General features: G+C 62.6%; 54 protein-coding genes and 3 pseudogenes. 30 read left to right on the plus strand and 27 right to left on the minus strand.

Going from position 1 to position 54,824, the window contains the following annotated elements:
- Positions 1–133, minus strand: a pseudogene (locus tag M2427_RS24590) (IS630 family transposase); the annotation flags it as partial.
- A 33-nt stretch (positions 134–166) separates the two neighbouring features.
- Between M2427_RS24590 and M2427_RS24595 the strand changes: the two are divergent.
- The 3 genes from M2427_RS24595 to M2427_RS24605 all read left to right on the plus strand — a co-directional run bounded on the left by M2427_RS24595 (position 167) and on the right by M2427_RS24605 (position 1,735).
- A complete protein-coding gene (locus M2427_RS24595; RefSeq protein WP_041750430.1) occupies positions 167–475 on the plus strand; it encodes a hypothetical protein in 309 nt (102 codons plus the stop codon).
- Between the two features lie 49 nt (positions 476–524).
- The gene (locus M2427_RS24600) at positions 525–932 is read left to right on the plus strand and encodes an NmrA family NAD(P)-binding protein (protein ID WP_049795329.1); all 408 of its coding nucleotides are present in this window, start codon (positions 525–527) and stop codon (positions 930–932) included.
- Between the two features lie 275 nt (positions 933–1,207).
- Entirely contained in the window at positions 1,208–1,735 is a 528-nt protein-coding gene (locus M2427_RS24605; protein WP_148221414.1) for an HMA2 domain-containing protein, read from the plus strand.
- Between the two features lie 128 nt (positions 1,736–1,863).
- Here M2427_RS24605 and M2427_RS24610 read toward each other — a convergent pair whose 3' ends face one another.
- The 6 genes from M2427_RS24610 to M2427_RS24635 form a co-directional block, all read right to left on the minus strand.
- Positions 1,864–2,130, minus strand: coding sequence for a DNA-directed RNA polymerase subunit alpha C-terminal domain-containing protein (locus M2427_RS24610; protein WP_012041817.1), 267 nt, complete (start codon positions 2,128–2,130; stop codon positions 1,864–1,866).
- 498 nt (positions 2,131–2,628) lie between these two features.
- Complete coding sequence (locus M2427_RS24615) at positions 2,629–3,921, minus strand: DUF445 domain-containing protein (protein WP_049795330.1); 1,293 nt, start codon at positions 3,919–3,921, stop codon at positions 2,629–2,631.
- Positions 3,905–4,732 (minus strand): EcsC family protein, encoded by an 828-nt coding sequence (locus M2427_RS24620; protein WP_012041820.1) that lies wholly within the window; start codon positions 4,730–4,732, stop codon positions 3,905–3,907. The genes M2427_RS24615 and M2427_RS24620 overlap by 17 nt, the downstream gene beginning before the upstream one ends.
- A complete protein-coding gene (locus M2427_RS24625) occupies positions 4,729–6,840 on the minus strand; it encodes a heavy metal translocating P-type ATPase (protein WP_250173497.1) in 2,112 nt (703 codons plus the stop codon). The genes M2427_RS24620 and M2427_RS24625 overlap by 4 nt, the downstream gene beginning before the upstream one ends.
- A 36-nt stretch (positions 6,841–6,876) precedes the next feature.
- The gene (locus M2427_RS24630; protein WP_148221415.1) at positions 6,877–7,440 is read right to left on the minus strand and encodes an HMA2 domain-containing protein; all 564 of its coding nucleotides are present in this window, start codon (positions 7,438–7,440) and stop codon (positions 6,877–6,879) included.
- A 117-nt stretch (positions 7,441–7,557) separates the two neighbouring features.
- On the minus strand, positions 7,558–7,977 hold the full coding sequence (locus M2427_RS24635; RefSeq protein ID WP_012041823.1) for a DUF5132 domain-containing protein: 420 nt from the start codon (positions 7,975–7,977) through the stop codon (positions 7,558–7,560).
- Positions 7,978–8,658: 681 nt separating this feature from the next.
- Here M2427_RS24635 and M2427_RS24640 point away from each other — a divergent pair.
- Positions 8,659–8,883, plus strand: coding sequence for a hypothetical protein (locus M2427_RS24640; protein WP_041750434.1), 225 nt, complete (start codon positions 8,659–8,661; stop codon positions 8,881–8,883).
- A 193-nt stretch (positions 8,884–9,076) separates the two neighbouring features.
- Here M2427_RS24640 and M2427_RS24645 read toward each other — a convergent pair whose 3' ends face one another.
- Positions 9,077–10,312, minus strand: a complete 1,236-nt coding sequence (locus M2427_RS24645; RefSeq protein WP_148221416.1) for an IS4 family transposase — start codon at positions 10,310–10,312, stop codon at positions 9,077–9,079.
- A 211-nt stretch (positions 10,313–10,523) separates the two neighbouring features.
- A complete protein-coding gene (locus tag M2427_RS24650; RefSeq protein ID WP_083780622.1) occupies positions 10,524–11,891 on the minus strand; it encodes a DUF2927 domain-containing protein in 1,368 nt (455 codons plus the stop codon).
- A gap of 282 nt (positions 11,892–12,173) precedes the next feature.
- Here M2427_RS24650 and M2427_RS24655 point away from each other — a divergent pair, with 282 nt between their 5' ends.
- On the plus strand, positions 12,174–12,653 hold the full coding sequence (locus tag M2427_RS24655) for a hypothetical protein (RefSeq protein ID WP_012041828.1): 480 nt from the start codon (positions 12,174–12,176) through the stop codon (positions 12,651–12,653).
- A gap of 1,343 nt (positions 12,654–13,996) precedes the next feature.
- Here M2427_RS24655 and M2427_RS24660 read toward each other — a convergent pair.
- A complete protein-coding gene (locus tag M2427_RS24660) occupies positions 13,997–14,308 on the minus strand; it encodes a hypothetical protein (RefSeq protein WP_041750437.1) in 312 nt (103 codons plus the stop codon).
- A 711-nt stretch (positions 14,309–15,019) separates the two neighbouring features.
- Between M2427_RS24660 and M2427_RS24665 the strand changes: the two genes are divergently transcribed.
- Positions 15,020–16,288, plus strand: coding sequence for a pyridoxal phosphate-dependent aminotransferase family protein (locus M2427_RS24665; protein WP_083780623.1), 1,269 nt, complete (start codon positions 15,020–15,022; stop codon positions 16,286–16,288).
- Positions 16,289–16,413: 125 nt separating this feature from the next.
- Here the strand turns inward: M2427_RS24665 and M2427_RS24670 are convergent.
- Positions 16,414–16,678, minus strand: a pseudogene (locus M2427_RS24670) (transposase); the annotation flags it as partial.
- A gap of 354 nt (positions 16,679–17,032) precedes the next feature.
- Between M2427_RS24670 and M2427_RS24675 the strand changes: the two are divergent.
- The 3 genes and pseudogenes from M2427_RS24675 to M2427_RS24685 all read left to right on the plus strand — a co-directional run bounded on the left by M2427_RS24675 (position 17,033) and on the right by M2427_RS24685 (position 19,477).
- Complete coding sequence (locus M2427_RS24675) at positions 17,033–17,428, plus strand: transposase (protein ID WP_012041833.1); 396 nt, start codon at positions 17,033–17,035, stop codon at positions 17,426–17,428.
- Positions 17,425–17,772, plus strand: a complete 348-nt coding sequence (gene tnpB / locus M2427_RS24680) for an IS66 family insertion sequence element accessory protein TnpB (RefSeq protein WP_012041834.1) — start codon at positions 17,425–17,427, stop codon at positions 17,770–17,772. Before M2427_RS24675 ends, tnpB begins: the two co-directional genes overlap by 4 nt.
- Positions 17,773–17,817: 45 nt before the next feature.
- Positions 17,818–19,477: pseudogene (locus M2427_RS24685) on the plus strand (IS66 family transposase).
- 16 nt (positions 19,478–19,493) lie between these two features.
- Here the strand turns inward: M2427_RS24685 and M2427_RS24690 are convergent.
- On the minus strand, positions 19,494–20,171 hold the full coding sequence (locus tag M2427_RS24690; RefSeq protein ID WP_012041837.1) for a phosphoglycerate mutase: 678 nt from the start codon (positions 20,169–20,171) through the stop codon (positions 19,494–19,496).
- 208 nt (positions 20,172–20,379) lie between these two features.
- Between M2427_RS24690 and M2427_RS24695 the strand changes: the two genes are divergently transcribed.
- Together M2427_RS24695 and M2427_RS24700 are read left to right on the plus strand one after the other, a co-directional pair.
- Positions 20,380–20,865 carry an adenosine-specific kinase gene (locus tag M2427_RS24695; protein WP_041750438.1) on the plus strand — a complete coding sequence of 162 codons (486 nt, stop codon included), beginning with the start codon at positions 20,380–20,382 and terminating at the stop codon, positions 20,863–20,865.
- A 493-nt stretch (positions 20,866–21,358) separates the two neighbouring features.
- Entirely contained in the window at positions 21,359–21,586 is a 228-nt protein-coding gene (locus tag M2427_RS24700) for a DUF2945 domain-containing protein (protein ID WP_280709350.1), read from the plus strand.
- 22 nt (positions 21,587–21,608) lie between these two features.
- Here the strand turns inward: M2427_RS24700 and M2427_RS24705 are convergent, their stop codons facing one another.
- The gene (locus M2427_RS24705; RefSeq protein WP_280709351.1) at positions 21,609–22,895 is read right to left on the minus strand and encodes a heme-binding protein; all 1,287 of its coding nucleotides are present in this window, start codon (positions 22,893–22,895) and stop codon (positions 21,609–21,611) included.
- A 392-nt stretch (positions 22,896–23,287) separates the two neighbouring features.
- Here M2427_RS24705 and M2427_RS24710 point away from each other — a divergent pair, with 392 nt between their 5' ends.
- A complete protein-coding gene (locus tag M2427_RS24710; protein ID WP_280709353.1) occupies positions 23,288–23,542 on the plus strand; it encodes a hypothetical protein in 255 nt (84 codons plus the stop codon).
- Positions 23,543–23,549: 7 nt separating this feature from the next.
- Here the strand turns inward: M2427_RS24710 and M2427_RS24715 are convergent, their stop codons facing one another.
- Both M2427_RS24715 and M2427_RS24720 read right to left on the minus strand, forming a co-directional pair.
- A complete protein-coding gene (locus M2427_RS24715; RefSeq protein ID WP_280709354.1) occupies positions 23,550–24,017 on the minus strand; it encodes an NUDIX hydrolase in 468 nt (155 codons plus the stop codon).
- Positions 24,018–24,027: 10 nt separating this feature from the next.
- The gene (locus M2427_RS24720; protein WP_280709355.1) at positions 24,028–25,119 is read right to left on the minus strand and encodes an enolase C-terminal domain-like protein; all 1,092 of its coding nucleotides are present in this window, start codon (positions 25,117–25,119) and stop codon (positions 24,028–24,030) included.
- 191 nt (positions 25,120–25,310) lie between these two features.
- On the opposite strand from M2427_RS24720, the gene M2427_RS24725 reads away from it, so the two are divergent.
- Entirely contained in the window at positions 25,311–26,873 is a 1,563-nt protein-coding gene (locus tag M2427_RS24725) for an adenylate/guanylate cyclase domain-containing protein (RefSeq protein WP_280709356.1), read from the plus strand.
- Positions 26,874–27,000: 127 nt separating this feature from the next.
- Here M2427_RS24725 and M2427_RS24730 read toward each other — a convergent pair whose 3' ends face one another.
- The 4 genes from M2427_RS24730 to M2427_RS24745 all read right to left on the minus strand — a co-directional run bounded on the left by M2427_RS24730 (position 27,001) and on the right by M2427_RS24745 (position 29,450).
- Positions 27,001–27,933, minus strand: coding sequence for a carboxylesterase family protein (locus tag M2427_RS24730; RefSeq protein WP_348521946.1), 933 nt, complete (start codon positions 27,931–27,933; stop codon positions 27,001–27,003).
- A gap of 126 nt (positions 27,934–28,059) precedes the next feature.
- Complete coding sequence (locus M2427_RS24735; protein ID WP_280709359.1) at positions 28,060–28,557, minus strand: hypothetical protein; 498 nt, start codon at positions 28,555–28,557, stop codon at positions 28,060–28,062.
- 216 nt (positions 28,558–28,773) lie between these two features.
- A complete protein-coding gene (locus tag M2427_RS24740; protein WP_280709360.1) occupies positions 28,774–28,908 on the minus strand; it encodes a hypothetical protein in 135 nt (44 codons plus the stop codon).
- Between the two features lie 152 nt (positions 28,909–29,060).
- Complete coding sequence (locus M2427_RS24745; protein ID WP_280709361.1) at positions 29,061–29,450, minus strand: DUF1622 domain-containing protein; 390 nt, start codon at positions 29,448–29,450, stop codon at positions 29,061–29,063.
- A gap of 143 nt (positions 29,451–29,593) precedes the next feature.
- On the opposite strand from M2427_RS24745, the gene M2427_RS24750 reads away from it, so the two are divergent.
- The 3 genes from M2427_RS24750 (at position 29,594) to M2427_RS24760 (ending at position 31,773) form a co-directional block, all read left to right on the plus strand.
- A complete protein-coding gene (locus M2427_RS24750) occupies positions 29,594–30,892 on the plus strand; it encodes a DUF2254 domain-containing protein (protein WP_280709362.1) in 1,299 nt (432 codons plus the stop codon).
- Complete coding sequence (locus M2427_RS24755; protein ID WP_280709363.1) at positions 30,889–31,542, plus strand: hypothetical protein; 654 nt, start codon at positions 30,889–30,891, stop codon at positions 31,540–31,542. Before M2427_RS24750 ends, M2427_RS24755 begins: the two co-directional genes overlap by 4 nt.
- A 69-nt stretch (positions 31,543–31,611) precedes the next feature.
- Positions 31,612–31,773: a hypothetical protein gene (locus M2427_RS24760; protein WP_280709364.1), complete on the plus strand. Its 162-nt coding sequence runs from the start codon at positions 31,612–31,614 to the stop codon at positions 31,771–31,773.
- Between the two features lie 73 nt (positions 31,774–31,846).
- Here the strand turns inward: M2427_RS24760 and M2427_RS24765 are convergent, their stop codons facing one another.
- Positions 31,847–32,251 (minus strand): DUF3606 domain-containing protein, encoded by a 405-nt coding sequence (locus M2427_RS24765; RefSeq protein ID WP_280709366.1) that lies wholly within the window; start codon positions 32,249–32,251, stop codon positions 31,847–31,849.
- A 275-nt stretch (positions 32,252–32,526) separates the two neighbouring features.
- Between M2427_RS24765 and M2427_RS24770 the strand changes: the two genes are divergently transcribed.
- Positions 32,527–32,667: a hypothetical protein gene (locus M2427_RS24770; protein ID WP_007597071.1), complete on the plus strand. Its 141-nt coding sequence runs from the start codon at positions 32,527–32,529 to the stop codon at positions 32,665–32,667.
- Here M2427_RS24770 and M2427_RS24775 read toward each other — a convergent pair.
- From M2427_RS24775 to M2427_RS24785, 3 genes are read right to left on the minus strand one after another with little or no spacing between them, the layout of a single operon-like run.
- Complete coding sequence (locus M2427_RS24775; protein ID WP_280709368.1) at positions 32,664–34,250, minus strand: ATP-binding protein; 1,587 nt, start codon at positions 34,248–34,250, stop codon at positions 32,664–32,666. The two genes, M2427_RS24770 and M2427_RS24775, sit on opposite strands and share 4 nt — an antisense overlap.
- On the minus strand, positions 34,247–34,951 hold the full coding sequence (locus M2427_RS24780; protein ID WP_280709369.1) for a response regulator transcription factor: 705 nt from the start codon (positions 34,949–34,951) through the stop codon (positions 34,247–34,249). The genes M2427_RS24775 and M2427_RS24780 overlap by 4 nt, the downstream gene beginning before the upstream one ends.
- Positions 34,952–34,964: 13 nt before the next feature.
- Positions 34,965–36,494 carry a DUF4173 domain-containing protein gene (locus M2427_RS24785; RefSeq protein WP_280709371.1) on the minus strand — a complete coding sequence of 510 codons (1,530 nt, stop codon included), beginning with the start codon at positions 36,492–36,494 and terminating at the stop codon, positions 34,965–34,967.
- A 188-nt stretch (positions 36,495–36,682) separates the two neighbouring features.
- Between M2427_RS24785 and M2427_RS24790 the strand changes: the two genes are divergently transcribed.
- A complete protein-coding gene (locus M2427_RS24790) occupies positions 36,683–38,023 on the plus strand; it encodes a glycoside hydrolase family 3 N-terminal domain-containing protein (RefSeq protein WP_280709372.1) in 1,341 nt (446 codons plus the stop codon).
- On the opposite strand, the gene M2427_RS24795 is transcribed toward M2427_RS24790, so the two are convergent.
- The 3 genes from M2427_RS24795 to M2427_RS24805 all read right to left on the minus strand — a co-directional run bounded on the left by M2427_RS24795 (position 38,020) and on the right by M2427_RS24805 (position 41,900).
- Complete coding sequence (locus M2427_RS24795; protein WP_280709373.1) at positions 38,020–39,639, minus strand: ABC transporter substrate-binding protein; 1,620 nt, start codon at positions 39,637–39,639, stop codon at positions 38,020–38,022. The two genes, M2427_RS24790 and M2427_RS24795, sit on opposite strands and share 4 nt — an antisense overlap.
- A gap of 94 nt (positions 39,640–39,733) precedes the next feature.
- Positions 39,734–41,188: a dihydropyrimidinase gene (gene hydA, locus M2427_RS24800; protein ID WP_280709374.1), complete on the minus strand. Its 1,455-nt coding sequence runs from the start codon at positions 41,186–41,188 to the stop codon at positions 39,734–39,736.
- A gap of 82 nt (positions 41,189–41,270) precedes the next feature.
- Complete coding sequence (locus M2427_RS24805; protein WP_280709376.1) at positions 41,271–41,900, minus strand: TetR-like C-terminal domain-containing protein; 630 nt, start codon at positions 41,898–41,900, stop codon at positions 41,271–41,273.
- A gap of 101 nt (positions 41,901–42,001) precedes the next feature.
- Here M2427_RS24805 and M2427_RS24810 point away from each other — a divergent pair, with 101 nt between their 5' ends.
- From M2427_RS24810 to M2427_RS24845, 8 genes are all read left to right on the plus strand, one after another.
- Positions 42,002–42,697, plus strand: a complete 696-nt coding sequence (locus M2427_RS24810; RefSeq protein ID WP_280709378.1) for a PspA/IM30 family protein — start codon at positions 42,002–42,004, stop codon at positions 42,695–42,697.
- Between the two features lie 40 nt (positions 42,698–42,737).
- A complete protein-coding gene (locus M2427_RS24815) occupies positions 42,738–43,013 on the plus strand; it encodes a YiaA/YiaB family inner membrane protein (RefSeq protein WP_194464520.1) in 276 nt (91 codons plus the stop codon).
- Between the two features lie 225 nt (positions 43,014–43,238).
- Complete coding sequence (locus tag M2427_RS24820; protein ID WP_280709380.1) at positions 43,239–44,264, plus strand: hypothetical protein; 1,026 nt, start codon at positions 43,239–43,241, stop codon at positions 44,262–44,264.
- On the plus strand, positions 44,261–45,466 hold the full coding sequence (locus M2427_RS24825; protein ID WP_280709381.1) for a hypothetical protein: 1,206 nt from the start codon (positions 44,261–44,263) through the stop codon (positions 45,464–45,466). The genes M2427_RS24820 and M2427_RS24825 overlap by 4 nt, the downstream gene beginning before the upstream one ends.
- Before the next feature lie 142 nt (positions 45,467–45,608).
- Entirely contained in the window at positions 45,609–46,673 is a 1,065-nt protein-coding gene (locus M2427_RS24830) for an amidohydrolase family protein (protein WP_280709382.1), read from the plus strand.
- Between the two features lie 14 nt (positions 46,674–46,687).
- On the plus strand, positions 46,688–47,800 hold the full coding sequence (locus M2427_RS24835) for an amidohydrolase family protein (RefSeq protein WP_280709383.1): 1,113 nt from the start codon (positions 46,688–46,690) through the stop codon (positions 47,798–47,800).
- Between the two features lie 7 nt (positions 47,801–47,807).
- Positions 47,808–48,221 (plus strand): Rieske (2Fe-2S) protein, encoded by a 414-nt coding sequence (locus M2427_RS24840; RefSeq protein WP_280709385.1) that lies wholly within the window; start codon positions 47,808–47,810, stop codon positions 48,219–48,221.
- 72 nt (positions 48,222–48,293) lie between these two features.
- Positions 48,294–48,500 carry a hypothetical protein gene (locus M2427_RS24845; RefSeq protein ID WP_018648496.1) on the plus strand — a complete coding sequence of 69 codons (207 nt, stop codon included), beginning with the start codon at positions 48,294–48,296 and terminating at the stop codon, positions 48,498–48,500.
- A gap of 57 nt (positions 48,501–48,557) precedes the next feature.
- Here M2427_RS24845 and M2427_RS24850 read toward each other — a convergent pair whose 3' ends face one another.
- Complete coding sequence (locus tag M2427_RS24850; RefSeq protein WP_280709386.1) at positions 48,558–49,403, minus strand: SDR family NAD(P)-dependent oxidoreductase; 846 nt, start codon at positions 49,401–49,403, stop codon at positions 48,558–48,560.
- Positions 49,404–49,588: 185 nt separating this feature from the next.
- On the opposite strand from M2427_RS24850, the gene M2427_RS24855 reads away from it, so the two are divergent.
- The 4 genes from M2427_RS24855 to M2427_RS24870 all read left to right on the plus strand — a co-directional run bounded on the left by M2427_RS24855 (position 49,589) and on the right by M2427_RS24870 (position 54,760).
- Positions 49,589–51,085 (plus strand): aldehyde dehydrogenase family protein, encoded by a 1,497-nt coding sequence (locus M2427_RS24855; protein ID WP_280709388.1) that lies wholly within the window; start codon positions 49,589–49,591, stop codon positions 51,083–51,085.
- Between the two features lie 120 nt (positions 51,086–51,205).
- Complete coding sequence (locus tag M2427_RS24860; protein ID WP_280709390.1) at positions 51,206–52,333, plus strand: alkene reductase; 1,128 nt, start codon at positions 51,206–51,208, stop codon at positions 52,331–52,333.
- 155 nt (positions 52,334–52,488) lie between these two features.
- Positions 52,489–52,992 carry a GFA family protein gene (locus M2427_RS24865; RefSeq protein ID WP_280709391.1) on the plus strand — a complete coding sequence of 168 codons (504 nt, stop codon included), beginning with the start codon at positions 52,489–52,491 and terminating at the stop codon, positions 52,990–52,992.
- A gap of 106 nt (positions 52,993–53,098) precedes the next feature.
- Entirely contained in the window at positions 53,099–54,760 is a 1,662-nt protein-coding gene (locus tag M2427_RS24870) for a thiamine pyrophosphate-binding protein (protein WP_280709392.1), read from the plus strand.
- Positions 54,761–54,824 lie beyond the last annotated feature (64 nt).

The raw sequence follows: 54,824 nt of genomic DNA on the forward strand, positions 1-54,824 counted from the left end.
TGGCCGTGCCGTTGCGTCGGTACTCGTAATCGTAACGCTCGATCCGGCCCGGCTTGGCGGGAATCGGTTGACGGGTCTCGCCGATGAGTTGGACCTGGCTCTCGTCGAAGCAGACCACAGGCCGCTGCGGATCGGCCGCTTAGGCCTGCAACTTCGGGAGACAAACATGAAAACCGTCGTCGTCCGGTACAAGGTCAAGCCGGAAAAAGCCGAAGAAAACCAGAGGCTAATCCAAGAGGTTTTCGCGGAGCTCGGTGCCAAGGCCCCTGTCGGGCTGCAATATCTGGTGCTCCGCCTGGAAGATGACAGCTTTGTCCATTTGGCATCAGTGGCTGACAACGCACCGCAACTTGCGACTTTCTCCACATTTCAAAGGTTTCGCCGAGATGCGGAAGCGAGGCGCTTAACCGCGCCCGAGTCCCACAGCGCAACGATCATAGGCAATTACCCGTCAGGCGACCGGTCGAGTCCCTAAGATCAGAACTGACGTAATCGCGTCTATCAAGGCGAGAGGAGATTTCGAGATGATACTGCTTACGGGGGCCACAGGACTTGCAGGTTCCTTTGTCGCGCAGGAGTTCGTTCGTACTCAGCAACGCGTCAGGATTTTGGTGAGGAATCGGGCCAAGGTTGTGCACCTTGCATCGACTCCGACAGTCGACATCGTCGAGGGCGACATGTCGGAAAAAGGAAGCTTGCGCGCTGCGCTTGAAGGGGTCGCACGAGTGCTCATGATTTCGGGACCCGATCCGCAGATGGTCGAGAAGCAGTGCACTTTCGTCGACGGGTGCAAGGAAGCCGGCGTTCGCCACGTGATCAAGTTCTCTGGTCTGGACAGGGCTGAGCCGGGCTCCATTGTGGCTCTTGTGGGTGTTCTGGTATCATCCCCCTATCCTCTAGGCAGGATCTTATTGATCCTCCTGGGAGGATGATCGATTACGCTTGACTCGGATCTCGGCTAGGCCTATGTGGGCGCCTACGGTTCCGACGAGCGTTCGCGCGCGGGGATCGTCTCTCAACCTGAACAAAGCGCCATGGGCAGTACACCCTATGGCAGTGCCACTCCGATCAACCGATCAGGGTTGGCGTTGCCACAACATATCGAGATCGACCGCGACGACCGACGTTGCGTGAGGGTTGGTGGTCGCGCGTAGGCGACCGCGTTTCGCTCACCACCGCCGGCCGCCGGCGGCCCTGGAGGTGAGCGATGTCAAAGAATCTCGCAAAAATCCCGATGCCTCAGCCACGGCGCAACGTGCCGTGCGTGATCGCGGCCTCCAATGACAACCGGCTAAACGTTGGTCGACCCGCGCGGCCGCGGCTCGCTTGTCAATGCTCCTGCTCCCCTTCTCCCGACCGAGAGCGCTCGTTCGCTGTAACGGCTGTCCTGGTGCATGAAGTACACGGGCGGATGCGATTTGTCGTGTCGGCTCTCAAGGGTGATCATGCACAAGCTGCGGCACTGTGCGAGCACTTGCTCGCCACCCGGTCGGTGCAGACGACGCACTTCAATTCGGTCACTGGGAGCCTCGTCGTGACCTATGACCCACTTGTCGGCACACGGGACGTTGTGTTGCGGGCACTTGGCGAACTCGGCTGCTCGGTCATCCTGCCAACGCGGTCTTCTGGCGTCGGCCGTGAGCGTGAGTTTCGCGCCGCGACCTACTTCGGCAAAGCAGCGCTGCACTTTATCCTCGACCATGCTCTCGAAAGCGCGGTCGTCGCCATCCTGTGATGGTCCTCAACGAGCGCCGCAAGAGGCGCTCGTCATCAGGCGTATACCGCGGATGTTCTGATGTTCTTGACGGAAACGGCCGCGGCTCTCGAGAGAAAGCCCCTTTCGGCCACGAATTAAAAATCAGTTCAGTGGTTGCGATCCTCGGCCTTGGTGGGCATCGGTACGGCATCGCCGCGCACGCCCACGGAGGATGGCAATCCAAGGGTCTTGCGGAGAAGGGCGAGCGAGCTCGTTCCCAGATGTTGGATCCGAAGAATCTCCTTGTCCGGCGTTTCCCGTATTTCTCCGATCGTCGTCAAGCCTGCCGCAACGAGCGCCTCTCGCACCCTGAGCGGAAGTTCGACGTTCAGGATCGGCGTGTCATCCGGAAGTTCGGGAGATGGATCGATCATGACCGTTTCCGTTCCACCTGTTGACGATCGGCATTCCTGCGGTCTGCAAACGCAGTTCGGCCGCGTGCGCGAAAAAGGAGGATCGAGTCGATCGGTTCAGCCTCGTATTTGGCGGCAACATGCAGAGCGTAGGCCAGTTCAAGCGCCAAGCCTCATCCTCAAGGTCGCCTTGGGCATGCGAGACATATCATGCACCGTGGCGAGTTGAAAGACTCGCACCAGCACCAGCAGACGCCGTCGGCTCACCGGCAATCGTTTGGCTTTTGATCAAAGAAGGGCGCGAAGCATGGTCCGGCAACGACTGCTGCTGTTGCTGACTGCCGCGCTGCCGCTTCTCAGCAAGAGCGCCTGGCAGGGGAAAGGGAGTCAACTGCGATTGTCGAACTCGGTGGTGCTGGCGAATGGGGGCTGCCGGGTGCTTCGAGTATTTCGCATCAAGAGCTCCGTATTGCGGAGTTCGACCTTTTGCGGGCACGATTCAAGGTTGGCGCGCACTCTCTAATGAAACTCGCGTGCGACGGCAAAGATCAATAGGCCAACGAGGCCGCCGACCAACGTGCCGTTGATGCGGATATATTGCAGGTCGCGACCGACCTGCAGCTCGATCCGCTCGACCAGCGTTTCGGTGTCCCAATTCTCGACCACCTTGCGGATGAACGCCGCAATCTCGGCGCGCCGTGGCGCGACGGTGCGTAGCACCGCGACGCGAAGCCACCGGTTGACGCCATCGTGGATACGCGCATCGTTGAGGAGCCGCTCGCCGATCGCGATCAACAGCTGTTCGATCATATCGGTGAGCCGCGCCTGTGTTGCCGCATCGTCGAGCCGGTCCTCGATGGCGAGAAGGAGCGCATCAATCTGTCCGGTGACCTGGTGGGTGCTCAGGAGATTCGCTTTGATCTCCTCGCCCCTGGCCGCCAGTCCCGGGTCGGTGGCGAGATCGTCGATCAGCCGGGTTACGGTCGCGGCGAGCTCGACACGCCAGGGATGGCCGGGCTCGCGCATCTCGTCCAGAATCCGCCTCACGCCTGCGATGATCTTGTCGGCGAGAAGGCCGTCGATCCATTTCGGGATCAGGCGCGAGGTTTGCTTCGCGACCTTGGATTTGATGAGCTCGCGGTTGTTCCCGAGTGCCGCGCTTGTGTGGTCGAGCAGGTGCTCGATGACCGTCTGCATCTCGCCATGGGCCCAGAGCAGCGAGAGCAGGCGGGAGGCGAGCGGGGCGGCGGGGACGGCTTCGATGCCGCGCCGCACGGCTTCGCCCATGAAGGCGTTGAAATCCTCGCGCGGCAGCGCGCGCAACCCCCGCTGCAGCAACAGCGTGGCGCGTTGGGCGACATTGCGCGCATTGCCGCCGCGCAGGATCCAGCGCGCGACCCAGCCGGAGAAGTCGACATCTCTGATGCGCTCGGCGAGCACCCGCGGCGAGAGGAAGTTGTTGGCTATGAAGCGGCCGATGGCGATGCCGATGCGCTCCTTGCTGTGTGGCACGATGGCGGTGTGCGGGATCGGCAGCCCAAGCGGGTGACGGAACAGGGCGACCACCGCGAACCAGTCGGCGCAGGCGCCGATCATCCCGGCCTCTGCAAAGGCGCGAAGATAAGCGAGCCAGGGCAACTCGCGCTCGCCGATTGACGTCAGGATGAAAAGCACCAGCATCAGCACGAGCAGCGCGGTGGCGAAGAAGCGCATACGGCGCAAGCCGGCGCGCCGCTCGCCCGCCATGGCACTCGGCGCGGGCGCAAGGACGCGCCGCAGCCGCGATGCGGCAAGATCAATGGCGGAGGGCATCGGACTTGCGCGCCGCAAGCTCGTCATAGCGGGCCCGGATATTGGCGCTGCCATAGCGGCGCTCGAGCCGACGCAAGGCGAAGTGGCCCTGTGCGATCCTCTGGAAATGATCCATGAAGATCATGTTTACCGTGGCGCCGCCAAGCGCGCCGAGCACCGGCAGCGCGCCGGCCGCGACCTTGTCGGAGACGACCAGGCCAAAGCGCGAGACGATTTCGCTGACGAAACCTGCGACGACGGGCGCGGAGGCGTCGATTGCGCCGCGCTCCAGCGCCAGCGCCGCGACGTCATGAGTGTATTTTGAGATCAAGGCGCGGGCGGCATAGTAGCCGACGTCGATATTGTCGGCGTCGGGCTTGGCGCCATAAGCGAAGACCTCGAGACAGGCGAGCCGCGCCTCGAGGGTGGCGAGGTCCTCGCCCTGGTGCTGGGCGATCTCCGCGATCGCCCGCAGCATCAGCGTCGTCGTCATCGGCAGTTCGACCGCGAGCGCCCCAAAGCCGAACAGGCCGCTGACGCCGCCGGTGACGCCGGCGAGAAAGGAGGAGAAGCCGATCGCGGGCGTCCGCGGTGGCTTTTCGTCCAGCGTATCGACGGCGACTTCCAGTCCCTTCATGACGGCCTTGCGCACCAAGCCGCTGAGCTGCCGGTTCACGGGCTTGGGCAGGAAGCCGAGCACGCGATGCACCGGCACGCCGGCATAGTCGGCGAGCCTGGCCGCGAAATTCCGGCCTTCCAGCTGCCTGACCGCATTCTTTAGGGCGGCGTCGTCGGCCGGGGCGATGGCAAACAGGGTGACATCATCGGTCATTGGTAGCGCAGGATTGGGCGGATGCCGTTGCCGCTAGCGAGGATCGCCGAGCCGTTACTGATCAGCGCCGTGACCTCCGGCGTGATCAGCCCGCCCGGCAATGCCAACGCCAGTGCGAGCGTGTTGAGCGCGGCGACGATCGCATAGTTCTGCTTGATGAGGCTGACCGCGCCTTGCGAAATTTCGATCGCCTTGACCAGCTTCCACAACGAATCCTCCATGAGGATCACGTCGGCGGATTCATGCGTGACTTCCGCGCCGTGTTTCATGGCGATGCCGACATCGGCAAAAGACAGTGCGGGCGAGTCGTTGATGCCGTCGCCAACCATGGCGACGCAGCGGCCCTCGCGTTGCAGCTCCTGGATTACGCTGGCCTTGTCGGCCGGCAACATGTCGGCAAAATGGCGCGTCAGGCCGAGATCGCCGCAGACGGCGCGTGCGACCACCGCATTGTCGCCCGTCAGCATGATGGTGTTCCTGATGCCGCGCTCATGGAGCGTGCGGATCACTTGCGGGCTCTCGTCCCGGATCTTGTCCGAATAGGGCACGAGGCCGGCGAGCTTGCCATCGACGGCGATGTAGAGGCTGGAAAAACCGCGCTGGTCGAGGCCGGCGCGATCGCGCGCCGACCTCTCGGTCCGGATGCCGCTCTGGCGCATGAAGCGCTCGTTGCCGACGTGCAGGTAGTAGCCATTGACCTGGCCTTCGACGCCGAGCCCGATCCGGTACTTGGTCTCGTTGCAGGGCGGCACGTTGACGGCAAGTTGCCTTGCCTTGCTGCGCAGCGCCTCGGCGACGGGATGCTGCAGCTTGGTCTCGGCGGCAGCCGCCAGCCCAAGCAGATGGTTCGGCGTGATGTGACCCTGGTAGGGGATGATATCGAGCACCGCAGGGTGGCCGTGGGTGAGGGTGCCGGTCTTGTCGAACACGATGGTGTCGATCTCGGCGAGCTTTTCCATATGGCCGCCGCTTTTGATGATAATGCCGGCGCGGGCGGCATGCGTCATCGACGACAACACTGCCGTCGGGGCGGCGACGCGAATCCCGGTGCCATAGTCGACAATGACAAGCGACAGGAAGCGGTTGAAGTCACCGGTCACGGCTGCGGTCGAGGCGGCGAGCGCGAGCGTCGGCGTCACCAGGCGGTCCGCGAAACGCTCCGCATGATTTTGCATCCGCGTGTCGCCTGTCGGCGCCGACTCCACCAGCCGCACGATCTGGCCCGCGGTGGTCGCGGCTCCGACGCGCAGCGCGCGCACGGTGATCTGGCCTTCGCGGATCACGGTCGCCGCGAATGCCGCCTCGCCTTTGCCGCGGCTGACCGGCAGGCCTTCACCGGTGATGGTCTTCTGGTCGATGGTCGCGTGGCCATCGACGATTTCGCCGTCGACCGGAATCATCTCGCCGGGATAGACCACAACGAGATCGCCGGCCTGCAGCTCGGCGGCGGAGACCGATACCACAGCATCGCCGAGTAGCACCCAGGCGGTCCTGGACTGGAATTCAAGCAGCTCGCTGATCGCGCGCTTCGATCCGGCGGCGGTGAGATCGCGTATCCAGTCGCCGAGCTTGATCAGCCAGGTGATGATGCATCCGGCCAGCGGATTGCCCTGCATGACCGAAGAGGTGATGGCAAGCGTGTCGAGCACGTCGATATTGAGCCGGCGTTCGGTGTCCCAGACCTTCCAGGCGCGCCTTGCGATCGGCAGCGCGTTGTAGAGCATCAAGGGCAGGTTGACCGCGGTGACCACGGGATTGGCGCTGAAGGCCATGAAGAGCGAGAGCGTGGGAAGCGCCATCGGCGAGTCTTTTGCGACCTCCGGCGGCTTTGCGGGCGGAGCGTCTTTCAGCGCCTGTGTGCAGAATGCTTTCACCTCGGACAGGCTTAAAGCCTTGAACCGCTCCAGCACTGCAAGCAGCATGCTCTCGTGGGCCGGGTCATATTCCAGCACCAGGCTCGCGCAGTCGTAATTGATCCGCGCGCTGCGCACGCCGGACTGCGCGCGCAGCCAATCCAGCAGCCTCTCGGCAAGTCTGCGATTGCGGCCGAGGTCGGGGACGTTGAGCCTGACGCGTCCGCGCATCGCATGTCGAAGGGAATATTCCATGAAGCTCTCGATTTCGGCGGCCGGCCTTGAGCTTAATCAGCCCGGCGCGAAAGCCTCCTCTTTCTCCGGAGCATCGGCCTCGCCCATATTGGCCTGGATCATGTTATTGAGCGCGAAGATCGACAGCGTGACCCAGACCGGGGTTGCGGCATTGGCGCCGACTTCGAAGATTGTGAAACCGGCAACGCCCACGGCGAGCACGATCTTCAGGTCGACGACGTTGCCAGTCGCTATCTTGATCTGGCGGTCGAAGTCCTTGAAGTAATCGACGACGACCTTTGCCGTATGCGAATGCTCGGCGAGATATTCCGCTTCCTGCTCGATCCTGTTGGCGAGCACGTCGATCTCGTTGGTCGGCGGCTTGAACTGACCGCCGGTCTGGCGCTGCAACTGGCCATGAAATTGGTCGTGACGTTCGGTGTCGTAGTGCAGAACCACGCTGCCGGTGGTCGGATTGACGGTGACTTCCTCGATGCCTGGGATTGCGTTGAACATCTGCTGAATCTGCTCGATCAGCTCAGGGTTCTCCTTCACCTTCGGCACTTTCAGGCGAATGCGCCCAGGCACCTGATGGGCGATCTGCACCTTCATTTTCGTCATCGGCGGTCTCTGGTTTTGTCGGGCCGCACCATTGCCACGCGTCCTGAACCCGCGCGCGGGTCCCGGACGCCGAATGGTCGTCAATCGGCCGCTTGCCTCGCTGACAAGCTGTCGGCCTCAGGCCGCGTGCTTCGTCGGCGGTTCGTCCGCCGCCGGCTCCTTGGCTGCCGCTTCGTTTTCGGCCTTCACCTCGGCGACGATATCGTGCACCTGCTCCTGCGCTTCGGCGAACATTTCCTTCGATTTCTGCGCCAGCTTGTAGGTGCCCCGCACCGTCGACTTGAACAGCGGATTGAGCGCGCCGGCGAGCCGCGGGAAATATTTCGGTGCAGCGACCGCGGCAACGCCAAGCGCGATGCCGGGCAACAGCGCCGCCTCGAACACGGCCGCGCCGACGGCGACGACCGCAACGGTGGCAACGGCAGTTCTCAGCCCACTGTCTTCCTCGCCCTCGCGGACATGTCCCTCATGTGCTTCGGCCTCACGCGGGGCAGCCTCATCGGTCGAAAATGAAGCCTGGCCATTACCTGTCGGCATCCTAAAACCCCTTTTCTGTCGAACGCATAAACAGCGCAAACAACGGCCTCCTTGGATAGGAGCCGAGTTCAATGACCTTACGACAGTTTTATGACAGTCATATCAACGTGGGGTGGGCATGCTTTTTTCGTTCACCGCCGCGAGCGACCGTCAGACCGGATATCGCGCGCGAATGGTGCTCGCGCGCGTCAGCGGCGCGCCATGGCGACTCGCGTCTCCGGAGGCGATTTCAGTCGAATCGAGCGCACGCTCAACCGTCTCCGAAATCGCCGGTTCGAACTCGGCGGTAACTTTCGTCAGAGTGGGATCTGCTCTCGATCGCCATGTCGGTCATGGCGGCCGCGGCGGGCTTGCGCAACCGGAGCTCGGATGAGTGGACGCGCGAGTTCGAACTCGAAATCGCGTCGGCGAGAGCCGCCGGTGATGGTATCTGAATCACTGCGATGTGCGAGCTGTATCAGTCTTGATTGCGCACGCGGCACGCGATGCTAGCTCTAGTCTGCCCTTGTTTTGATCGGCTGATCGCTATGCACATTGTTTCAGCATTTGCTAATTATTCTTGCGAATTCTGAAGATTGGGATCAGCATTCGGACCCGAGGGACAACACGACGCCGGAGAGAGTCGTCGAAATGCCCGAACCTCGTCGGTTGCAGTTGTCTCGCTTCAGATGGAGGGGGCCGATGTCTAGGACTTTCGTCCTCGTTGGTACGACGCTCGCGATCGCCGCCTCGCCGCTCTTGCTGGCTCAACCAGTGTCCGCGGGCGCATCCGCCAGCGCACCGTCGAAATATAGCCAGAGCCACCAAGTCGTGGTGGCGCATCAGGTGCTTCACCCGGTGAAGACTGACTACCCAATCACGGAGTATTCGTCCTCCTCCGCGAAGAAGATGTCGCCACGGAAGTAGTCTCGACCGAGCGTCCGATTGATCGATTTGAGGTGATCGCCTGCTGTCAATCGGCGTGTGCGCGCGCGGGCACGCTGGCCTGATCGAGAGGGTTGTTCCGGCGGACGAGGTCACGCGCTGTTGGCAGCACGACCGGGAGGAGGTCATCGATCTCCTTTGCGGTCATGCCCGGCCGGACGCGCGGCTATTCGATTCACACATTTTTGAGCCTCAAAGTGGTGCCGTATTTGATGCGGCGGAAGGCTTCGAGGCCCACCCGCATCACCATTGGGCCGGGCTTTCCGTAGTAGGCGGTCCATCCTCCGAGCCGAGCGATGACCCATGCAGCGAAGGCAAGCGTACCTTTTCGGTGTGGGTTCTTTTGCTTCTCGGTAGCTCCCTCGAATTCGGCAGAGAGAGCTTCGAGCACAGGCCGATCGTCGGGGTCAAAGGCCTCGATCAATTTTTCCTCGGTGGTTCCGTCACGGGCGCGCACCAGTTGCATGATGGTGACCGCGGCCACAGCGGCTGCCGCGACAAACTTGATCATGACTTCTGGCTCACCAATGTCGGCCTCCTCGATATCAAAGCCTGCCGATTTGAGCGTGCGAAAGAACTCCTCGATCGTCCATCGCTTACGATAGAGATCGACAATCCGACGTGCTTGCTTTGAGCTCCTCACGACGTGAGTGGTGAGGAGCCGCCAATGGATCGACTCGCCGTCATGGGTCGATGACACCTCTCGAACATCCACGATGGTCAGTCGGACCGTATCGGGCAGATCAGGTGCTGGGCTTGGATGCGGCCTGCATAGCGTTACGGGTGAGAAGCGCAAGGCAAGCTCGGCCGTCCGCTCCTTGCGGCCCGGAGCTGCAGGTATCGTCACGCTGAACCGGGCTGCTTCCGGCAGGCCATCGACGAATGCAAACTGACTCGTAAAAGTCCCGGATTTCAATTTGATCTTCCGGTTCCAATTGGCTCGGACAAGCAGCTCCACATTCGGCGGACGTCGCACGAAGTGTTCGTAAATATCGCTTTCCCGGTCGGAGATGACGGTGATGCTCTGCGCTGCAGATAGAGTCTCGCCGGCTTTCGTCGCCGTCGAGAGCCAATATTGAGACTCTTTATCTGCTATCGCTCGCGAGCGCCGGGCCGTCACCTTGCCCTTGTCCCGATTCCAAACCTGCGCATCAACAAGTCCCAGCAATGCACCATTTTCGGCATCAAGCGCGAGCGCCGCATGCAGCAGCAGCCCACGTGTTCCACCTCCTTTGCCGACAGGTCCATATCCATTGGCTTTCGCGCGTCGCCCGCCAATTATCAGTTCGCTGTTGTCTTGAACCACGATGATCTCGCGACCGGCAACACGTAACGCCGTGCGCGCTGCCGCGTGGCTCGCCATCTCTTCGACGCCTACTCGTTCGTTGCGCAGAAAGCGCGTGAACTGCATCTCTCGCGCACGGTTCCCGGCAAGACGTCGAATCCGCGAACATGGCCGTCGAACAAGCGCCGCATGCAGCAAGGCCCCCCTTTTTCGAGGCGGCGATCGCCAAATCGCCCCAGTCCAATCTCTATCGACATGCAAATGCCCCGCGTAAAGACCTGCCTCCACCAAGGAATCAGTCCTCAACGAGCCTCGCAACCCAAAAAGATGTGTGCATTCAATAGCGGACGCGCGGATCATAGAGAATGTTAAGCAGAAGCTGATCGTAGATGTCGAAGAAGCCCATCTGGACGTCGTCATTGAACATGGTCCAGGGCACGGATGCGCCGTCGTTGATCGCTCCCAATCCCTGCAGCAATTCCTCATATGCGCAATCGTAGAAGGCGAAATCGCCGGCGTCGACCGGCAGCAGGATCACCTCCGCCCGCCGAATGCGATAGGCGCCGTCCTTGGCGATGCCCGATAGGCATTGCGGATTGAGGGAATGCTCGATCTGCCGGGCCCCCTCATTGCCAAAGCGGGCGCGCATGGTTGGCAGCAGGTCTCGTGCGCTCACCAGCGTCACTACAAAATTAGCGGCCTTCCGGTCGGTGGTCGCCGCAATGTCGAGATGATCGATGCGCTGGCGGATATCGGCGATCACTGCGTCGAGCGCTACGACGCGTTCACGCGGGACCTTGCCGTCGACGAAGATCCGGACCGGTTCGTCGAATTTGCGGATGCGATGCGTCCGCGCCCCAATTTGCAGTTCAGCGTCGAGCGCGATCTTGAAGAACCCATCGCGGATCTCGGCGTCGCTGAACGTCCGCCGTTGTTCGGCGCGGCGGCTCCAAATATCCGGATTTTCTGCGAGTGCCGGAACCGCGAGGACGCTGAGTGACGTCGCAGCACCAATGCCTATCGCCAATAGCCGGATCATCGTTCGTGGATGCCTCGTGAGACCGCGCCCCTTCCTTAAGCAAGACTCGTACCGATTGTCTCGGTCGTGTCCGCGCGCGGCGGCGCGAGCCTTGGACCAAATATCTCCGACGGGCGGGTAGGAATTCGAGGGGTGGCGGTTAACGATCGCATAGGCGCGGCATAGAGCCGGCGCGGCCAAGGTCGGAGCCAACGTGATGGATATGGTTGATATGGATGCGGCAATGAAACGACCTGGATTTGCAATGTCCGGCCGGGCAAATGATCCGCGACGCCGGTCCAGCGATTTAGCCGGAAGGGAACTTTGTGGCGCGAAAAACCCATCCTCATGGTTTGCCTGAGCGTCGGTTTGTTGGTGACGGTCGAACCTCCCGCGCTCGCGCATCCACCTCGCCGCCGGCGCCGGATGGCCTGCTAAGAAGCGGGCCGCGACATGGGGCGCCAATCGCGACGGCATCTTTACTTGCGACGAATGGAAGGCCTTTGCCAACCGGACATTCGCCCTGGCGGACTGCAATCGAGACGGAAAGCTCGGCAAGGCCAAATTCGCGACGGTGCCAAGAGCCGACGCTGCCTTGGCCGATGCCGATTTCGGATACTTCGACGAGAACCAGGACGGCAAGGTTACGCGCAAGGAGTTTGTCGAGAAGCCGAGCGCATTCATCATGCGTTTCGACGGGAACGGCGATTGTCGCGTCGCGGGCGACGAATTAAACGGCGACTGCCCCCACGGGTCCGCAGGGGCCGGTCGAGGGGGCACGGGATAGGTTTCAGACGACTGCGACAACAGCTCCGTCCCGCGACCTGGTCGCGGGGCGGTGCCCGAACTGAGGCCGTTAAATACCTGCTATATCATTTGATCACCGGGATTGTCGCCCGCACGTCAGCAACTTGTCAGGTCTGGTTTGGTACCCCCTTAACATGTGCAACATGCGACGAGGCGTGGATCATGGGGGCCATCGATTCATCCCGGCGGGCAGACATGGGTTGGGACGCGCTGATCTTGTCATCGGGGCTCCTTCTGTTCGTTTTGCTCGTGCTTGCCCATGTCGGTACCGATGGCAGTGGATACGCTGATCGGATCATTAGCTATGCCACCGCCATTCTGGTTTGCGTTGGAATTTTCTGGCTGGCCGTTCGACCCTACGGCAACCGGTTTTCCGGTATCGACCTAAGACCTCGAATTATCCTGGCTCGGCTCCAGGCCGACCGCATCGCGAGAACTTTGGCGCGCATCGTTCTGTTTCTAATGACGCTGTCCTCTTGCGTAACGATTCTTCTGTCGTTCAGGCATGTTGGCGCGAGCTGGAACGAGAAATTTTGCGAACTCATAGCGCACGGTGCGCTTGCATTGGTAGGCATCTATACGGTCGTGGTCGCGACCGCCAGCCGTCAGCGAGTCCGGAGCATCATTGGACAAACCGAGTAACTAGCTTGCGCGACCTGCCACCTATTCAGTTCAGGAACGGGCCGCAACGCCAGAGTCCCCTGAGCGACTTGGCGATGCCCAGAGGAGGGCTGTCCGTGACCTTGCCCTCAATTTTATCCAGGTCTGAGTTCGTTCGGGCGGTTGCATGTGTCCATATGGGCGGTGTTAGCGGCGGAAGCTGGCGCGGAGCTCTCGGCATAGCGTAGCGGCAGATCCCGACGCGGGGACCGCGTCCAAGCCCGAGCGTCTTCGTTTCACGCGGCGAGCGTGCCCAAAGAGTAACCCCGCCGCGCTGAGAACGCGACGGGGTTGAAACGAGGCCTGCGGTTGAAGGCCCGCATGAAGCGGTCATGACAGCCAATCCTAAAGATTTCTGCAAGCCATTTGGCCCGATTTGATCTACCCGCCCTGCGTCGATCCGATGGCCGATCCACGAACTCGAGCACTACGTTCACTACGACGACTGCTCTCAGCTGCGCGGCTATTCCTACAAACGCCGCGCCATGGTCGCGCTGCGCACGACCAAGATTCAAGCCATCCGCCGTCCACGTGGTAGCTAGAGCCGAAGAATTCCACCATCCGACGCGATCGGATCAGCGAGGGGCTCCCCGGCTCGTTGCGACTGTGGACGACTGCCTCAACACCCTCGCGCGAGAGAGCCTTTGCGATTGCGATCCAGAATTACCCCTGAGGGGCCGCCAAGGACACCTCTATCGGGACCCCTACGATGGTAGTCTTCGGTATTTTGACACCGGAATCCCGAAGTTAGGTCAAGTTTATGGTTTACGGTTTGTGAATAAGTCTTGCGTAGCCTGGAGCCCGACGCGGAAACAACTCAACATAGGTTCCATGCCAGTCCCAACAGCACGGACGCTTGAGCAGGTTGTCAGGTTGCAGCGAAGCTGGCGGCTGCAATACATGATGGAAATCGCCAGGCTCTTTCTAAAGCAATAAGGCTCCCGCGGTTGGAGCGCCGGTCTTAAGAAGCAAGGTCAGGGCTTACATACCGGGGACAAACGTTAAGTCTGTCGCGGGTTCTCCAAAGAGTACCCCGCGTGCCGCGCTCGAGCAAATGGGTGGCGAAGCTATGACGGAGCGCAAGAAGGGAAATCGCGCCGTGTGCAGTCTCGAGGCTTTGGCCGCCTGCTTGGACAGTCGACTGAACTGAGACGTGGTCAGCGGCCGGATGTCGACCGCGAACGGGGAACTGCCAGCGGTGTTCCGGCGCAACGCCGCTGTCATGCCTAAGTAGCACCTCCACCATTGCCGTAACAGACCTAGGACCTCTGCCGGCAGCATCACGTGGCGGTCCTTGCGGCCCTTCGACTGCAGGATGCGGATGATCATCTGCGCGCTGCCGATGTAACCTGCCCAGCGGGCGCGCTCCACTCGCCGGCGAGCTGCCAGAAGCTATAGACGACCATCAGCATCGCTTGCGCCTGCATGCTCATCGCGATGGTGAGCATGCCCTTGACCTCTTCGGGACGGCTCAGCGCCGGCGGCAGCTTCTGTGGCTCCTTAATGCGCCAGGCCTCGGCTGCTAAATCGTGGCGGTGCAGCGTGACACGGAACAGAAGCCGCACCCCAGTCATGATCCGATTGCGGTTGCCGATGCAGGCAACGCTCTCAATGAGGTGCAGCTGAAAATATCGCATGCACCTCGTCGGGTATTGCCGTGTCGGGTGAGCGTTTGAGCCAAGCGGCGAACCGCTTGCAGCTATGAACGTGGCTGCGCTGCGTGTGCGGGGTGAGCTCGCGCGCAGCCATATCTACGATCATAGGCTGACGCGCCGGACTGACACTTTGGTCTCGCTTATGGGGAGCTCCGTTGTGGGTGAGGTTGACGACATCTCGATTCTCAGGACGGGGCTCTCCAACGGCTATTGGGATCCTCTCGACCGACTACCAGCCCCTCGGCTCTTGCCCCGCGCAGCGGGCTGGAGCGAAGCGACTTTGTGTTCTGGCCCATCTCGACAAATTGCATGCCGCACGATCTCAGTCTTCTTATGAGCAAAGCAGACTGGCGTCGTCGCGTCACGCCACCAAGTTTTGTGGGCACACGCCTGAAAAGCCTCGACTTCTAAGTGGAGTTATGTTGTAGGATCTAGGACGGCTGCGGGCACTTCGGCGATCTCAGTGAGATCGCAAGGCTCATTGGGCGCCATGCCATGTCAATTGAGCAACTCGATTTTGGCTAATTTTGGCGGTATCGATCTGTGGCTAAGGTAGAGATCGCTGAGAAACGAGCAAGGAAACTTAACCGCAGCGAGACCGTAACTTCGAGTAGAGCGAGCCGGCGGAACTCCGTATGCTCAAATCTAAAATCACGGCGCTGGTCGGGGTCTGGTAGAAACTTAGGGGTCTGCTTGCAAGAATTTATTGAAATGGCCGAATGGCTACTCCACCAAAATCTCCAGGCTGGCGATCCAGTTGAATCCTTGCCCACCCCGGCTTTTCAGGCCAATGGAAGAAAATATGTCTCCTTCAGCACCAATAATTACTTGTCGATTGCGACAAGCGCTCGCTTCACCGGCGCAGCGAGGCGGGGTCTGGAAACCTACGGCGTTGGAAACTGCGAGTCGCGGCTGCTGAGTGGAAACCTTGCAGTTTACGGTGAGCTTGAGCACAAGCTCGCAGGCTGTAAGAAGAAAGACGCGGCTGTACTATTCGCGACAGGATACATGGCCAACTTGGGGGTCTTGTCGTCTCTCCCGCAAACGTCAAAATACGCACGCATTTATGGATTTACCGGCGCTCGGGAATATACCTACGCTTACTTTAGCGATGAATTGAATCATGTTAGTATTCGCGAAGGCATCCGCATGTCCGGAGCCGCGCGGGCGACGTATCGTCACCTTGATCTCAATCATCTTGAAGGGCTTCTCAAGAAATCGACCGCGACAACCAAAATCATCGTCACTGATGGGGTCTTCAGCCAAGACGGCGATATTGCCCCCTTACCCGACTTACTGCAACTCGCTGAGCTCTACGACGCGGCGCTTTATGTAGACGATGCTCACGGAACTGGAATTCTTGGTGAAAACGGCGGTGGAATTTGTGAGCATTTCGGCGTCACGAGCGCACGCATCATTTACATGGGCACGCTCAGTAAGGCCTATGGCGGGATCGGTGGCTTCATTGCCACAGAAGCACACATCGCCAAGATTATTCGTCTAGCCTGCTCGGCATATGGATTCACGTCAGCATTGCCTCCAGATCAAGCGGTCGCCCTTAGCGAGGCAGTGGACATGGTCGTGGACGAGCCGGAACGTCGTGCCCGCTTGTGGGAAAATCAACGTTACTTCGTTACAAGGATGTCGGAACTGCCGTATCCGCTCGTCTCGACAGGGTCGCCGATTGTCCCAATTCTGGTCGGAGATGAGGATGCCGCGGACGCCCTCGCGCTGTCGCTTGGCGAATCGGGCATCCACGTCGATGCCGTTCGCTTTCCGGCGGTCCCCCTACGCAAAGCGCGCCTTCGCATTCAACTAAATGCTGGGCATACCAGTCAAGATATTGATCAGCTCATCGACACACTACGGGTGCACCAGCATGGCGCATCCGCAACCATCATGTCGACGCTAGGCATGACAAAGATAAAGCGTGACGAACCTGCAGGCAACGAGGCGCTCTAATAGCTACGCACATGTGCGGAGATCTGATCGCCATTTCAGGTCGAAGGGCGTTAGTTTCAAGGATTCGTATATTCTTTCAAAGGCGTCTTGTCGTCTCAAGACCTGGCATCAGTTTGACACACCGTCAACGTGGCGGCGCGGTCGGCACCACGTTTTGAGCCGGCGAAGAGCCAGGACTTGCGGCCGAGGGCGAAGCCACGCAGCGCGCGGCTCTTCCGCATTGTTTGTCAGGCAGATGCGTCCGTCATCGACGAAGCGAGCGAACCGGTCCCAGCGGTGCAGCAGGTAGTCGATAGGCTTAGCGACCGCGGAGGAGTTCAACAACCGGGCGCGCTGCTCGCGCCGCCGTGCTTCCAGTGCCGTCAAAAGCGGAGCGCTTTGTTCTTTGCGTACCCGCAGCAGCTCCCCGACGCTTTGGCCGTTGTGACATTGCCCATCGCGGTGTCATTAGCTTGCCGGCCGCCAAACTCGGTCCCAAAAGTGGAGACGGTTGGATTCCAGCTCCTCTCCCTCCGCCGCGATATCAATTGTCCAGCCCGGACACATGGGTAACAGAGCGTACCTAAGACGTGGGTGACAACCTCGTGCCGAACGGGTTGTCGAGGGGCTGTGACGTTTTCTGCTCCAAGTCGAAACATCCCAGATCGTAGTGCATGAAGCTGACGAGCCAAATGCCCTGGTCGACCGTATCCGTCCGAGGGCGGCCGTCTTGCGAGTTTTTTCGACCTGTAGCTGACTGTCCTTATGGACGTACATAAGGACAGTGCGGTGCTGAGCCGCATGGATTTGGTGGAGACCGGTCGGCGGCGACGCTGGAGGCGTGCGGAGAAGCTCAGAATCGTAGAGGAGAGCTTCTCGGGGCCGCGACTGGTGTCGGCGACGGCTCGCCGGTATGGGATATCACGTCAGCTTCTGCTGAGCTGGCGCAAGGCTTGGACCTCTCATGATCCGGCCGAAGAGGATTCGATCGGCCCGACATTCGTCCCTGCGATAGTTGCGGCAAGTACGCCGCCAACGACGGAAGCTGTCGAGACAGGTCAGATCGAAATCGTGAGCCCTCAGGGGCTGCGCGTGGTCTTCGGCCCCGGTGCGGATATCGAAGCGGTCGTTCGAATTGCTCGGGGCCTGGCGCGGCGATGATCCCGATCCCGACGGGCGTGCGAGTGTGGCTGGCGACGGGCCATACCGACATGCGGTGCGGCTTTCCGAGCCTGGCTCTGCGCGTGCAGGAAGTGCTCAAGCGCGACGCCATGGGCGGCGGTCTTTTCTGCTTCAGGGGCAAACGCGGTGATCTTTTGAAGGTCATTTGGCACGATGGTCAGGGAGCATGCCTGTTTACCAAAAGACTCGAGAGAGGCAGGTTCATCTGGCCGTCGGTCGCCGGTGAAGCGGTGACGATCTCTCCGGCGCAGCTCTCCTATCTGCTGTCCGGGATCGATTGGCGCAATCCTCAGGAAACCCAGCGCCCGACGCGGGTCGGATAGCGCTTTATGGTTTGATTCCGTTGCCTGATCTGATTCAATGGCTTCATGACATCGAAGCCGGACGATCTTCCATCGGACCTTGTCAGTGCCCTGGCGGCGCTGCAGGCCGAGCGTGAGGCGCGGCTGCGAGCCGAGGCGGTGGCTGCCAGTGCGCGGGCGGAGCTGTCGGACAACGAGGTGCTGATCGCGCATCTCGAGCTGCGAATCGAGAAGCTCAAACGCGAACTGCACGGGCAGCGCTCCGAGCGCACGGCGCGCCTGATCGAGCAGTTGGAATTGGAGCTCGAAGAACTCGCCACCACGGCGAGCGAGGATGAGCTTGCTGCCCAAGTCGCAGCGGCGAAGACGCAGAACGTCCGCCCCTTCATGCGCAAGCGGCCGGTGCGCAAGCCATGGCCAGATGACATCGAACGCGAGCGCGTCGTCGTTGAGGCGCCAACGACCTGCACCTGCTGCGGTGGGGCGCGGCTGGCGAAGATCGGTGAGGATGTGACCAGGACGCTGGAGGAGATCCCGCGTCGCTTCAAGCTGATCGAGACGGTCCGCGAGAAGTTCACCTGCCGTGATTGCGAGAAGATCAGCCAGCCGCCCGCGCCATTCCATGCCACGCCGCGCGGCTTCATCGGCCCGCGATTGCTGGCGACGATCCTGTTCGACAAGTTCGGCATGCATATCCCGCTCAACCGCCAGAGTGAGCGCTTCAAGTCCGAGGGCATCGACCTGCCGCTGTCGACACTGGCCGACCAAGTCGGCCACGGGACCTTCGCCGTCATGCCGCTCTTCCACCTGATCGAACGCCATGTGCTCGCCGCTGAGCGCCTGCATGGTGATGACACCACCATCCGTATCCTGGCGAAGGGCAAGTGCAGGACCGGCCGGATCTGGACATATGTGCGGGATGACCAGCCCTTCGGTGGGCCTGCGCCGCCTGCGGCGGTCTATTACGCCTCAAGCGACCGACGAGGCGAGCATCCGCAGAGGCATCTGGCCGCCTTCGCCGGCATCCTGCAGGCCGATTGCTACAGTGGCTTCGAGCCGCTGTTCGACCCGCAGAAGAAGGCGCAAGGCGCAGCCGATTGCGCCGGCATTCTGCTTTGCCCATGCGCGGCGGGGCTTCTTCGAACTGGCTGACATCGAGAAGAATGCGCGGGAAGGCAAGAAAGGCAAACCGGTCTCCCCGATCGCGCTGGAGGCGGTCAAGCGCTTCGACGCGCTGTTCGAGATCGAGCGCGCCATCAACGGCCATGGTGCTGGCGACCGGCGCGCCGTGCGCCAGGAACAGAGCAAGCCGCTTCTCCAGGACATGCAAGCCTGGTTGCTGCGTGAGCGCGAAACCCTCTCGCGTTCCTCCGAGGTTCTGAAGCCGATCAACTACATGCTCAGGCGCTGGGACGGCTTCGCCCGCTTCCTCGACGACGGCAGGATCTGCTTGACCAACAACTGCGCTGAGCGCGCATTGAGAGGCATCGCCTTGGGGCGGCGCAACTGGACCTTCGCCGGCAGCGAGCGTGGCGCCGACCGTGCCGCCACCATGCTGACGATGATCACGACCTGTCGCCTCAACGAGGTCGATCCCAAGGCTTGGCTCGCCGACGTCCTCGCCCGTATCGCCGATCATCCCGCATCGCGTCTGAACGAGCTGCTGCCCTGGGAATGGAAGCTCCTGCGCCAGGCCGACAAGCCCGCCGATCAGCAGGCCGCCTGACCTTCACCCAACACGATCATAGACCTCGTCGTGCCCGCGCGCATGCGTCAATCAGGCGGCCTTCGTCGTATGCGTACGCTTCCACGATTGTGCAGTAGGCTTTAGCCACACGCTCCCAGCGATGGTCGCGATCCATGGCATAGTATCGGCCGCAAACCGACACGATCGGAATGGAGAGCGGCAACGCCGCGCTCAAGCGTGAAACATACACATCTGCCGATCGCGGCGGAGTGTCACGGACGTCAGTAATGGCATGAACGACGGCAGACACACCGGTTTCGGCGAGTATCTCAGCAAGCGCTGTCGCATGATCCTGATGCGAGTGCACTCCCCCCGGGGAGATCAAGCCTAGGAGGTGGCAGGTGCCGCCGGTCCGCCGCAGCCGCTCCATCAGGTCGATAAGGGCGGACGCACTTTTGATCTCACCGTCGGTAATCGCCGCGCTGATGCGTGGCAAGTCCTGCATCACGACGCGGCCGGCGCCGATGTTGAGATGTCCGACCTCGGAATTTCCCATTTGTCCTTGCGGCAGCCCGACATCGAGACCCGACGTTTGCACGAGTGCGTGCGGGCCGGTGCCCCACAGATGGTCAAAATTGGGAGTTCGCGCCTGACGGATGGCGTTGTCAGCGACCTCTTCTCGCCAGCCCCAGCCGTCCAGAACCACAAGCATCACCGGTCGGTATTTCTGCATGTCCAGCTCCTCTCACCCAATGAGTTTTCCTAAGAAAAAACTGGACGCAAGTCTGTCCGCAGACAGGCGTGGCCAAGATCGACGCTGCGTCGGCCTTGAAGGGACGCGCTTCGCGCTGGCTTCGGCCGCTACTGCCGCCTGTGGCGGCTTGCAGCCACCTTGCGACAGTCTACCATTGATGCATAGCTTACCTAGCTGGAGCAGAGCCATGGAACTCACCGTGGTGCCTATCGTCAAGCCAGACGCCGCCAACTTCATCTTCGGCCAGTCGCATTTCATCAAAACCGTGGAAGACCTCCACGAGGCGCTGGTGGGCGCGGTTCCGGGCATCCGCTTCGGGCTGGCCTTTTGCGAGGCCTCCGGCAAGCGGCTGGTCCGCTGGTCAGGTAATGACGAAGCCGCCCTCGCGCTCGCACGCGGCAACGCATTGGCGATCGGCGCCGGCCACACGTTCCTGATCTTCCTGGGCGACGGGTTTTTTCCCGTCAACGTTCTGACTGCAGTGCGCGCGGTGCCGGAAGTCTGCCGTATCTATTGCGCGACAGCTAACCCGACCCAAGTGATCATCGCGCAGACGGAGCTGGGCCGGGGCGTGCTCGGCGTGGTAGATGGCGCCTCGCCGTTGGGTATCGAAACCGACGCCGACATTGCGTGGCGGAAAGACCTGCTGCGAAAGATCGGCTACAAGCTGTAGGAAACGGATGAAGTCGGCATGTTGCACCGGCTCCCACGCGTCGAACGCGACCGGCTCGGTATCGATCTATCAACTGATCCTGCGGGAGAGATGAGAACGCGTGGACCGAACGACAGGCCGGACCCCGTCAACAGCACATCAACAGCAAATAGCGCTTCGTTCCAGTCCCGTTCGTGTTCCGTTTGCACCTCTAACGGCCTTTTCGCTTTGATTTTACACGAGAATTTGTGCTCTGGACTACCTTGACATGGTAGGGGTCACAGGTTCGATCCCTGTCGCGCCCACCATCCTTCGCTCGCGATAGCGAGAGAAGGATGCCACGCCGAAGCCCAAAGGGCGAAGGCGGGCTGCCGCTGCGAGCTTCGGCTCGGCAAGTCACGATCCAGAAATCACACGCGAAGCGTGTCCGGCGTAGCTCGAAGAGCGTAGACGGACTGTCACGTCCAGCTCCAATGTTCTGGAACATCGGCCACTCACCCGGCATTGTTCTTTTATGCCCAAGGCCTCCACCAAACCCTTCAAACGTGGCGACCACGTCAGCTGGAATTCCGAGGCTGGCCGTGTCCGCGGTCATATCCTGCGCGTGCACACCAAAGACGTCGACTACAAGGGCTATGTCCATCACGCGACCGCCGACGATCCGCAATATGAAATCAAGAGCGACAAGACCGATCACGTCGCCGTGCACAAGGGGCGGGCACTACGGCTGCTGCGCAGCTGACGCCCGGTTGCCGCAAACTCCCTCACGTCAGCGGCAGCAAATTCTCCGGGATCGGCACTGGCGCGGCCGGCACCAGTGAGGCGACCGACACGTGCGGCCAGGTCAGGCCGTTGAAATCCAGCATGACCTTCTGCGAGTACTGGATCTGTGTCGTCGCCACCCGCACGCGACCGCCGGCAAAAGCCTTTCCCGGCACGAACGGGAGCGTGGCGACGAAGCTCGGCACCAGCGGCACCGTGCCCTTCTGTAGCGGCTGCAGGATGATCGGCGGCTCGCCCGATGCGATGCGCGGCACGTCGATGTCGTAGATGACGGTCTCGATCCAGAACACGGCGTCCATCTGGAATGCGTTGGCGTTGGCGCCGTTGCCGCCGGGCGTTGGAGCCGGCACGCCCTGGAGGAACGCGATGTTCGACGTGCCGCCGGCGAAGTTCGGTGCCTGTGGATGCGGTCCCGCCGAAGCAACCCCTGGCAACGGACCTCCTGACAGCGGCGAGCCGGGTTTGGTCGAAGTCTCGATGACGATGGTCTGGCTGATGGTCTGATGCGCGATCTGGTTGCGCAGCACAATGTTCGGATCGGTGATCATGGCCTGCGTCAGCTTGCCGGATGCGATCAGCGCGGTGAGGTCCTGCGGCAGCCGGCGCGTGGTCTTGTTGCTCGCGGTCTGATTCTGGAACGTGATCTTGTTGGCCGGATTGCCGCCCAGGAACGGCGTGATGTCGACCGCCGCGATAACAGGCTTGCCGGCGATGGCGGGTAGCGCGGCGCCTTGCGCGGTGATCGTCGTGCCGTGCGGGATCGAGGCCATGCGCGCGACGGTGAACGGTTCGTGCGGATTGGTGCTGGCGGGCACCGCGAGCCAGATGCCGGGCTCGAAGTGGATACCGACAGGCGTTCCCGTGGTCACGTCGTTGATGGTCTGAAGATATGGCACGCCGTTGAGGAAGGCATCCGCCTGCGGCCCCGAGCCGCGATTGGGAATCGAGCCGAGATTGTTCGAGAACGATAGCGTCTCGTCGGTGAGGTTCAACTCCAGCAAATTGTCGGGCGGGTCTGTGGTGGTGATCGGTCCGGGCATCTGGGTCGGCGTCGTCGCGCTGTCCGGCCGGAAGATCGTGTTGAACCCCTGACCCGTGAACGTGCCGGTGAAGGCCGACAGCGGCCCGAGCGTAGGCGGCAGGGTGACAGGCACCGCAGCGGGAACGGCGGTGGCGTGCGCGACAGCCCTGAACACGGAATCGACCTGATGGATGGAAAAGTTGGCGGTCTTGCTGAAGGCGCTGGTGAGCGACTTGGGTTCGTCCATGGGGCGCTCCTTTCGATGGCTGCAAGCGCAATTGTCGATGCCGGCGCTGTCCCGGGCCGGCGCTCCGGGGCGGATCATGGGTGCACGCACGCGGCCGCCGTCGCATCGCCGGGGTCGGCGAAACGTCAGGTATTGTCGGCACTGATCGCGATCTGACGGGTCGTCATCCGTCGCAGGGATCGTCCGTCTTGCCCCGCAGGACTCGAACTCTGTGTTCGAAAATGAAATAGTCGAGAAATGGATACGGGGTTCGTGCGCCCCGTTCGTCTTGGTTACATCTTGATTATGATACAACCTAAGCGTCGCTTCAAGTGTGTTTCATTTCACAGGTGCAGGAGCGTGTGAAGAAAGCGTCGGCGCGCGACCGGTGAACGACAATGAATGGAATGCGAATGATGCGGTCGATCTGTTTTGCCTTGGGGGCCTTGGCGGTCTCGGCGCTGATGGCGTCGAGCGCGCATGCAGCGATCATCGACTGGCAGGCCGAAATGGAGCGCTGCCGCGCGGTGCGCGCGAGCGTTGCACCGCTGCTCGAGGCTGGCGAGGGGATATCTGCCGTCGGCCGCTCCAACAGGTCCGTCCGCCGCTGCATCTGGATCCAGCGCATCGCGGTGCGGAAGAAGATCAAAGGCGCGGAGGTGTGGTAGCCGCCTGTCAGCTCGGCTCGTCGTTCAGCCCGAGCAGCAGGTTCTTCAATCCGGTTGGATAAAGGCTCGGGCCATCGGGCAAGTCGAGATCGGCGAGATCGAACCAGCGGGCGACGATCTCTTCTCCGTTATCCTCGCGGAAGTCGATACGGTCCTGGTCGCTGAAAGTGCCGTCAGGAAACGCGACTTCCGCGAGGAACATCACCTCGTGCCCGGTCGCGCCCTCGTGGACAAAGATGTTCTCCATCATCAGCGGCTCGCCAATGATGGTGACGTCGATGCCGAGCTCTTCGTTGAGTTCGCGCGTCAGCGCAGCCCGCCAGTTCTCGCCGAACTCGATCTCGCCGCCGAGCGGACGCACGCCCTTGATCCGGCCCGTATCGTCGCGCACCTCAGCCGCAAGCAGCCGACCGGCGCGCCAGTGCAGGCCGATCGCGACGACGCGAATGTGGGGATGAGGGCGCCAGGTGGTCATCGGGGGCAGCTCACTCCACCAGATATTTCTTCACTGCGGCCTCGTCCCATTTAATGCCGTTGCCGGGCGCCTCGCCCGGCAACACAAAGCCGTCCTTGATGGCGAGCCGCGTTGCCAGCACTGCATCCGCCCAGTCGACATATTCCAGCCAGTGCGCCGTCGGCGTCACGCAGAGCAGATGCGCGCTGACCTCCGAGAACAGATGCGTCGACATCTCGACGCCCGCGGCATGCGCCAGTGACGCGGCGCGCAGCCAGCCGGTGACGCCGCCGATGCGCTGCACGTCGGGCATCACATAGTCGCAGGCTTCAGTCGAGAGCGCGGTCTGCATCGAAAACGCGCTGTCAAAATTCTCCCCGATCTGGACCGGCGTGCGCAGCGCATCCGCGATGCGGGCGCAGCCTTCATAGTCGTCGTGGCGGATCGGCTCCTCGATCCAGGTCAGGCCCTCGTCGTCGAGCATCTCGCCGCGGCGGATCGCTTCCGTCACCGTCAGTGCCTGGTTGTAGTCGCACATCAGCGTCACGTCGTCGCCGACCGCTTTCCGCACCGCGCGGACCACGGCGAGATCGTCCCGCGCCTCGGGCCTGCCGACGCGGATCTTTGCCGCGTGAAAGCCCTCGGCGAGCAGCTTGTGCGCCTCCTCCACCACGGCGCCAACAGGCATGATGCCGAGCCCTTTCGAATTGTACGCCTTCACCGGTTTCGGCGCGCCGCCGAGCAGGCGGGCCAGCGGCAGGCCGCGTGCGCGGGCGAGTGCATCCCACGCCGCCATGTCGATGCCGGATTGCGCCAGCCGCTGCAGGCCGGCGAGCCCGAGCAGCGTGAAGCGCTGGGTCAGCTTGCGCTCGATCTCGAACGGCAGCAGCTCGTCGCCGGCGAGCAGCGCTGACATTTCCGTGACCATCGCGGTCAGCGGCTTCAAGGCCGACGGCGTGATCGAGAACAGATAGGCATGCCCTGTTACGCCTTGGTCGGTCTCGCAGTCGATCAGCACCAGCGGCGCTTTCGCCACCGCGCCGGTCGAGGTCTGAAGCGGCAAATTCATCGGCACGATCACGGCTCGCGCGTTGAAGCTGACGATGCGGATGGTCTCGGTCATGGGCGGCGGTTCCGGTTTATCAATGCTGGTTGATCGCGATCTTAAACATTCGTCATGAAACGAAAAGATGCCTGCCGCGACCCACCATAAAATGGGCTTGCGCTGCGCAGCGTTTGTTGCTCTGTGCAGCCCGCATGTTGTGCCGCAAATCGCCGGCGTTGCGGCAAAAGCGCACATAACGGAGCCACAGATTGAAACAAGAGATCGCCGAAGAACAGCGCAACCACGGCATCCTCGTGGGGGCCGTGGTCGTCTTCCTTCTTCTCGCCCTGCCGCTCGCGGTCTGGCTGGACCTGACGGAGCTGAACAAGACCGCGCTCCGCCGGCAAACCGCCGATCTCAATTCGGTTATCACAAGTGTGCGCAGCTACTATGCGTCCAACGTGGTCGGGCGCATCCTTGCCAACCCCAATGGCACGACGAAGGTCGTGCACAACTACGAATCCGTTCCCGGCGCGATCCCGATTCCGGCGACGCTGTCGCTGGAGCTCGGCCGTGTCATCGGCGCGCAGCAGGAAAATATCACCTACCGCTTCGTCTCCGATTTCCCGTTCCAGAACCGCGCGCCGCACCAGCTCGACCAGTTCGAGAAGGACGCGCTGGCCGCGCTCCGCGCCAATCCGGAGCAGAAGATCATCGACACCGATACCTCGCTGTTCTCCGACAAGGTCCGCCTGGTCGCGCCCGTCATCATGGGTCCGGCCTGCGTCAGCTGCCACAACAGCCATCCCGAGAGCCCGAAGAAGGACTGGAAGGTGGGAGACGTCCGCGGCATCCAGGAAGTCATCATCGCCCAGCCGATCGCGGCCAACATCTTCTCGTTCAAATTCCTGCTGGCCTATCTCCTCGTCGCCGCCGGCTGCGGCCTCTCGTTCCTGTCGCTGCAGCGCCGCCAGGCCAGCCGCATCAAGGGCATGAACAAGGAACTCGAATCCGCCAACGATTTCCTGGCCGCGCTGTCGATGAAGATCTCCCGTTACATCCCGCCCCAGGTCTACAAGAGCATCTTCTCGGGCCAGAAGGACGTGACCATCCACACCGAGCGCAAGAAGCTCACCATCTTCTTCTCCGACATCCAGAATTTCACCGCGACCACCGAGCGGCTGCAGCCGGAGTTGCTGACCCAGCTGCTCAACGAATATTTTACCGAGATGTCGGCGATCGCACACGAGCACGGCGGCACCGTCGACAAGTTCATCGGCGATGCCATGCTGATCTTCTTCGGCGATCCCGAGACCAAGGGCGATCGCGCCGATGCCCAGGCCTGCCTGCAGATGGCCTGGCGCATGCAACAGCGTCTCACCGAGCTGAATGCAAAATGGCGCGCCGCCGGCATCGAGCAGCCGTTCCGCTCGCGCATGGGCATCAATTCCGGCTATTGCAATGTCGGCAATTTCGGCAGCAGCGACCGCATGGACTACACCATCATCGGCGCCGAGGCGAACCTCGCCGCGCGCCTGCAGTCGATCGCCGAACCCGGCGGCATCGTGCTAAGCTACGAAAGCTTCGCGCTGGTCAGCGACATCGTCCACGCCCACGCGTTGCCGGCCATCACGATGAAGGGCATCAGCCGCGAGGTGATTCCGTATTCGGTCGATGCGCTGAACGACGCGGCCGCGGAGCGAAGCGGCGTCATTACCGAGCGCGCGCCGGGCCTGGAGCTCTATCTCGATCCGGCCGTTGTGAAGTCGGGTGATACCGCGCGCGTGCGCTCGCTGCTGGAGAGCGCACTGGCCTCGCTGAAGCCGGCGTGAGGGGATACACAAGCGGTCGTCATGCCCGGGCTTGTCCCGGGCATCCACGTTCTTTGTGCCGCGGCGATAGGCGTGGATGGCCGGGACAAGCCCGGCCATGACGCTGTGACCTTCGGTGCCGCAAACCCTACGGCAGCCCCCGCGCCTCCAGCTGATGCACCAGCAGCAGCGTCGGCTCCGCGAGACTATCACCAGAACCATCCAAACCAAACGCCGCAGCGATGCCGTCGCGGCTGCGCAGCAGCGTCGTGCGCGGGCAATGGCCGGCGCCGCAGAGCGTCTTCTTCAGTGTCTCGCCTTGCGCGACGAGGTTCGCCGGATCGTTCGCCGCCCAGGCCAGCAGGATCGGCGCCTCGACATTGAGGATGCCGGGATACACCGAGCGCTTGTCATATTGAGCGGCATCGAGGCCGAAATAGGCCTTCTCGCTGTCGCCCGCGTCCTTGCCGGTGCGGTAGATGCCGGAGACCAGCACCACGGCGGCGACATCGGCGCGGTCGGCCTGGAGTTCGGGATGCGCCAAGAGGCTCGCGATATGGAAGGCACCGGCGCCATAGCCGACCGCGACGATCTCGCGGGCATCGCCGTTGAACAGGTCGATATTGCCGTGGATCCAGGACAGCGCCGCCGCCACGTCGGTCGCGCCCATCGGCCAGGTCGCGGCCGGCGCCAGGCGGTAGTTCACGCGCACGCCGATCACGCCGTTGCGCGCCGCGAAGCACATCGCCTCGTCCTGGATCTCGCGGGACAGGTCCGGCGCGCCGCGATCGCCCGTAAAAGTGTCGCCGGCGACGAACAGCAGCACCGGCCGTGGCGTGTCCGCCTTGGTGGCCTCGCTGGTCGCGACGTCCAGCACATTGGCCTCGCTGTCGCCATAGCGCAGGCCGCGCGAGAACGTCACTTGCTCGCACAGCCGGGCGACGCCGCCGGCGGTGGTGTCGTTGTCGGTGAGGCCTGTCAGGACAAGGTCAGACGGCACGGCGAAGCGCGGCGGCAGGGGGCCGTGTGCAGAGGCGGCCGTTACGATCAGGAGAAACAAGAATGCGAGACAATTCTTCATCATCGGGGTGCCGGCCTTGCGCGCCCCATATTGGGGCGCCGGTTTGGCCTGTCTTTTCAATTCGCCTGACGACGTGTTGTTGTTCGATCTTGCGGCGATTTCACGGCACCTTCCATTCACCCCGGCTCAACTGCCCGGCTGGAACGTGCAATCCGCCCCGCTGCCGTCCTTCTGCCTGATGGCATTGGGGTCGATGGTGCAGCTCAGCTTGCTCAGGCTCTCGAAATTCGATCCCGCCGCACCGTCGGGCGGAATTCCGGCCAGCGCCTCGGTCGCGTAGATCTCGTTGGCCGTAGGCCCGTTCACGGTCTTGACGGTCTTGCCGAAGGTGACCTCGCAATTGCGCACGGTGATGTCGACATTGCCGGTGCGGCAGACGATCTTGTCGGCGGTCACGACGACAGGCTTCTTGTAGGGAATGTCGGAATTGGTGGCGAACAGCATCGCCACGGCTTTCTTCTCCGCGCCTGAGAGCGTCGGTGACAGCGGCGCGATCACGCCCGCCAGCGCCAGCGCCGTGGAGCCGGAAATTTTCGTCGGCGTGGCGCCGGATGCGCCCACGACATGAGAAGCGCCAGCGACGAGGATGGCGCCGGCGAGGCAGACTGAGATCGTGAGTTTCATAGGCGTCTCTCCTTGCCGGTCACGGTTTCGTCGTCGCGAAAAAACGCGCCGAGCGCGAGCCTATGACAGATTTCCGATCTGGGGGAAGGCACATTCACAGCCTTAGGGAGAGTTCACGTGCGGCTAAGATGAAGCCGGCCGCGTCGGACGGACGCGGCCGGCTGTCTGGTTCCGACGCGGGCAGGTAAATTGCCCGCCGGCGCCAACGCGATCAGCTCAGCTCGTCGGCCCGCCCTGGAGCGCGGTGAGCAGCTTGCCGCCGTCAGGCACGCCCCAGCTGGTGCAGGCATCCCATCCCGGACCTGCCTGGTATTGTCCCCCGAGCAGGCCGTCGGTGTCGTTGTTGCCCACGGTGATGTCGCGCAGCACGCCTGATGGCCCGAATGTGGAATAGACTAGGGCGTTGAAATTGCCGGACCGCCAAGAGATCCGCTTCCGACCAAGGCCCGTAAGAAAGCATCCTGCGACCTCGGCGTTGAGTGACTAAGTGGCCTGGTTTGCCGTTATTCCTCCGTATGGGTCTCCAAGACAAACTCTCGCTGCCAGGGCCACCGTCCTTCGATCTCGAGCGTCAGAGTCCAGCTTAGGAACGTCCGCACCAGGACGAGACCTGCAAGAAGACCCAGGCTGGAAAAAGTAAGCTGGATGGCGATCGTCTTCACGATGTCTGCCGCCACCAGCACTTCGAGACCAAGCAAGAGCGAACGTCCGATGCTGATCTTATAGCTGTTGTATCGAGAGGGGACATTACGCGAAAAAACGTACCGGCTCGACCAGACGATACCAGCCACAATGATCAGGACGCCAAAGACCTCGATACCGACGCCGACGAGGTGAATCCAGAAACTGGCTTCCGTCTCGAACATTGGCGAGGAATCGATACCGGTTTCCATGGCTCGGACCTGTTCTGTTTGTCCTTCCAAAACTGACTGCTTGGGTCATCCGGCCTTTGATCAGGATCAAGAGACCGCGGGCGATTGCGACGATGCTGGTATCATGACCAGACCACCGGATTGCCAGGGGGAGGGGAAGTGGCATGCAACTCTGGCTGATACCCACATTCTACGCCGCGGCCAGTATCGCAGCGGGCTTTTTGGTGCCGCGCCTCGAATCAAGGCTTCTGGCCTTCAGTCTCAACCTGTCGACGTCGTCGGCTCAGGCTTACCTGTCAGCGGTCGCTTCGGGCATGATGGCGCTCACCGGTATAGTCTTCTCGATTGCCTTTGTTCTCGTCCAATTCAACGCCGTAGTTTATTCGCCACGTCTCGTTGTCTGGTTCGCGCGAGACAGGCTGCTATTCCATTCGTTGGGTATGTTCGTTGCGACTTTCATGTACAGTCTTGCCACGCTGGCCTGGGTGGATCGCGCGGGAGTTGAAGGCGTCCCGTTCTTGTCAGCGGCCATTGTCGCGGTCATGCTGATGACCAGCGTGCTAATGCTCGCACAGCTCGTCCAGCGCCTGAACAATCTCCAGATCATGAAGGTGTTGCAGGCGTTGGGAGATACGGGTCGGGAGGTCATTGGACGCACCTATCAAACCGTCGCTTGGTCCACCTCGGGCAAGGAGCAAACGACCCACCAGCAATATGACACAACGCCCCTGACCGTCAGGCACCTCGGCAACCCGCAGTCTGTGACGTCCATCGATATCGCGAAGCTGGCCGTCTACGCTCGCCGGATGGACGGACTGATCGTCGTCGAATGCGCCGTTGGCGATACGCTCATAGAAGATAGCACTATCTTGCAAGCTCGCTGCGCCACCTCGATCATACCCGTGAAGGAGTTGAGTGCATGCATTCGTCTCGACGACCAGAGGACGTTCGAGCAGGATCCCAAATATGCGATCCGGCTGCTCGTCGATGTCGCGATCAAGGCGCTCTCTCCGGCCATTAACGATCCGACGACGGCGGTGCAGGCCATCGATCAGATCGAGGATCTGCTGCGGCGGCTCGCAAAGTGCGACCTGGAGGCTTGTCGCGCGTTCGATCAGGATGGATCCCTGAGAGTTGTCTATCGGATGCCGACATGGGGCGATTATCTTGCGCTCTCATTCGATGAAATCCGGCAGTTCGGATCCACCTCGATTCAAGTGATGCGCCGTTTGCACGCAGCTCTGGCGGAGCTTGCCAATTGCGCTGATGATAGGCGAGCGAAGGAAGTTCGCGCCTACCTCGGCCATCTGGATTCGGGGATCGAGCACTCTAGTTTCGATCCGCTAGACCGCGCTGCGGCTCGTATTGACGACCGACAAGGATTAGGCCTGTCGAGTCGCCAGGAGACGAACCAACTCGAATCGGCGACGCTGGCTGAGCGTGATGCACAGGCGGCGTCATGATGGTCGGAAGGACTAAATTGACAGGCGCGCAATTGCGCGCTCCGCGCGTTGCCGCCGCGGCCGGTGTCTTGTTCTCGGCACTGCTTCTCGCTGTTTTCCTCCTGATGCGTAGGTCCGTGCCGACCGATCCTCTCGAACCCGGAGCATGGCTTCGCGGTGAGACCGGAAGCGTAGCCTTGGCGCTCAACCTGGTCCCGTTCGCCGGGGTGGCGTTCCTGTGGTTTGTCGGCTTTCTGCGTGACCAGTTGGGAGCGCGCGAAGATCAGTTCTTCGCGACAATCTTCCTGGGAAGTGCAGTACTCTTCCTCGCCATGTTGTTTGCCGCTGCGGCAGTTATCGGCGCGATCATTCTCGCGTTTCATGCCGCTCCGGAAATGCTGATCAATTCCGCGACGTTCCACTTCGGTCGCGGTTTGGCATACGGAATGGTCAACATCTATCTCGTCAAGACGGCCTCCGTCTTCATGATTACGACGTCAACAATCGCGCTCTATACGGGTCTCACGCATCGGGCGTTGGCCTATGGTGGATACGCAGTCGCCGCAGTTCTTCTCATTGGGAGTTACTACATAGACTGGAGCCTTCTGGTATTCCCACTCTGGGTGCTCTTAGTCAGCACCAATATTTGGCTTAAACCGGAAGCCGTCTGAGCATGCCGCCGACTATTCTTGGCCCCGCGAGATAGTAGCGAGGACCGTGTATTTCACAGGAGCAGAACCATGGCCAATACCAAGAAGCTCTCGGTTGAAAAGGCGCTCGACAAGCTCAGGAAGAAGGATGACGCTCCCAAGTCCAAGACGACGCAGCGCGACGAGAAGCTCGAAGCCTTGAACGAGGAGATCAGGCGTATGAGGGCGCAGAGACTCCGGCTGGATCGGTAGCTACGTCGTCAAACGATGCGTCAATCATGCCAGCGTCAATCATGTCATGGCTAGGCCCTCATGAGGTCGTGTCCTAGCTGGTCTTCTTCCGCTTCGTCGCCTTCTTCACAGTCTTCTTGGCCGACTTCTTCTTCGCCGCCTTCTGGGCGGCCAGGTAGGCCTCGACCTTCTTGGAGGAATGGCCCGCGGCGGCGACGGCGGCCTTCAGCTTCGCCGGCGTGATCTTGAACTTCTTCGACCAGTAGCGGACTTCATAGGCTTCGCCGAGCGCGATCAGCTTCTTGTCGGCAGCGCGGTGCTTCTGCAGCTTGATGTACTCTTCGACCTTCTTGGCGGAGTGGCCGACCTTCTTGACCGCGTATTTCAGCTTGGCTGGCGTCACCTTGAATTTCTTCGACCAATAGGCGACTTCGTACTTCTCCGTGAGCGCAATCAGCTTGCGGTCCGCTCCGCCCCGCTTGGTCTTGTCGTCGGCCATGCTTCTCTCCTGCCCTGAATCGCCTACATCCAGTCTAACACGCAATCGGATTTTGCGGTGCGAGATGCTGCGTGCGTGGCGGTTGCGCGAGGCGGCGGTTTTGCCGCGCCAGCTCAAAGGGTTGGGGCGCGCCAGACCCGCTCATGCCGACAAGTTCGTTCTACTGTGCATGGGGTTGTTTTCGAGCTTTTTTGCTATTTCGCTCGTCCGTGATGGAACCTAATGGCATCTGGTGCGACTTATCCATGACACGGGCCAACACGTGCGAGGCTGTCATGGCAGAGAAGCATACCGCCGATCCGGCAGAGATCATGCGGGCGACCGGTCATCCCGAGCTGGAATACGCCGCCGGCTGGACCATCGCTGGTCTGGTCACCATCGGCACCATCGTCGCCGCCTGGGTGTTTGCGATCTAGGCCGCCGGAAACTGGAGCTCGAAGGCCACGCCGTCGTCGGTCGGCTTGAGCCTGATCGAGCCGCCATGGCTCGCCATCACCGCGCGCGCGATCGCCAGCCCCATCCCCGTACCGCCCTGATCGCGGCGGGTCGTGAAGAACGCGTCAAAGATCCTGTCGCGGTTCGGCGCCGAGATCGGCTCGCCGTCATTGCTCACGGTCAGCTTCAGCGTCGTCCGCTCGTCGACCGCCTCTAGCTTGATTGTCCCGGCCTTGTGCCGCATCGCATTGTCGGCGAGGTGCGACAGCACGATCAGCGCCTTCTCAGCCGACATGCCGATCGGCCGGTCAAGACTGCCGCTGGCTTCAATGGTATCAGCCGGAAACCGGCTCCTGAGGTCGGCGATCACGGGTGCGAGCTCCGTGCGCTCGTTCTGCGGCAGGCTCTCGGCGCGCGCCAGCTCCCGCAGCCGCTGCGCCATCGCCTCCAGCCGCTTTGTGTCCGACAGGATGTTGGCGATGAACGTCCGCTGCTCCGACGGCGTCAGTCCTTCGGGCTTGCCTTGATAAGAATCCTGCAACAGCTCGGCCGCGCCCTTGATCGAGGTCAGCGGTGATTTCAGCTCATGGGTGAGATGAGCCGAGAACGTGGCGATGTAGTCGGAGCGCCGCGCCAGCTGCTCGGCCATGCCGAGAAAGCTGTGCGACAGTTGTGCGAACTCGCGGGTGCCATAGTGCTTGAGCGGCTGGAACGCCTCGCGGTCGCCGCTTCGGATCCGGGCCGCCCGGTTGATCAGCTCGCGCATCGGCAGCGTGATGGTGCGCGAGAACACGAGCCCGATTGCGATCGTGCCGAGGATCACGGCGAGCCCCGCCAGCACGAATTTCGCGCGCTCCTGATAGAGATGGTCAAAGATATTGCTCGGCGTCCGCGTCGTGTAGATCACGCCTGCCACGCGGTTGTTGACGATGACGGGCATCGCCGAGAACACATGCACGCCGAGCCCGCGGCTGAAGGAATAGATCGGCGGCGGCTGCTTGTCCGGCACGCGGTTGCGTAATGTGGCGCGGTATTGTCCGTGCAGCGCGTCCGCGACCTCCTCGATATGGGCGAGTGACTGCCCGACCTCCTGCCGCCCGGCGATCACGACGCCCTGCGGATCGAGGATGCGAAAGCCCGCCAGCGTCACCTTCTGCGTCTCGCGGATGATCGGCGTCAGCTTTGCGCCGATCTCGACATAAGCGGCTTGCGCGGGCCGAGGCGCGGCCTGCGCATCAGGCCGTCGCCGCAACAGGTCGTTGGCGGTGAGGTCGAGCGCGGGCCGGATCGGCGTGAACTGGTCGCCGGGATCCGGCAGCACGTTCGGTGGCACTTCGGCGCCGAGCGTCAGGCCGCTGCCGAGCCGGGCTTCGACCTCCTGGGCGTAGATCGTCGCCAGCACGCGGCTCTGCGCGATCAGTTCGGCCTGGGTCTGGCGGATCAATTGATTGTCGTAAAGGCGGAAGAAGAACAGGCCGACCAGCGGCAGGACGGCGACGGTTGCGAGCACCGCGAAGATCACGAGCCCGAGCGACGGCCGCCATTTGTCGGGGGCCGCACTCATGTCTCTTTCTCGCAGCGGCCGAGCTTGAAGCCGACGCCGTGGATGGTCTCGATCACGTTGTCGCAGGCGAGCGCCGCGAGCTTGGCGCGGATGTTGCGGATGTGGCTGTCGATGGTGCGGTCCGAGACCTGGATGTTGAGCTGGTAGGCCGCCCGCATCAGCTGCTCGCGATGGAACACCGAGGTCGGGCGGGTCAGGAACGCGCGCAAAATGCCGAACTCGATCGCGGTCAGCTTGAGCGGCGTGCCGGAAAAGGACGCCACGTGCTGCTCGGGATCGATCAGCAATCCGCCTTGCGACAGCGCGCCCGGCCCGGCCTTGGCCTCGCCGTTGCGCGGGCTGAGCCGACGCAGGATGACGTTGACCCGCGCCACCAGCTCGCGCGGGCTGAACGGCTTTGTGACGTAGTCGTCGCCGCCGATCTCGAGGCCGAGGATGCGGTCGATCTCCTCGTCGCGCGCCGACAGAAACAGGATCGGCACGTCGGAGCTCTTGCGGATCTCGCGGCAGACGTCGAGGCCGTCGAACTCCGGCATGCCGATGTCGAGGACGATCAGGTCGGGCCTGTCGGCGGCAAAGCGGACAAGCGCCTCCCTGCCGTCGCGGGCCTCGACCACGTCCATGCCGGCTTTCTTCAGGGCGACGCGGATGACTTCGCGGATATGGCCCTCGTCGTCGACGATGAGAATACGATGCGCCAAAGTAACTCTCCGCTCACCCGGCCGGCTGACTGCTGGCCTCGCCTCTCGCCTCGGCATCGAGCCTGTGCTGCAGTCGCCAGCTTCGAAAGCCCCAGGCCCGCCAGGCCAAGTCGCGACGTTGCTGTTCTACAAGGTCGCCGCGCCGCGACACAAGGTAGTAGCGCTTCGCTGAAAAATCTCTCACGCTGGTGTTCGTCAACAGTTCAACCGCCTTATCGATCGCGGGAAGTGACTGCGGTCCGAGCGAGAGGAGATAGGTGGTGTCTATCTGCACGCCGTTGCCTGTCCTCTCCTGGCTGTGCGCAACATTGTAGTCTGCAATGAGGGCGTCGAAGTTCACCAGCGAGCATATATACACCACCATCGTTAACGCGATGAGATTGGCGCTGATGAGCCACCGGTTGGACCGGTCGAGCGCAATTCGTGTGACGATCAGGACCAGCCCAAGAGCCACCAGCCCCATCCAGATGAAAGCCGCGATGCGCCAGTAGGTCAGCATGTAGATGTCCACATAGAGACCGAGGCGAAGGACAGAGGACGCGACCAGGAGCACGTTCTGCCCGACCCAGAGATAGACCAGCGGCCGGATCACGGTCGACTTCGCGGCCGGCGCGCCTGGCCGCATCGCGACCAGCACGAAGGCGGCGGCGAGCAGCGCGGTCGCGATCAGCGGATAGGCGCCGCGATGAGCATAGGCGGCATAGGTCATGTTAGCGGGCAAGGCCACATGACCCCAGAGATAGAGGCCATCGAGAATGGACTGCGCCGCGAACAGCAGGTTGAACAGGATCAGGGAGCGCAAGATCGTCGACGGGCCGAGGAATTCGGTCGGAATGATGGGTGCGAGCGGCTCCGGCTCGGCGACATCCACGGCGGTCGTGGTGACGACCTTCCTGCGCCGCCACCTCACATGGATGAACGGCCAGACCAGCGCCAGCATCATCGTCCAGAACAGCACGCGCGGAACGCTGACATAGTCGAGCATGACCTTCGGATTGAGCAGGGACACCCATTGCTCGATCACCGGATTGGCTGCGGCGAAAAGTGCGACGAAGACCGAGCCGAGCGCTGCCGGCAGCAGCCAGAGCGCGATGCCGCGAGTAAACGCCGACATGTTGAAGATCTGAAGCACTTCGAGGAAGAACCTGAAGGGGCCGAACAGGACGAAGTTGCGCAGTGCGCGCAGGCGGTCCGCGAGGCCGGTCGTCTCGGGATTGGTCGTGAGCAGCAGGGCCATGAGCAATGCGGTGACGAGGACCAGGAACGAAAGCGTGTTCAGCTCCTCGACGGCTGGCACGAGCCCTGCGATCAGAATAACGGCGCCGATAGTCGCGCGCCGCGAATCCAGGGTCGCGTGATTGAAGAGCCCGGAGACGCAGACGATTGCGATCGCGAACAGCGAGAGCGACAGCCCGATCGGCTCGCCATAGAACAGCCAGTCCGCAAGCGCGGTCAGCGCCAGCGTCAGGCCGACCTTGGCGGGAACCGAGGAATGCCTATTTGGATGGAGGTCTGCCGCGATCGTCGAAGCCAGGCTCGTCATGTCCAAAGCACCTTTCGTGATGGGTGGCGTCACGAAATCTGCACGGCGCTCGTGCAGAAGCCGGGATCATCGTCTGCATGGTTTCAGGAGTCTTTTGCAGATTTCGTGCAGGCGCGCTTTTGGTTCTCGCGTAGCACTGATCGCTTTGATAGGTGCGAAGCATCCGCCACTCCCGGACGTGATGCATCATGCAATTCCTCCGTCGCATCGGCCTCATCCTGCTTTGGCTTGCCGCACTTCTCGTTGCATTGGCCGCTGCGAACAAGAATGATCCCTATCTGGTCTCGCTGCGCGGCGTTGGAAACATCGCGCTTGTCGCCGCAAGCGTTGCGATCGTCATCGGGCTGCTGCGGAGAGGTAGGCAGAGCGTCTCCGCCAAGCTACTCGTCATGCTCTGGTGCCTGCCGCCGATGCTGATGGCGGCAGCGCATCTGAGCTTCGAGCTGCGCAAGCACGACGTTCTCAGCGCAGGCGTGATTGAGGCGCGGACCCTCGGGCCTCATTTCATGGTGGGCTATTCGTCATTCCCCGAGGTCGCGCGTCTCGCCGAGCAAGGCCTGATTGGCGGTGTCTACGTCACCCGGCACAACATCCGCGGCAGCTCGATCGATGCGCTGCGCGCCGAGATCGCGGCGCTCCAGGACATCAGGCGCACGGCCGGGCTGGCGCCTCTGATCGTCGCCGCGGATCAGGAGGGCGGCATCGTCGGGCATCTGGCGCCGCCGCTGACCAAGGTGCCGGCGCTGGCGACGCTCGCCGGGCTTGCTCCTGATGATCAGCAGGCCAAAGCGCGAGAGTTCGGCCGCATCCATGGCCGCGAGCTTGCCGGCCTCGGCGTCAACCTCAATCTCGCGCCAGTGCTTGATCTCAAACCGCCGAATCGACGTAATCGCCTCGATTTCCACACGCTGATCGGCCAGCGCGCGATCGCGACCGATCCGGTCGTCGTCAGCACGATCGCGAGTGCCTATGTGCGCGGGTTGGAAGAGTCTGGCGTCGGCGCGACGCTGAAGCATTTTCCGGGCATCGGGCGCGTGCGCACCGACACGCACCATTTCAGTGCCGACCTCAATACGCCGGTCAAGGAGTTGGAGGCGACCGATTGGCTGCCGTTCCGCGAGGTGCTGTCGCAGTCGCGCAGCGCGCTCATGGTCGGCCATGTCACGCTCACTGCCGTCGATCCCGATCGCGCGGCCTCGCATTCGAGGCGCGTCGTCGATGGCATCATCCGCAACAAGTGGAATTATCAGGGCGTGGTGATGACCGACGACCTCGTAATGGGCGCGATCTACCAGCACGATGTCTGCAAGGCCGTGGTCGAGGCCATCAACGCCGGTGTCGATCTCCTGCTGGTCGCATATGATGGTGCACAGTTCTACCGCATCTTTGGCTGCGCCCTCGACGGATCGCGTCAAGGCAAGCTCGATGCGGCGATGCTGCAAGCGAGCAGCGCCCGGCTGGAGAGGGACTTTTCGATCGAGCAGGCACGAGCGGCGTCAGTCGCCACCCGCGTCGTCAACAGGAATTAGCCCTTTGCGAATTGGCGGTAGTCCGGTTCGCGGTGAAACCAGAATTCGTAGCCCGTCACGCTCTTCTGCATGGCAACGTCGTGGATCGGCTGGTTGAGCGGGATGACGGGAACGTCGTGCATGCAGAGCGTGATGAAGTCCTTTACGGCCTTGTCGTACTCGGCCGCATCGCTTGTGAAGCGGGCCTTGTCGATCAACGCGTCCATCTGCTTGTTCTGATACGAGGAGGTGTTGAAGATCGAATTGCTGCCGTGGAAATTCCAGTAGAAATAGTACTCGGGATAATCCAGCCAGCCGCTGAAGCGGTTGAGCGCGAGCGGCAGCTCCTTCTTGTTCAGCGTGGTTCGCCAGTTGGCACCGGGGATCTTCTCGATCGACGCTTTGATGCCGATCTTGGCGAGGTTCTCCTGGATCAGGATGGCAGTCGGCTCGCCGACGGTGGCCGTGCCGGTGTCGAGCGACAGCGTCGTCTCCAGTCCGGACTCGAAGCCCGCCTCTTTCATCAGCGCCTTGGCTTTGTCGAGATCGGTGACGTAAGGAGAGGGCTGGGGCCAGACCGGCTTTGAGACCTCAACTGCTCCGCTATACATCGGAACGGCGCGCCCGAAGAACGCGCTGCTCTGGATCTGCTCGTAAGGCATCGCCCAGGCAATGGCTTGGCGAAGCTTCACATTGTCGAACGGCGGCTTGGCCGTGTTCAGGGCGACATACCAGAGCGCATTGGGAATCGGCACGCCCGAAACCTTGACCTTGCCCTCCTTGATGATCTGCTCGAAATCGCGCGGCGCAAATCCGCTCGAGATGTCTGCATCGCCCCGCTCGAGCATGGCGCGACGCGTTCCGGCCGAGGGGACGTCGCGCGCGATCACACGTTTCACTTTCGGCAATGGCCCGCTCTTCCAGTCGTCGAAGCGCGCCAACACGGTCTCGCTGCCGGGCTTCCAGCTTTCGATCCTGTAGGCGCCGCCACCGGCTTCGTTGGTCTTGAGCCAGGCCAGCGCCCAGGGATCTTCGGCCGTTGCGTTCTTTTTGGCGAGCTCGGAATTGATGATGAAGGGCACAACGACGGCCACGTTGAACAGCAGCATCTTGTCCTTGCGGACATAGTCGATGCGGAAGATGTGGTCGTCGACCACCACGAACTGCTCAGGCTTCTCCAGCGATCCCGCCGACATCTGGAAGGTCGGAAAGCCGCCGACCTTGACCGCGCGATCGAACGACCATTTGACGTCTTTGGCGGTGACCGGCGTGCCGTCGTGGAATTTGGCGTCCTTGCGAAGCTTGAAGGTGCAGGACATGCCGTCGGCGGCCACCTCCCAGCTCTCGGCGAGCTCGGGCGCGAGCTTCTCGCGGTCGTAGGACAGCGTGCCGTCGGGTAGTGTTTTCGATGCGTAGGAGAGCAGGCGGTCGTAGCAATTCCAGGACAGGCCGTTCACGGTCTGGTTGGAGCCGACGCCTTGCATGTCGAGAGAGTTCGGGCCGAGCTCCTGCACCACCAGCAGCGTCTCGCTGCGTGCCTGGCCCCAGGCGAAAGGCGGAAGCGCCGTCATCCCAGCCGCGCCCAGACCACCGAGGAGGACGTTGCGGCGGCTCAGATCAAACGACGATGGGCGCATGAATGCCTCCTTGAGAGCGATTTGCTAGTCAAAGAGGCAAAGCGCATGCCATCGGCTGCGCTTCATGACGTCGCATGTTGCGCGAGCGGCGCTGCTACGGCGTCACCGCGCCGCGCTCGACGCCGCGCGGGGCGGTCAGCTCTTTCCAGGTCGAATTGGCGACATGCACCGGAGAGAACGCCGGACGCTCGACATAGTGTCCGTCGCCCGCCTCGGCGCGCAAGTTCCCGTCCTTCCACACGATACGACCGCGCGAGAGCGTCGCCGCCGCGCCGCCGGTGCAGGCAAAGCCTTCGAACACATTGTAGTCGATCTTGCTCATCTGTCGCTTCGCGCTGATGGTCTTGCTCGCCTTCGGATCCCACACCACGAGATCGGCATCGGAGCCGACGGCGACAGCGCCCTTGCGCGGATAGATGTTGAGAATGCGAGCGATGTTCGTTGACGTCACTGCGACGAATTCCTCTTTCGTCAGCCGCCCCGTGGCGACGCCCGCTGTCCATAGCAGCGCCAGGCGATCTTCCAGGCCGCCTGTGCCATTCGGGATCTTCCTGAAGTCGCCGAGGCCGAACCGCTTCTGCTCGGTGGTAAAGGCACAATGGTCGGTCGCGACCACTTGCAGCGAGCCGGACTGCAGGCCGGCCCACAGGCTGTCCTGATGCGATTTGTCGCGGAACGGCGGTGACATCACGCGCTGCGCGGAATGATCCCAATTCTTGTTCTGATATTCACCCTCATCGAGCAGCAGATGCTGGATCAGCGGCTCGCCATAGACGCGCTTTCCCGCCGCCCGTGCCCGCGCAATCGCCTCATGCGCCTCGCGGCAACTGGTGTGCACGATATAAACAGGCGTGCCGGTCATATCGGCAATCATGATGGCGCGGTTGGTGGCCTCGCCCTCAACCTCCGGCGGCCGCGAATAGGCGTGCCCTTCCGGGCCCGTGACGCCGCGCGCGATCAGGGCTTCCTGCATCAGCGCGACGACATCGCCGTTCTCGGCGTGCACCACCGGCATCGCGCCGAGATGGGCGCAGCGCGCGAACGAGTTGTAGAGCTCGTCGTCGTTCACCATCAGCGCGCCCTTGTACGCCATGAAATGCTTGAAGGTGTTGATGCCGTAGGTTTTGACCACGGTCTCCATCTCGTCATAGATCTGCTTCGACCAGGACGTCACCGCCATGTGGAAGCCGTAGTCCGTCGCCGCCTTTTCGGATTTGTGCCGCCACTCCTGATAGGCCGCGAGCATCGATTGGCCGGGATCGGGCAGGCAGAAATCCACGACCATGGTGGTGCCGCCGGTCAGGGCCGCCTTGGTGCCCGATTCGAAATCGTCGGCAGTGACGGTGCCCATGAACGGCATTTCGAGATGGGTGTGGGGATCGATGCCACCGGGAATGACGTAGGCGCCGCCGGCGTCGAGGATCTCCGCTCCCGTCGGCGCCGTAATCGATGCACCGACCGCGACGATGGTATCGCCGTCGATCAGCACGTCCGCTCGGCGCGAATGATCATGATTGACGACGGTTCCGCCGCGGATGAGGAGGGACATGGGAACTCCGAAGGAGAGGGGAGAGGAAGGACCGCAGCGAAAGCTAAGCACGCCGGTCGCGATACAACAGGCGAAATTTTAGTCAGCTGCGCTCTTTTGGTCCCGACGACGCGCGCGCGATAAGTCCGTCGATCATCGCACGCACGAGGCCGGCGATCTCCTTGCGCAGCGCCGGCAGAGGCACGGCGACCAGCTTCTGCTCCAGTCCGAGCGCGACCATGCCGTGCACCGCCGAGAACAGGCTGCGCGCGGTGATGCCGAGTTCCGCCGGGCTGCGTTTGGGAAACAACGCGGCGAGCGGCCCATAGATGTGCCGGAACAGCTGCATCTGGTCCTCGATCGACCAGTCGGGGACAATCTTGTCGGCTTCCATGCGATGTTCGAACAGCGCGCGCCAGAGCTGGAGATTCCCCGCGGCGAAATCGCAATACGCGATCGCGATGCGAACCAGCGTCTCCTGCGGCGAGAGCTCACCGGCGCTTTCCGCGGCACTCAGCGCCGCATCGAGCCGCAGCAGCGTTCGGGAGCCGACGCGCAGGATCAGCTCGTCGACATCGGCGACGAGATTGTAGACCGCGCCGTTGGCGCAGCCGATCTCGCGGGCGAGATCGCGCGTCTTCAGGCCGGCCAATCCGCGGGCAGCGATCATCCGTTCTGCCGCCAGGATCAGGTCTTCCCGTAATTTCTCTCGACGTTCCAGCGCTTTAGACATTTGTTAACCATAATCGTGAGCGTTGCTCAAATTTCTCTTGAGCAGCGCTCAAGGTATGCTACAAAGCATCCGTGAGCAATGCTCATAACAGGGAGCAAGCAATGTTCAAGACCGTCGTCACACTTTTCCGCGGCAGCGTCGCGGCCGCCGGCGAGGAACTCGAAGACCGCACGGCCCTGCTGATCCTCGACCAGCAGATGCGCGACGCGGCCGCAGCCGTCGAGCGCAGCAAGCGGACGCTGGCGCTGGCGATCGCGCAGGACCAGCAGGAGGGCCGCAAGCTCGAGGCCACCGTCGCCCGCATCGCCGATCTCGAGACCCGCGCGGTTGCGGCGCTCGATGGCGGCCGCGAGGATCTCGCCAAGGAGGCCGCCGAAGCCATCGCAGGCCTCGAGGCCGACCGCGACGCGGCGCTGACGGCGCGGGCGCTGTTCGCGACAGAGATTGTCCGCCTGAAGCGGCACGTCGCGAACGCGCAGGCCCGCATCACCGAGCTCGATCGCGGCCGCCGGGTCGCCCGCGCCTCCGAGGCGGTGCGCTCGCTCCGCCGCAGCGGCATCGAGGCAGCTCGCCCCTACGAATCCACGCTGCCGGAGGCGGAGAACACCTTGCGACGCCTGCGCGATCGCCAGATCGAGGCCCAGGCCGCCGACGACGCGCTGGTCGAGCTCGATGCGGCCACCGGCCCGCTCGCCACCGCCGAGAAACTCGCCGAGCAGGGCTTTGGCCCCCGGCTCAAGACAACCGCGGACGACGTGCTGGCGCGGTTGAAGTCCAAGCGCACACCGACTGCCTGATCTCAAACCCACCCATCATCAGAACCAACAGGAGACGACCATGAACCAGAACGGCCAACCCCACAGCAGCGCCTGGGTGACCTTCACTTACGCGTCCTTCGCAGCCTCCGCTTTCCTCGTCGCGCTCGGCGTCTTCTTCCTGCCGATCGACCTCTGGATGAAGGGCTACCTGACCATGGGCATCGTGATGCTGATTCAGACCTGCGTCACTTTGACCAAGACCGTGCGTGATAACCACGAGAGCAGCCGCCTCGTGAACCGCATCGAAGACGCCAAGGCCGAACGCCTGCTGATGGAGGTCTCCAAGGCTGCCTGATCCAAGGCTGCCTGATCCAAGGCCGCTTGATTCAAGGCTGCCTGAACGGAGAACATGTCGAAGCAGAGCGGCGGATGCAGGTGCATCCGCCGCTTTCGCGCATTTCCGGTCATTTGCCACGGCCGCCGAAAGATATCCTTTACCCTGCAACCGGTGCGCGAAACGCCGATCATCGCTCCTTAATCGCCTTACGCGAGAAACCTTTCCGATCACGGGCAGGCGGACATGGCAGACGCAGGGAGCAAACGGAGCTGGCGACATCTGCGCGACGCCGCCGGACGGCTGCGCAGCCATGCGTCGTTTTGGCTCAAAGCCTTCGCCCAGCCGGCCATCGATCTTTCCTTGCGGACCCATCCCGGGCACGTGACCCGCATCGTTGAAAGTCCCGGGGTCTCGCTGCAGCAGGACGAGCTGGACCATCTGGTCGCACAGCTCCGCATGGTGGCGTCTCAAACGCTGCCGGCCGATGAGCTGACCTACGGCATCTTCTCCGGCGAGCGCGAGCGCCTCTCTCGCGCCATCGTCACCCTGATCTCCGAGGAAGGGAGCGGGCGGCCGATCGCGTTCAACGCGCTGTCGATGATGCAGGTCGAGCTCGACGGTGCGCCTGTCGACGTCACCCATCTCGGGCTCGTGATGGTCGATCCCGACGCGCGCGGGCAGGGGCTCTCCTGGGTGCTCTACGGCCTGACCACGCTGGTGCTGTTCCTGCGCGACGGAATGCGGCCGCGCTGGATCTCCAATGTGACCCAGGTGCCGTCAGTGGTCGGCATGGTCAGCGAGACCTTTTCCGACGTCTATCCGTCGCCGCGCCCCGAATCACGCCAGAGTTTTGCGCATCTGCAACTCGCCCGCGGCATCATGCGCCAGCATCGTGGCGTGTTCGGCGTTGGCCCCGACGCCGGCTTCGATGAGAGCCGTTTCGTCATCACGGATGCCTATACCGGTGGCTCCGACGCGCTGAAGAAGACCTTTGACGAGGCGCCAAAGCATCGAGACCCGCAATACGCGGAATTCTGTGCTCGAGAGCTGAACTACGAGCGCGGCGACGATGTCCTCCAGATCGGCCGCATCGATCTTGCCGCTGCGCGCGCCTATCTGTTCGAGCAGGTGCCGCATCGTTCGCTGCCCGGTCTGTTCGTGGCATCGCTCTTTCTCGGCCTGCAACGGCTGGTGCTGCCGGTCGTCCACTGGCTCGACGACAGCAAGAGTTTTGGCACGCTGCGGCCGCGGCAGGGGAATGGCCGATGACATCAGCTGTCATTGCTTCCGCGATCGTCAATGTCTGCGCCGTGATCGGACTCGGCGTCGCCATGCTCGCGCTTTACCGCCGCGATGCGCGCAGTCCTTTGACGGTACGGTTCGTAATCGCGCTCGGCATCGTCGCGCTGCTGTTTCTATTGCGAAGCGCTGCGTGGCTGACCGGAAGCAGCCTGCTCGACGATCTCTCGGTGATCCCGGCTGCCTTCATACCCTTCGGCGCGCTGATCGTGACCGAGGGCATGCTGCGGCGGCACGCGCCCCGCGCCATCAAGCTTGCCGTGATCATCGGCGCCGTCGTGCTCGGCCCCGGTGGCGCCGTTGGCCTCGGGCATTTCGATACGCCTTACGCCATTGCGCTGGCGCTGTTCCAACTCGGTGGCTTTGCCGCTTGTGCATTCCTGCTTGCGACGCGTGATCGGGCCTCGCTGATGGCCTCCGAAAATCGCGGCATCGACCGCATGACGATCGGCGCGATCATCGTGCTGCCCTTCATCATCACTGATTTTGCGGCCTTGATGCCTGATATGCCGGTCAGGCTCGGCGCACTCGGGGCGTTGCTTGTTGTGACCGCCGTCCTGATCGCCGGCAGCAGCGCTGAAGCACGCTGGCATGGCGTGCTACTGACCATTCTGCGGCTTGGAAGTTCGGTGTTGCTTGGTCTCGCTGCCGCCTTCGTCGCGCCCGATGCCGATGCGGTCCAGATCGTCCGCTTCTGCGCTGTGGCCGTCGCGGGCGTGCTGACCATCGGCCTGATGACCGATACGCTGCGGGCCTATCTCGAATCCCGCACGCCCGGCATGCTGAGCTCCGTCGCAGTGTCGTCAGCCACCACCCGCGAACAGTTGATTGCCGAGCTGCTCCGCCATCCGCTGTTCGAGAGCGCGCAGCGGCTTCGCGAGGCTGATCTTTCGGCCTACGATCCGCTTCTGCTTCGCAACAGGCTCTCGACGCATCGCGTGCTGCGAAGGTCAGACGCGCCTTGGGGACATCCGCCGGCCGATCCCGCCGTGGAACGGCTGGTGTCGCTGCTGGCTGCGGGAAACGCGACGCATCTCGTCGTGCTCTCGTCGGATCCCGTCGACATCCTCGTGCTCGCCGTTCCCGTGATCTCCGCCGATCCCGCCACCGAGACCGCGATTGCGCTGGTGCAGCGGATCCTGATCATGGCGGACGCAGGCGCGCCCGCCTGACCTCATATCGCGCCTGCGAAATGCAACCGAGCCATGACGGATCGCGCACGTCTGCGCCCTTGCGCGTGGCTACCAGCCAGCGCACTCTGCGCGGGCGGCGCCGAGAACGCCGCCAATATAAAGATTGCCCGAGGAAGCATCCATGGCGGTGACGCGGATCGACTGCGACATCCACCCGGCGGTTGGTGGCACGCGCACGACGCTGCTTCCTTATCTCAGCGATCACTGGAAAGAGCAGGTGGTGAGCCGTGCGATCGACGGCCTCGATCTCACCTCCTATCCGCCGAGCATGCCGCTTTCGGGCCGCGCGGACTGGCGGCCGGCCAATGGCAAGAAGCCGGGCTCTGATCTCGCGATGGTGCAGAAGGGCGCCTTCGATCAGTTGGGCGCGAGCCACGCGATCCTCAACGTGCTCTACGGCGCCCAGGCCGTGTTCGATGCCTACATGGCGGCTGATTTCTGCAAGGCGATCAACGACTGGATCGCCGCCGAATGGCTGTCGCGCGACCCGCGCCTGCGGGCCTCCATCGTGGTGCCGATGCAGGCGCCGGATCTGGCGATCGAGGAGATCGAGCGCCGCGCCGGCGACGTCAGGTTTGTGTCGATCCTGGTGCTGGCACAGGGGGAGACCTTGCTGGGCCGACGGCATTTCTGGCCGGTCTACCAGCTCGCGGAGAAATACAAGCTGCCGCTCGCGATCCACGCCGGCTCGCAATATCGGCAGGCGCCGAGCTCGGCCGGCTGGCCCTCGTACCGCTACGAATATTACTTCGTCGAGGCGCAGGCGTTTCAGGCGCAGATCCTGAGCCTGATCTATGAAGGCGTGTTCGGCAAATTTCCCGATCTCAAGGTCGTGCTGATGGAGTCGGGCGTGAGCTGGCTGCCGGCCTTCATGTGGCGGGCCAACAAGACCTGGCGCGGCGTCCGCGTCGAGGTGCCATGGGTCGAGCGCGAGCCCGCATCGATCATCCGCGATAATTTCCGCGTCACCATGCAGCCGTTCGATACGCCCGGCGACGCCAAAAGCGTTGAGGAGATCATCGACCAGATCGGCTCGGAAAAAATGTTCCTGTTCGCGTCCGACTATCCGCACTGGCAGTTCGACGGCGACGATCCGATCCCGCCGCATTTGCCAAAGAGCATCATCGACAAGATGTGCGTCGACAATCCGCTGGAGACGTTCCCGCGGTTGTCGCTCGCAAACTAATTTAGGAGGTTCGCATGAGTGAAGTCATCGACCGTCCGCTCCGCGACGACGAGAAGCCCGCCGCATCGAGGCTGCGGATCGTCGATTGCGACGTGCATCCGAGCCTGAGATCGACGGATGATCTCAACGAGTTCCTGCCGAAACGCTGGCAGCAGCACCTGAAGGAATATGGCAGCCATCTGCGCACGCCTTATCTCTTCACGACGCCGTACCCGCGCTCCTCGCCGTTGATCGCACGACGCGATGCCTGGCCGCCGACCGGCGGGCCGCCCGGCTCCGATCTCGCCTTCATGCAGAAGCAGTATCTCGATCCGCTCGATGTCGAGTTCGGCATTTTGCAGGTGCTCGATCTCTTCATCTTCTCGCAGCAGAACCTCGAATTCGGCGCCGCGATCCAGCGCGCCATCAATGATTGGCAACTGGCGTTCTGGTCGCATCGCGATCCGCGCCTGAAGGCCTCGATCTTGGTCGGTCAGGACGGCACGGAGCTCGCCATTGCCGAGATCGAGCGTTGCGCCAAGACAGGCGAATATATCCAGATCAACGTGTCGCCGCGCGCCAACGAGCCGCTCGGTCGCCGCCGTTACTGGCCGATCTACGAGCGTGCCCAGGCGCTCGATTTGCCACTCGGCATCCATGTCGGCGGCTATGGCGGCCACGCGCCGACCGGCGGCGGCTGGCCGTCTTATTATGTCGAGGAGCATCAGTCCAACGCGCATACGATCGCGGCGCAACTTGCGAGCCTTGTCATCGAAGGCGTGCCGGAGCGGTTCCCGAAATTGAAGATCGTTTTCATCGAGGGCGGCTTCGGCTGGATCCCATCGGCGGTGTGGCGGATGGACCAGCATTTCGAGCGCTTCCGCAGCGAGGTGCCGCATCTCAAGCGCAAGCCGTCGGAATATGTCCGCGAACATTTCTGGTTTACGACGCAGCCGATCGACGAACCTGACGAGGCGCGGCATTTGCGCTCGCTGATCGAATGGGTCGGCATCGACCGATTGCTGTTCTCGTCGGACTATCCGCACTGGGATTTCGACGATCCGCGCTTTGCCTTCAAGACGCCGCTCACCGAGGCCGAGCGGAAAAAGATCTTCAGCACCAATGCCCGCGCGGTCTACAAGTTCTGAGATCGGTATGGCCCGTCACATCGTCGCCCGTACCAGCGAGATCCGGCCCGGCGGCAACAAGGTCGTCGATGTCGCCGGCCGCGACATCGTCGTGTTCCATGTCAATGGCGAGTTCTTCGCGCTGTTGAACCGCTGCCCGCACGAAGGCGCGCCGCTGGAGAAGGCCGCCTGCGTGGCGCGGCTGACCTCGCCCGAACCCGGCGTCTATGAGCGCTCGCGCGTCGGCGAGATGCTGCGCTGCCCCTGGCACGGCTGGGAGTTCGATATGCGCAACGGGCAGTCCTGGTTCGATCCGACACGGGTCAAGATCAGGTCATACCCGGTTGCGGTGGAACGCGGCGACGAATTGCAGAAGGGGCCGTATGTCGCTGAGACATTTCCGGTACATGTCGAAGACTCCTATGTGATTGTCGAGGTCTGATCCGGGATTGCCGATTGAGATTCGAACGCAAGTGCGATATGGCTCTCGCGCTTTCAGTGGCGGAGACGAGCTTTGTCGAAACAATCCCTGCGTGAAGAGGCCGAGCGCCTGATCCGCGAATCGATGGAAAAGAAGACCATCGTCGTGAAGCAGGGCTCGACCCGCATCGAGGCCGTCTGTGGCAAGTGCGGCGCGCCAAACCGGGTCCAGGCGGAAAAAGGCCAGACCCGCGTCAAATTCGCCTGCAAGAATTGCGGGCACAAGCAAGAGACGCTGTAGCTTTCTAAACCTCTCCCCGCAAGAGCGGGGCGAGGGAGTGAGAGAGCGGGTGCACGCCTAACTTCCCTCCACAAATCTCTTAAACGCATCCGCGTAGTCCGGATGCCAGCGCGACAGCGGCGGGCGGTTCTCGACGATGTCGCCGGCGGCCCACAGCATGCGCTTCTCATCGAGCGCGCGCGGCACGTCGTTATCAGGGCAGAGGATGTAGAAATCGCCGGCCTCGAGCCGCGCCAGCATGAAATCCACGGTCTGCTCCGGCGTCCACGCGCTGGCCGGCTTCTCGGTTCGGCCTTTTGCCGTGAGCCCGGTGAACACGAAGCCGGGGATCAGCAGGTGGGCGGTGATGTGACAGTCTTTGGTGTTGCGCAGTTCGTGCTGCAGCGCTTCCGTAAACGCCTTCACGCCGGCCTTGGAGACATTGTAGGCGGGATCGCCGGGCGGGGTGGTGATGCCCTGCTTGGAGCCGGTGTTGATGATCAGGCCGGCCTTGCCGCGCGCAATCATGTTCGGCGCGAAAATGCGTGAGCCGTTGATGATGCCCCACATGTTGACGCCGATGATGCGCTGCCAATGGTCGGGTTCGCCAAACAGCGTGCTGCCCGGCTGGATACCCGCATTGTTCATCAGCAGGTCGGTGCCGCCGAAATGCGCGCCGACGGCACGTTCCAGTTCCGTCAAGCTGTCAATCCTGATGACGTCGACCGCGGACGTCATCACATTTGCGGCGCCTGCAATCGATGACAGTTTTGTTGCGGCCTCTGCCAGCCGGTCCTCGTCTACGTCAGCGATGCACACCTTCATCCCGGCGCGCGCAAACGCCATGGCCGCGGCGAGACCGATGCCGGATGCGCCCCCGGTGATCACGGCGACATTGCCCTTGGCGATGACAGGATGTGACATAACTCTTCCCCCGGACCTGCTCTCGATCGCCCTATAACATGCTACGCGTGCGACCTGCACAAGTCGGCATGGCAGGGCTTCGTTGCACGCTGACTTTACGCCTTTCCGGCGCCGCTGTATTCTTTTCGACTTAACGATCCCGCCCAGATCGAACCCAATCAATCATCTACCCAGGGAGTGCAGCCATGGCTGTGTCGCAGGCTATTCCGATCACGCGCCATCCGTTCGCCAACGGGTCCTACAAGCAGATGCTGATCGACGGGAAGTGGGTCGATGCCGCTTCCGGCAAGCGCTTCGAGACCCACAATCCCGCCACCGGCGAGCTGCTCGCAACCGTCGCGGAAGGCGACAAGGAAGACATCGATCGTGCGGTCGCCGCCGCCCGCCGCGCCTTCGAAGGGCCCTGGAGCAAGGTCAAGCCGTTCGAGCGGCAGAACCTGCTACTCAGGCTCGCAGATCTCGTCGAGAAGAATTTCGACGAATTGTCGCAGCTCGACACGATGGATATGGGTGCACCGCTCAGCCGCACCCGCGCCTATCGCCTGCGTGCCGTCGGCATGCTGCGTTATTACGCCGGCCAGACCACCGCGATCCACGGCGAGACCATCGAGAACTCGCTGCCCGGCGAGATCTTCTCCTATACGCTGAAGGAGCCGATCGGCGTCGTCGGCGCCATTATTCCCTGGAACGGCCCGCTCACGGCGACGATCTGGAAGATTGGACCTGCGATCGCGACCGGCTGCACCGTGGTGCTCAAGCCCGCCGAAGAGGCGCCGCTGACCTCGCTGCGCATCGCTGAGCTCGCAATGGAGGCCGGCATCCCGCCCGGTGTCATCAACGTCGTGCCCGGCTATGGCGAGACCGCGGGCGCTGCGCTCGCGTCGCATCCCGACGTCGACAAGGTCGCCTTCACCGGCTCGCACGTCACCGGCCAGTCGATCATTCGCGCCTCGGCCGGTAACCTCAAGCGCGTCTCGCTCGAGCTCGGCGGCAAGTCGCCGGATATCGTGTTCGCGGACGCGGATCTTGATGCCGCCGTTCCCGGCGCGGCGATGGCAGTGTTCGCGAACTCCGGCCAGATCTGCAGCGCCGGCACGCGTCTGTTCGTCGAGCAGTCGATCTACGAGGAGTTCGTCGGCCGCGTCGCCGAGTTTGGCAAGAAGCTGCAGGTCGGCAACGGCCTCGATCCCAACGTGCAGATCGGCCCGCTCGTGTCCGAAGAGCAACTCAAGCGCGTCACCGGCTATCTCGACATCGGCCAGAAGGAGGGCGCGCGTGCGCTCGCCGGTGGCGGCCGCGTCACCGAAGGCGCGCTGTCGAAGGGCTTCTTCGTTTCGCCGACCGTGTTTGCCGGTGTCCAGGACAACATGCGCATTGCACAGGAGGAGATTTTTGGTCCCGTCATCTCCGCGATCGCATTCAAGGACATGGACGAACTGGTCAAGCGTGCCAACAATACCACCTTCGGCCTCGGTTCCGGTCTGTGGACCCGCGATGTCAGCAAGGCACATGCGGTGGCGAAAAGCCTGCGCGCCGGCTCGGTGTGGGTGAATTGCTACCAGGCGATGGACCCGGCCGTGCCGTTCGGCGGCTACAAGATGAGCGGCTACGGCCGCGAGTCCGGCAAGCAGCATGTCGAGGAATATCTCAACGTCAAGTCCGTTTGGATCAAGACGGCCTAAGGTTTGTTCTCCCCCGCGTTCCGCGCGAGGGAATATCTGCTTTTCGTGGGGCGGCGCCTTTTTCCGGTGGCCGCCCCACGCTATATGATCCACGTCCTTCCATAGCCATTCGGGGCAGTCATGAAATTTCCGGCGTTGTTCAAACCGTTGCAAGTCGGTCCGTACAAGCTCGCCCATCGTGTTGCGATGGCGCCGCTGACGCGCATGCGCGCGGAGCGCGACAGCTTTTCGCCGCGGCCGCTCAACGCTGAATATTACGGCCAGCGCGCAACGAAGGGCGGCCTGATCATCGCCGAAGCCTCGCCCGTGCTGTCGCACGGCCGGGGCAATCCGGCGACGCCGGGCATCTATACGGACGCGCAGATCGCGGGCTGGCGCAAGGTGACGGATGCCGTGCACGCCAAGGGCGGCATCATCTTCCTTCAGCTCTGGCATGTCGGTCGCGTCTCGCATTCCTCCTTCCATGGCGGTGAGCTGCCGGTCTCGGCTTCGGCGATCGCGATCAAGGCCGAGGGCATGAGGGCGATGACCGCCGACGGAAAGATCGCCGATTACGAGACGCCGCGCGCTCTGGAGACTGACGAGGTCAAGGGCATCGTCGAGGCCTTCAGGCAAGGCGCCAAGAACGCACTTGCCGCCGGCTTCGACGGCGTCGAGATCCACGGCGCCAACGGCTACCTGCTCGAGCAGTTCCTGCAATCACGCAGCAACCACCGCACCGATCAATATGGTGGCTCGATCGAGAACCGTGCTCGGCTCTTGATGGAAGTCACGCAGGCGGCGATCGACGTGTGGGGTGCCAACCGCGTCGGCGTCCGGCTGTCGCCGCACGGCATCGCCAATGATTCCGCCGAGCCCGATCCGATGCCGCTCTACACCCATGTGGTGAAGGCGCTCGACAAGCTCGGCCTGGCCTATCTGCACTTCATCGAGCCGCGCTCCAGTGGCGCCGGCCGTGCCGACGTGCATTGGGAGAACGTGCCCTCCGCCATGGTGCTGTTCCGTCCGCACTACAGCGGCGTGCTGATGACGGCCGGCGGCTTCACCGGCGAAACGGCGAACGCGGCGATCGCCGATGGTCACGCCGACATCATCGCCTTCGGCCGCATCTTCATCTCCAACCCCGATCTGCCGCGGCGGCTCGAGCACGATTACCCGATCACGCCGTACAACCGCGCGACCTTCTATGGTGGCGAGGAGAAGGGGTACACGGATTATCCCGCCTATGACGAGCTGACGCCGGCCTAGTCGTTCTCGACAGTCATTCCGGGGCGCGACGAAGTCGCGAGCCCGGAATCCATCGAGCCGCATACGCGGAGGTGGGATGGATTCCGGGCTCGATGCTTCGCATCGCCCCGGAATGACGAGCTTCGCTGCGCTCGCAATGACCACGGGGAGAGACAATGGCCAAAGCCGCAGTCGCCGCAGGAACTGCCACCGGCCAATGCCTCTGCGGCAAGGTCACCTTCGAGATCGACGTTCCCGCGCGCTGGGCCTGGCACGATCATTCCGCCGCCAGTCGCCGCGCCCACGGCGCGGCTTACGCGACCTATGTCGGCAGCTGGAAGAAGCGTTTTCGCATCACCTCCGGCAAGACCGCGCTCGCTCGCTACGAGGACAAGACGACGAAGACCGCACGTAGCTTCTGCTCGCATTGCGGCACGCCGATCGCCTATGAGCGCCCGCGCGGGCCGCACATGGTCAACATCCCGCGCGCTCTCTTCAGGGAACGTACCGGCCGCCAGCCGCTCTATCACATCGCGATTGAGGAACTGCAGGAGTGGGCCTACACCGGCGAGCCCTTGGTGCCCCTGAAGGGTTTTCCGGGTGTGGTCTGGCAGCGCTCGAAAAAGAAGAAACGCGCGGGCGGTGAGGATCCGTTCGAATTGGGGCGCGAGGAGATGTAGCGCCGATCCCACGCAACGCAGCCATGACCGCGCTTCCTTGCGCGCCTCCCGTGACTTCGGCCATCATGCTCTCGTCCTTGCGGCGTCGTCCGCTCTCGGAGGAAACATGAAGAACAAGATCACTGGCCGTTCCGCCTTTCTCGCGCTGCTCAAGGACGAAGGCATCACGCATCTGTTCGGCAATCCCGGCACCACCGAGTTGCCGATCATGCATGCGCTGAAGGATCATCCTGACCTCACCTATGTGATGGCGATGCAGGAGAGCCTGGTGGTGGCGATCGCCGACGGCTACAGCCGCGCCTCCGGAAAGCTCGTCGCCTGCAACGTCCATGTCGCGCCCGGCCTCGGCAACGCGATGGGCTCGCTCTACAACGCCCAGTTCACGGGCACGCCGATGATTTTGACCGCGGGGCAGCAAGAGCAGGGCCACGGCCTGATGGAGCCGGTGCTCTATGGCCCCCTGGTGCGCATGGCCGAGCCGCTGGTGAAATGGGCGGTCGAGGTGACGCGGCTGGAGGATCTGCCGCGCATCGTGCGCCGCGCCGCCAAGGTCGCGATGACGCCGCCGACCGGACCGGTGTTCATCTCGCTGCCCGGCGATATCCTCAACAGCGAAGCCGGCATCGATCTCGGCCGATCCACCCGCATCGACGCGCGCACAAAGCCGTCGGACGAAGCGCTCAGGGCGTTCGCCGCGCGCCTGCTCAAGGCCGAGCGCCCTGTGATCGTCACGATGGACGAGGTAGTCAAGAGCGATGCGCTGAAGGAAGCCGCCGAACTCGCCGAGCTGCTCGGTGCGGCTGCTTATCAGTCCTCAACGCCTTATGGCGCGCACTTCCTTTCCGAAAGCTCAAGCTTCGTCGGAACGCTGGCGCGCGTGCAGAAGGTCGCGCGCGATACGCTCGCGCCTTACGATCTCCTGATCGCGCTCGGAGGCGATCCCCTGCGGATGTCGGTCTACAGCGAGGTTGATGCCTTGCCCGATGGTCTCGACATCGTCCAGATCGGTCTCGTCGATTGGGAGATCGCCAAGAATTACGGCGCTGAGATCGCGCTCAAGGCGGATGTGAAGGAGACGCTGCGCGCGCTGATCCCGGTGCTGAAGGAGATGGGCGGTGCGGCACTGGCGAGCCGCGCCAAGCAGCGCCTCGCCGAACTCGCACCGAAGAACTGGACCGCGCGCCGCGCCGCGCTGGTCGAGCAGATCGGCAAGAGCGCCGGCCGCACGCCGATCGATCCTGATTATCTGGTGCTGCAGATGGTCGAGGCGATGCCCGACCACGCGATCCTGGTGGACGAAGGCCTCACCTCTAGCCGCCAGATCACGAGCTTACGTTCGCACCGCGATCGCTATGGCTATCACGGCCTTGCCTCCGGCGGCATCGGCTGGGGCCTGCCGGCCTCGGTCGGCGCCAGCATCGCCAATCCGGATCGACCCGTGGTGTGTTTCTCCGGCGACGGCAGCGCAATGTATTCGATCCAGTCGCTGTGGACCGCGGCGCATCACAAGCTGCCGCTCAACGTCGTCATCGCCAACAATGGCGGCTACCGCATCATCAAGCAGCGCCTGCTCGCGTTTCATGGCGACGACAATTATGTCGGCATGGATTTCGCCGATCCGCCCGTGGATTTCGCCGGCGTCGCGAAGGCACTAGGTTGTGAAGCGATCAAGATCGACGATCCGCGCGAGCTGAAGGGGACGCTGGCGTCGGCGTTTGGCCGACCGGGGACGAAGCTGATCGAGGTGATGGTGGACGGCAAGGTGTAGCGGCGCGGCCGAACCTTCCACGTGCTCAGTGTCATCGCCCGGCTTGACCGGGCGATGCAGTATT

Source organism: Bradyrhizobium sp. BR13661 (assembly GCF_029892425.1).
In the GTDB taxonomy this organism is placed as follows: Bacteria; Pseudomonadota; Alphaproteobacteria; order Rhizobiales; family Xanthobacteraceae; genus Bradyrhizobium.

What these genes read in the sequence shown, in the direction of transcription:
- M2427_RS24595 (WP_041750430.1), top strand. Translation starts at nt 167, where the DNA reads ATGAAAACCGTCGTCGTCCGGTACAAGGTCAAGCCGGAAAAAGCCGAA.
- M2427_RS24600 (WP_049795329.1), top strand. Translation starts at nt 525, where the DNA reads ATGATACTGCTTACGGGGGCCACAGGACTTGCAGGTTCCTTTGTCGCG.
- M2427_RS24605 (WP_148221414.1), top strand. Translation starts at nt 1,208, where the DNA reads ATGTCAAAGAATCTCGCAAAAATCCCGATGCCTCAGCCACGGCGCAAC.
- M2427_RS24610 (WP_012041817.1), bottom strand. Translation starts at nt 2,130, where the DNA reads ATGATCGATCCATCTCCCGAACTTCCGGATGACACGCCGATCCTGAAC.
- M2427_RS24615 (WP_049795330.1), bottom strand. Translation starts at nt 3,921, where the DNA reads ATGCCCTCCGCCATTGATCTTGCCGCATCGCGGCTGCGGCGCGTCCTT.
- M2427_RS24620 (WP_012041820.1), bottom strand. Translation starts at nt 4,732, where the DNA reads ATGACCGATGATGTCACCCTGTTTGCCATCGCCCCGGCCGACGACGCC.
- M2427_RS24625 (WP_250173497.1), bottom strand. Translation starts at nt 6,840, where the DNA reads ATGGAATATTCCCTTCGACATGCGATGCGCGGACGCGTCAGGCTCAAC.
- M2427_RS24630 (WP_148221415.1), bottom strand. Translation starts at nt 7,440, where the DNA reads ATGACGAAAATGAAGGTGCAGATCGCCCATCAGGTGCCTGGGCGCATT.
- M2427_RS24635 (WP_012041823.1), bottom strand. Translation starts at nt 7,977, where the DNA reads ATGCCGACAGGTAATGGCCAGGCTTCATTTTCGACCGATGAGGCTGCC.
- M2427_RS24640 (WP_041750434.1), top strand. Translation starts at nt 8,659, where the DNA reads ATGTCTAGGACTTTCGTCCTCGTTGGTACGACGCTCGCGATCGCCGCC.
- M2427_RS24645 (WP_148221416.1), bottom strand. Translation starts at nt 10,312, where the DNA reads ATGCAGTTCACGCGCTTTCTGCGCAACGAACGAGTAGGCGTCGAAGAG.
- M2427_RS24650 (WP_083780622.1), bottom strand. Translation starts at nt 11,891, where the DNA reads ATGATGAATGCGCTCGGCTTCTCGACAAACTCCTTGCGCGTAACCTTG.
- M2427_RS24655 (WP_012041828.1), top strand. Translation starts at nt 12,174, where the DNA reads ATGGGGGCCATCGATTCATCCCGGCGGGCAGACATGGGTTGGGACGCG.
- M2427_RS24660 (WP_041750437.1), bottom strand. Translation starts at nt 14,308, where the DNA reads ATGCGATATTTTCAGCTGCACCTCATTGAGAGCGTTGCCTGCATCGGC.
- M2427_RS24675 (WP_012041833.1), top strand. Translation starts at nt 17,033, where the DNA reads ATGGACGTACATAAGGACAGTGCGGTGCTGAGCCGCATGGATTTGGTG.
- tnpB (WP_012041834.1), top strand. Translation starts at nt 17,425, where the DNA reads ATGATCCCGATCCCGACGGGCGTGCGAGTGTGGCTGGCGACGGGCCAT.
- M2427_RS24690 (WP_012041837.1), bottom strand. Translation starts at nt 20,171, where the DNA reads ATGCAGAAATACCGACCGGTGATGCTTGTGGTTCTGGACGGCTGGGGC.
- M2427_RS24695 (WP_041750438.1), top strand. Translation starts at nt 20,380, where the DNA reads ATGGAACTCACCGTGGTGCCTATCGTCAAGCCAGACGCCGCCAACTTC.
- M2427_RS24700 (WP_280709350.1), top strand. Translation starts at nt 21,359, where the DNA reads ATGCCCAAGGCCTCCACCAAACCCTTCAAACGTGGCGACCACGTCAGC.
- M2427_RS24705 (WP_280709351.1), bottom strand. Translation starts at nt 22,895, where the DNA reads ATGGACGAACCCAAGTCGCTCACCAGCGCCTTCAGCAAGACCGCCAAC.
- M2427_RS24710 (WP_280709353.1), top strand. Translation starts at nt 23,288, where the DNA reads ATGATGCGGTCGATCTGTTTTGCCTTGGGGGCCTTGGCGGTCTCGGCG.
- M2427_RS24715 (WP_280709354.1), bottom strand. Translation starts at nt 24,017, where the DNA reads ATGACCACCTGGCGCCCTCATCCCCACATTCGCGTCGTCGCGATCGGC.
- M2427_RS24720 (WP_280709355.1), bottom strand. Translation starts at nt 25,119, where the DNA reads ATGACCGAGACCATCCGCATCGTCAGCTTCAACGCGCGAGCCGTGATC.
- M2427_RS24730 (WP_348521946.1), bottom strand. Translation starts at nt 27,933, where the DNA reads ATGAAGAATTGTCTCGCATTCTTGTTTCTCCTGATCGTAACGGCCGCC.
- M2427_RS24735 (WP_280709359.1), bottom strand. Translation starts at nt 28,557, where the DNA reads ATGAAACTCACGATCTCAGTCTGCCTCGCCGGCGCCATCCTCGTCGCT.
- M2427_RS24745 (WP_280709361.1), bottom strand. Translation starts at nt 29,450, where the DNA reads ATGGAAACCGGTATCGATTCCTCGCCAATGTTCGAGACGGAAGCCAGT.
- M2427_RS24750 (WP_280709362.1), top strand. Translation starts at nt 29,594, where the DNA reads ATGCAACTCTGGCTGATACCCACATTCTACGCCGCGGCCAGTATCGCA.
- M2427_RS24755 (WP_280709363.1), top strand. Translation starts at nt 30,889, where the DNA reads ATGATGGTCGGAAGGACTAAATTGACAGGCGCGCAATTGCGCGCTCCG.
- M2427_RS24760 (WP_280709364.1), top strand. Translation starts at nt 31,612, where the DNA reads ATGGCCAATACCAAGAAGCTCTCGGTTGAAAAGGCGCTCGACAAGCTC.
- M2427_RS24765 (WP_280709366.1), bottom strand. Translation starts at nt 32,251, where the DNA reads ATGGCCGACGACAAGACCAAGCGGGGCGGAGCGGACCGCAAGCTGATT.
- M2427_RS24770 (WP_007597071.1), top strand. Translation starts at nt 32,527, where the DNA reads ATGGCAGAGAAGCATACCGCCGATCCGGCAGAGATCATGCGGGCGACC.
- M2427_RS24775 (WP_280709368.1), bottom strand. Translation starts at nt 34,250, where the DNA reads ATGAGTGCGGCCCCCGACAAATGGCGGCCGTCGCTCGGGCTCGTGATC.
- M2427_RS24785 (WP_280709371.1), bottom strand. Translation starts at nt 36,494, where the DNA reads ATGACGAGCCTGGCTTCGACGATCGCGGCAGACCTCCATCCAAATAGG.
- M2427_RS24790 (WP_280709372.1), top strand. Translation starts at nt 36,683, where the DNA reads ATGCAATTCCTCCGTCGCATCGGCCTCATCCTGCTTTGGCTTGCCGCA.
- M2427_RS24795 (WP_280709373.1), bottom strand. Translation starts at nt 39,639, where the DNA reads ATGCGCCCATCGTCGTTTGATCTGAGCCGCCGCAACGTCCTCCTCGGT.
- hydA (WP_280709374.1), bottom strand. Translation starts at nt 41,188, where the DNA reads ATGTCCCTCCTCATCCGCGGCGGAACCGTCGTCAATCATGATCATTCG.
- M2427_RS24805 (WP_280709376.1), bottom strand. Translation starts at nt 41,900, where the DNA reads ATGTCTAAAGCGCTGGAACGTCGAGAGAAATTACGGGAAGACCTGATC.
- M2427_RS24810 (WP_280709378.1), top strand. Translation starts at nt 42,002, where the DNA reads ATGTTCAAGACCGTCGTCACACTTTTCCGCGGCAGCGTCGCGGCCGCC.
- M2427_RS24815 (WP_194464520.1), top strand. Translation starts at nt 42,738, where the DNA reads ATGAACCAGAACGGCCAACCCCACAGCAGCGCCTGGGTGACCTTCACT.
- M2427_RS24820 (WP_280709380.1), top strand. Translation starts at nt 43,239, where the DNA reads ATGGCAGACGCAGGGAGCAAACGGAGCTGGCGACATCTGCGCGACGCC.
- M2427_RS24825 (WP_280709381.1), top strand. Translation starts at nt 44,261, where the DNA reads ATGACATCAGCTGTCATTGCTTCCGCGATCGTCAATGTCTGCGCCGTG.
- M2427_RS24830 (WP_280709382.1), top strand. Translation starts at nt 45,609, where the DNA reads ATGGCGGTGACGCGGATCGACTGCGACATCCACCCGGCGGTTGGTGGC.
- M2427_RS24835 (WP_280709383.1), top strand. Translation starts at nt 46,688, where the DNA reads ATGAGTGAAGTCATCGACCGTCCGCTCCGCGACGACGAGAAGCCCGCC.
- M2427_RS24840 (WP_280709385.1), top strand. Translation starts at nt 47,808, where the DNA reads ATGGCCCGTCACATCGTCGCCCGTACCAGCGAGATCCGGCCCGGCGGC.
- M2427_RS24850 (WP_280709386.1), bottom strand. Translation starts at nt 49,403, where the DNA reads ATGTCACATCCTGTCATCGCCAAGGGCAATGTCGCCGTGATCACCGGG.
- M2427_RS24855 (WP_280709388.1), top strand. Translation starts at nt 49,589, where the DNA reads ATGGCTGTGTCGCAGGCTATTCCGATCACGCGCCATCCGTTCGCCAAC.
- M2427_RS24860 (WP_280709390.1), top strand. Translation starts at nt 51,206, where the DNA reads ATGAAATTTCCGGCGTTGTTCAAACCGTTGCAAGTCGGTCCGTACAAG.
- M2427_RS24865 (WP_280709391.1), top strand. Translation starts at nt 52,489, where the DNA reads ATGGCCAAAGCCGCAGTCGCCGCAGGAACTGCCACCGGCCAATGCCTC.
- M2427_RS24870 (WP_280709392.1), top strand. Translation starts at nt 53,099, where the DNA reads ATGAAGAACAAGATCACTGGCCGTTCCGCCTTTCTCGCGCTGCTCAAG.